Source organism: Methanoregula sp., assembly GCF_049510175.1.
GTDB lineage: Archaea > Halobacteriota > Methanomicrobia > Methanomicrobiales > Methanospirillaceae > Methanoregula.
The window spans coordinates 337573-392360 of sequence record NZ_JBEKZF010000002.1 but is presented as its reverse complement, the minus strand read 5'-3'; the positions used below and the strand labels follow the sequence as shown (position 1 = coordinate 392360).

The following is a 54788-nucleotide window of genomic DNA, read 5'->3' as shown; positions in this document are numbered from 1 at the left end:
ACAAATCCCAGCGCGTGCAGATCCTTCTCCAGCTTGGATACCGGTGTCCTCCGATGGCTGGTAACGAGTCGTTCAACCAGACGTTTCATCCGTAACTGCCAGCCTTTATTTACCATGTCTGTGCTCCTTCATGCGATTATGCTCTTGTGAGGAGGGGTTATGGATACTTGATGGTGATTAACGTATGGAAGGGGGCAGGGGATCGGCTCGTTAGTCATACTACATTTCATCAGGCTGCGATACCCTACGCAAAAAACAGCTGGACGGTAAACCCTCCCGAAGAGATGAGACACGAGGAGTTCCTCAGAACTCCGAAGCGGCCGGGCAACTCCGGAGGGGTGGGCAGAATCGCTCTTTTTTCACGGGTGTAACCAAGGACCGGTGCCCCTTCCTGACGCGGGGAGAGTCATCGGGAAGATAAAAAGATCAGGTTTTTCACGGGAAAGTCCCGCTCCTCACTTTTTCTTGTATTCCTTGCCAGCCGAGAACGCCTTCGCAGCCTGCTTCCCGACATGCCAGTATGTGGCCTCTGCGTACACGATCGGGTCGCTCTTCGCCATATCCGGCTTCCCGTCAAAGACACACGTCTTGTCGGCATGGATCTCCACGACCTCCCCGATATACAGCAGATGGCTCCCGCAGTCCACGGACTTGAACAGTTTACACTCGATGTTTACCGGGCACTCCACTACAAGGGGGGCGGTCTTCAGCTTGCCGTAGAAGGACGTGAATACCTTTGACTTGTCCTCATGAGCACCGGAGACGAGCCCGCAGTGATCAGTCTCGACAACGTACTTCGCGGAGGGGATGTTCAAGCTGAAGGTCATGTTCTCTTCGATCCCCTTCACGGTGTACCGCGCCTTGTTGAGCGCAACACAGACCATCGGCGGCGCCATGCAGGCGACCGTGGCCCATGCAGCGGTCATGTAGTTCGGTTTCCCCTTCACGTTTGCGCCCACGAGCACGGTGGGCATGACACTCATGTACGGCATCGGGCCGAGCGTGATCTTTTCCATAGTGTTTTTCTCCGGGATGATGTTTGCGAGGGTGGTGTTTAAGGATATCTGCGAGGGCACGGGGATGTGGCTTTCCATGAATCTCTCTCATCCGGACGGCAACACCGGGGATAACAGCCGGAACATGATCGTGCGTTACCATATATTCCTGCATCACCGGCACAAAAACTGCAGGGGCCGCATTATTTTTTTCGTACCAGGATCATGAGCGCCAGGGATAAAAGGGTAAGAACCCACGGGAATCCTGATCGAGAGGTTATCCCGGTTACCGGGGCAGATGCATTTCCGGACAACGGGGATACGGTATCCGCCCCGGGAGGTGTGGTGACGGGGGTCGCATTGTTGTATGCTGTCCCGGTTGAGACATTCCCGGAACCTTCCGGCGTTGATGCCCCGACCGGCAGGGTAAACTGCGACCGGGAAAAACCATACACGTTTGAAAGGTCGACTGCCACAATCAGGGAACCGTTCCCGCTCACGGCAACCGAACGGGATTTGATCGGGCTTTGTGTTGTATAGGCCCCAAGTAACGTGCCCTGCCGGTCGAATACGTTGATCTGGTTGTCGATGCTTCCTGTTGCAATGGTGGAACCGTTGTCCGATACACCCACACTCGTTATCCAGGCTCCGGCTTTCCCGGTAAAGAGAAGGTTCCCATCCCGGTCAAGGACAAGGACCGTGGTATCGTCGCGCCCTGCAACAATCGTCAATCCGTCCGTGGAGTACGCAAGGGAGATGATATTTCCCCCGGGAAATGACCGATCCCAGAGAAGGGTGCCGCTGCCATGATACATCCGGATGTGGTTGCCGTTGGGGATCACGATGCCGGTGCCGTCACCGGATATCTCAACGATACCGGGACTGATGGTGTCGTCATACCAGTTCGGGACGTAACTTTCGTTGAAGCTTCGTAATGCCTTTGCCGTGGTAACGATGATCTGGTCTTTTGCCGGGGAGATTTTTATGTCATGCACCGTTTCGGTCACGTTCCTCCCGAGGCCGGAACCTGAATTGTACCATGACTGTATGGTATTTCCTCCGCCGGCAACGATCAACGTGGCATCGGGCGTCATGGAGATTGCGGTTACGGTGCCTCCCGGGGACTGGTCCCACAGCTTGGTCCCGTCCCGTGAGAAGAGCCGGACGGTCTGGCCCTGGGTCGTGAGAATATAGCTGCCGTCCCCGCTCAGCTCAAGCAAGGTCCCCGACCATCCCGACCAGAGTTTCTTTCCCTCCGGGGTGAGGACGATCAGCTGGTCGCCTCCGGCGACAATGGTCGATCCGTCGTGCGATATGGCAACCGTGGATAATTCCACTCCCGGGGATGCCGGGACGATCCAGAGGGGATTGACCGCCTGCCCTGCCGGTATCATGAGGCAGAAGAAGACGAGGATTCCCAGGAGCCGGGCAGGTGGGCAGGTATGCATTCCAATCAATGAAACCAACGGTCAGGATCGGTAAAGAACCATCGCATAGTACGCCAGACCTATCTCAACCTGCCACTATCAGCCCGGCAACGGTACCGCGGCAGATTCCAGTTCGTTCGTGAGTGATTCCTGGTGCGACAACTCCCAATCCTTCAGGACATCGAGCAGCCACCATGACTGGAGAATCTCCTCGTAGGTTTTGGTCTCCATGAAGTCGATGACCTTGTCAAGGGTCTCGATGGCCGAGGCATTGCATCTTCTCGTCAGATCCCGTACCGTGTTCTCGTACGCCGACACATCGTAGTCAGGGAAAAACTTTTTGAGGATCTTGATCTCAAAATGGGCGTGATCGAGCCGTTTCCCGAGTCCGTCCCAGTCGAATATCAGGTTATGGAAGCTCTGGGAAACAACCACCTCCAGAAGGTTGAGCCGGGCATCGAGGTATTCGTAGTCCGGGGACGCGATGTTTCCCTGCAGTCTTCCGGCTTCCATGAGCTGCTTTTCAATCGAAGTTCCGACGTACGGGAACATTTTGGTAAACCGGATGCCGGTACGGCTGTTCCGTCCGAGAAATTCAAGCATCCGGGTGTTCTCCCTTACCGTCATGAACGTGCTGTAGGGATCGAAGAGCATGAACCCATACTCATAATCCATGCCAATCTCATCCAGCGTGCGGATCGCACGGTAGATATCATCTACATGGTACTTCTTATTCGCCGTTGTGAGGCCCTCCTCGCTCCCAGATTCTATCCCAAGGTAAACCGTCTGGAGACCCACGTCCCGGAGGGACCTGAGAAGTCCGGCATTCACATCATCAATCCGACACGAGATACGCCAGAGGATATCCCGGGAAAATGTTCTCGTCCCCAGTTCCCGGGCAAAATCGTCAATCCATGTCTTCTGCTGATTTGTTTGTGTGCCGAGATCGTCATCCTTGAAATTGAAGATACGGACGCCGCGGGAGTACAGCTGCGCCATCTCCTCAACAACGTTCCGGGGAGACCGGGTCCGTCGTTTCGGGCCCGGTGCATCGTGATAAAACGAGTGGATACTGCAGAAACTACAGTTGTAAAAACACCCCCGGCTTGCGAGGATAGAGCAAACACTGATACCATGGATGGATTTAAACGATCCCGATCTGACCGGAAACGGCAACAGATCGAGATCTGCAATGAGCGGCCGCGGCTGCGAAAGCCGGACAGCGCCTTCTTCCCGGTACGCCAGCCCCGGAATCAGGTGCCATCGATCGGGACGATCCACATTCCGGTACAGTTCCCAAAGTGTCTCTTCTCCTTCGTGGCGCACGACCGTATCCAGTTCCGGAATCCGTTCCAGGATCGCGGCATATTCGATGGTCGGAAAATGACCTCCCACCGTAAAATGCGCGGTTACGCCGTTCTGCCTGAGGTAGGTCATCAGACCGGCAAAACTGAAGAACATCCTCTGGAAGATCAGGGAAAACCCGACAATTTTTGGTTGTTCCTTAAGGATCTCCTCCAGGATTTTTTCTTTTCCGGTCCGCTGGCAGGGCAGGATGCGCACGGGAATCCCTTTCGATAAAAGAAAAGCGGCGATTGACCGGATCCCCAGGTTTTCTTCATCTTCATACCCGACGAGGATGATTTCAGCGCCCATTGTTACCTGAAAGGGTATTTGTCATTTCACACGCACGAAAATAGGAACGCTCCCTTCCTTTCGCGTGACAGAAGCGTGGTTACCTTCTTGCAATCATCGTCTTTACATTCGCGAGCATCTTCCTCTCAGTGGCGAGGTCATTCAGCTCGCCTTGCCTGAGAGCTACCTGCCTGTCTATGGCAGAGATCTTGAGATCGATCTGCTGCGCGGCGATAACCCTGAGGTCATCCTCCTTGAGTATACTACGGAAATCCGGAGCGGGATCGGTGAACCATCCGGGATTATAATGTAGTGACATCTGTTCCACCTCTGAGAACTGTCCGGCATTGCCGAACAAATCTGTACTTTTACATTTAAATATATAATATTTTCTACGTTATAAGTAATATTATTGAATATAAACCAAAAGATGTACGGGAAAAGACCTCTCCCACGGGATGATTGCACCGGGATATAGTGAGTGCCTTAAAAATGCCCGGAAAAAAGTCTACGACGCGGAGCTCTTGTTTCCGCGTTCGTTCCGGATCTGCTGCCGGTCGGTGTGGATATCCGCATTATTCTGCCTGACTTCCTGCCAGGAAGCGTTGTTCGTCTGCCGGAGCTGGATGTCGGTCGCCCTGGTCTCGCGGATGGTTGCCCGGTCCTGCTGCGATGCGTTCCGCTCGTCTTTTATCTCCTGATGGGTGAGGGTGATCTCCTCGCGGTTATCCTTTATGTCGCCCCTGCTCGCGTTGATCTCTGCACGGTAGGCGCTCGCGTTGCCGGGGTCCTGGTGCATATCCACGCGGTCTGTATGGATGTCCTGGCGTAGTCCGTTGTCTGCGGTCCGGTTCGCGAGATCGAGTGCCTGATCGGTCCTGACCTGCTGCCGGTTGCCGAGGATGTTCCCGAAGATGTTGAAGTTATCCCACCAGTTCTGGTGTATGTCCTGCCGGTTGTCCTGGATGCCTTCGGTCAGATTCGTGTTCGCCGCCCGGTCTGCATGGATGTCCTGCCGGAGCCCGAAGATTCCGGCGAGCGACCCGAGCGGATCGAAGCCCGTGGTGGTCGCGGGGGCGATGGTGTTTGTCGGCGTTACTGTTGCCTGTGCATCGTCAGCCGCAGCGATTGCGGGTATGGCAACCGCCAGCATGACTACGAGGCATAGGGAAATCAGGAAATTTTTCATTCTCATTCTTGTTTCAGTCCTGCACTTCATCTGTTTGTCCGGGACCCGTTTTATGGTTCCCATCGTGCAAACCAGCATTGGAAGGGGATGCTCATATATTGCCAGAATGGCTGGGTTCCCCCGTTTAGCCGGGTGCGGAGATGCGTTGAACCGGAAGGTTAGCTGTGAGGGAAGGGATCGGGGGTGGCATCGCACCTGACATCAACGGTCTGAACCTCATTTTAAAATTTCAAGCTGACCCTACCTGAAATTTTTTCTTCAGATCCTGCTTGAAAACTTTTCATCGCGATCACCATCGCGATTGAAGTGTTGATCCGGATCAACCGGACCTTTTTTTAAATAATACACGGTTGACGGTGAAATCTGTAAAAAATTATTTCTGTTTCAGAACAAGAAATGCTGCACCCATGATCGCAATAATGCCTTCTTCGATTCCGGTTGGAGATTTTTGAGTGGGTGTGTCTATAGGTAGTGGAGTGAATGTCTTTTTTGTTGTAGGTTTTGTTGGGGTGGACACTGTTGTAACCGGCGTTGCAGACATGTCAACATGTGCAGTTGAGACGACCGTATTATTAGAATCTACTTCCTGAATCTTCAAAAAATTCTGGCTTGGTGAGGGATTCATGGGAATATTTCCCGTTAATGTCACCTTTAACTGCACTTTCTCTGTCGATGGATAGGAAAAATACCATCCAGGAAATATCAATGACCCGCCATTTTTTTGTGTGAGGTTGGTTTCCACACCATTGAGAACCAAAACCGGTACCCAATGTGCGTCAACAAGATTTGTACTCATGTGCAATTCGCTGGCTGAAGGAAATGTCTCTGTGCCTTCTGATGAAAAGACAATTACTGAATTGACAGTCATTGGTGTCCCGGCAGCCTGATATCCCAGTGGATTAATGTTCATTGATGAGACGGTAAATGCAGCAACGTGGGGCGTTATACATGCAAAAAGCAAAAAAGTTGCAAGTAAAAATCTGAGTCTGTGAAATTGTTTCATGTTTAATTCTGATTTATTCATTTACTATTAACATATCGAAAGGGTTTGGAGTGGTGAATTGACATGAGAAGATGAGCGTATATCAAAACGGTCGTGCCGTCAAAGGGGGATTGACAACGGCCCTGCGCCAGCCGGGAACAAAATTTCCATAAGCATATACCCACCGAACACATGGACCTGGATGGTTTTCATAGAGAGGCAAGTTCCTGCCTCACCCGCTTAAAGAAATCATCCTCGAGCTTATCATCCAGCCCGTATTTCCGGTACACCCAGTCGGCATAGTGATAGTTCATGCGGTCAATCAGCACATAGTCAATCTTTCCTTTCAGGAGTTCTGCAAGCCCTTCTGCTCCCGGGAGCACCGGGGCGATCATGGCATACGTCCTGATACCGGCTTTGTGCAGTTCATCGAGGGCCTTTATCCTGTCGTTTATCGGGGGTGCCTGGGGTTCGAATAATTTCCTGATATTGTCGTCCGCCGTAGTTATTGAAAAACCGACCTCAAAATCCCAGGCATCTTTCATAATGTCGATGTCACGCAGCACTAAGGGAGAACGTGTCTGAATGATAACGGGCCAGTTATTCTGAACCAGGATTTCCAGGCATTGCCGGGTCAGTTTGTATTTTGCCTCAAGTGGCTGGTATGGGTCGCACACGCCGCTCACCCAGACTCTTCCCCGCTTCTTCTTCTTTATTTCCCCCCGGAGTAAATCTGCGGCGTTGACTTTGACATCGACGAATTCGCCCCAGGGTTCCTTATGCCCGGTTACCCTTTTCATAAAGCGTGCATAGCAGTACGAGCACCCGTGCTGGCAACCGGTGTAGGGATTGATAACGTAGGGATAGACCTTCGATTTGGATAGAATGCTTTTTGCCTGGATTTCCTTTACCAGCAGCGTCATTTCACGTCCTTTTTTCCCTCAGATAATCGTATGCCAGCGAAAAGGCCGACCACAGGTTTTTTATAAGCCGCTATCCCTCCCAAAACTTTTAAATCTCTTTTGCGGCCCAGATTGCTCGTATTTTCCCAATCGTCTTTTGTAAAGAAAAAGATGATCCTGTCCTGCCGGTTATCAGCAAGCATATCCTTATTTTCTTTCGCCAGCCAGTATTCCAAAACCGGGGTGTGTACCCATGGGAAAACTGGACAACAAAGTTGCTATTGTCACCGGTGCGAGCTCCGGGATGGGGAAGGAGATCGCCCGGCTCTTCGCAGAGGAAGGCGCGTCCGTTGTCGCGATTGCACGGCGGAAAGAGAAGCTCCCGGGGCGTGATCGATGAGATCATCGCGAAGGGAGGCACGGCCATCGCCGTCTCCGGCGACGTCTCCAGGGAGGAGGACATCCGGAACGCGGTAAAGGCAGCCGTGGAGAAGTACGGCAGGTTCGACATCGTTGTCAATAATGTAGGCCTGATGGACAAGATGGCCCCGGTCGGCGGCCTGGATGATGAGACCTGGAACCAGATCATCGACATCAACCTGACCGGTCCGATGCGCCTCTTCCGGGCCGCGATCCCCATATTTCTCAAACAGGGCAAGGGAGTCTTCGTCACGACCGCCTCGATCGGCGGCCTGTTCGGGTGCCGCGCCGGGACCACGTATACGGCCTCGAAGCACGGTGTGATCGGCCTGGCGAAGAACGTCGACATGTACGCGAAGAAGGGCATCCGGTCCAACATCATCGCCCCGGGCGGTGTAATGACCGATATCACCAAGGGGATCCAGATGCACCCGGAAGGCGCTGTCCTCTGCGGGGCGGGCCTGGTCACCAACCCGCGGATGGGGGAACCATCGGAGATCGCCCGGGTTGCCCTCTTCCTGGCCTCGGACGATTCCAGCTTCGTGAACGCGGCGACCATTGTTGCCGACTCCGGCTGGAGTGCGTACTGAGACGCACCCGGCAAACAACAAAAAAAGGGGTTGGGGTTCCCGGTACCGGTCCCCCCGGTATCCGAAACTCCCCGATTAATCTTTTTTTAATACCCCAGTGCTTCCTTAACGAGAATCAGGGTTACCCGCCCCTCACTCTTCTCATGGGCAAGGATGACGCATTTCCCGATCACGCTGGAGGTCCCGTATGCCTTCGTTGCCCGAGCATTTTCCAGCTGGTATGCATAATTGTGGATCCGGTCCAGTGCATCATGAAGGGTGGGGACGATCTTGTTTGTGCCCACCACGAGGATGAGGTGCCCTGCGGCAAACGGCCATGCACCCACGCGGCTCCCGCCTGCATCGCAGCCAACGATCTCCCCGGTACCGGCGACGGCATTTGCGCCGGAGATGAAGTAATCGGCGGCAACGGATTTCCTCCGGAGTTCTGCCCGTTTTCCGGCATCGTTCTCCGCGGTTATTTTCTTATGGACAGGATTCCATCCCGACTGACCGGTTGCAATAAACTCCTCGTACCCTATCTCGATGAGCGTGGTCGAGGAGCCGTTCATCACCTCAGCACCGGGCGGGATGATCTTTTTTATGACGGACAAGGCTTCTGCGCCATTCTCAGCAACGATGACCTTGATACCCCGTTTCTCAATTTCCTGTATGGTTCTTTCCACAACTTCCGGAGCCGGGAGGATATTCCATTTTTTGGGATCCACTCCCGCTTCAGCGATGAGATTTACTGCACTGTATTGCGTGGTTTTTGCCATAAATATCCGGATGCAGTTTTTACATCCTTTTCATAAAAAATGTCGCTTTGTCAGAGAATTTGAACCTAAGGAATGTCGCTCAAATGTAAGAGAAGGGAGATCAAGCCGGCAGCATTACCCGGCATATCGGGTAATACTGCCAGGGGATCCGCGACGCTGAAATATACCTTCCTCGCGCTGGACGCACTCGCCATGATTGAACGTATGAACGCAGATTCGTCGCGCCGGAGGGATACCGTCAGGTCCCTGCGGTGCCGCGACTGATGCAGGGTGTTAATGCTCGATCAACACGACGCACCACCCGGCTCGATGCTGATATCCGTGTTGAGGCGCGTATACTTCTTTGGATTTTCGAGAAACTGCTTTTTGCAGTAATTGGTGCAGAAATAATACTCCTTGCCCTTGTACGTTGTCCTGAATTGTGCCGTATCCTCATCGACGATTGCAAAACAGACCGGATCCGTCGCCATGCTAAACACACCCATCCCTGATAAACGATACTTCCTGTGTCCTCGTTAAAAAAGGTTTTTGTAACCGGGATATGCCCTCCGGAGAGCCATATCTTCGTTCGGTTCCATCGCCACGTCCAGATACCCGAGGGTGGGTGAGATCGGCTGCCCTAGCTGTCCCATATTGTCTCATGTCCGGGAACAAATTCTCCGACGTAAAATATCTGGAAAAAGTGGGTTTTGTCTCATAACAGTCACGCTTTTTCACGAAACTACCATAGGTTTCTGGAGAAATGGGGGAAACAAAGCACGGATAGGGGCCGGATGAAACCGTCGTTGCACCCTAGACCGGCGACCATCTGGCACCGTGCGGACGGCGGGTCGTCCAGATCAGGAGCAGCGTCCCCGCTGCCCCGATGACGGCGGCAACGATGAACCCGGCGCTGTACCCGATGAATGCCCAGATGAACCCGATCATTACGCTGGAGACGAGATCGCCGACCCCGTTCGTGGTCGCGAGCGCCCCGAAGCCGAGCGCACGGGATTCCTCTTCCACCATCTCGCCGGCAAGGGCGCCCTCGAGCGTGTCCTCGGCCGCGATGAAGAGGCCGCACATCGCAAAGAGGCACCCGTACGCGACCACGTTCGCCGGAGCGATGACGAAGCCGATGAAGGTCGCGACCGCGATCGCGTACCCGAGGACCAGCATCGGCCTCCGCCCGATACGGTCGCCGAGCGAACCGAAGGGGTACGAGCTCGCGGCATAGACGATGTTGCGGATGAGGTACAGGCCAGCGCCCGCCGCGGTCGCTGTCGTGAACCCGAGCGAAGGGGTGAGGCTGACGATCGCAAAGGCAATGAGCAGCGTGTGGGAGAAGTCAGCGATCCCGAAGACCAGCACTGCGGTGAGGAACGATTTGAACCGCGATGGGAGTCCACGCAGGGATGCGATGAGGGGCCGGGGCTGCGGGTGCGGTGTCGGGTCCCGCTCGCGCAGGAAGAGCCAGATGGCAATGAGCGCAAGGAACCCGGGGATGACAGCGAGCCAGAGGAGTTCCCGGATGCCCATCGATGCGACGAGCACGAGTGCCAGGGCAGGCCCGGCGATCGCCCCGAGCGTGTCCCCTGCCCGGTGGAAACCGAAGGCCTTGCCGAGATCCTTCTTCTCCACCGACTTCGAGAGGATCGCATCCCGAGAGGGGCTGCGGATCCCCTTGCCGATCCACCCGACGAGCCGTCCCGCCAGCACCACATACCACGAGCTCGCGACGGCAATGATGGCGGGGAAGACGGCAGTCGCGACCGAGCCTCCGAAAGCAAACTCCCGGCGCCGGCCCAGCTTGTCGGCAAAATAGCCCGAGAAGAGCTTGACGAAACTGGAGGCGCCGTCGCTCAGGCCCTCGATGATGCCGAGGGCATAGACCGGCGCACCGAGCAGGATCAGGAACGAGGGGAGGAGAACGGTCACCGACTCGTACCCGAGATCACCAAAGAAACTCGCGATCCCGGCGCCGATAACGGTCCGGTTCAGCCATGCCGGCCACTGCATACCGGTACATTTTCCGGGCAGATGATAAAGGCTGGGGAAAATTATTGTCCGGCTGACCTCCTCCTCAATACCAGATAAACCATGACTACAACAATCGAAACCCCGAAAATGTATTCGTCATACAGGAACTGATTGTGATGCACGACAATCAGGGCAATATTGATCAGACTGATAACAGCTATTCCGGACCAGAAACCAATGCCCAGGGTAATCCAGTCCCAGCCTTTGTTTATGTTCATAATCAATATACGCAAAATTTTTTATTTAGGCATTTCTGACAGGGCCATAGCAGACCTTGCCTGAAATTTTTCTTCAGACCCTGCTTGAAAACTTTTCACCGCGATCACAATCACGATTGAATTGTTGATCCGGATCAACCGGACCTTGCCTGAAAATGCCTGAAACTGCAATGCAGTTTTAGTAGCCGCTTGGGAGCGGCTTTTTCAAGCAGATTTTACTCGAAAATTTTTGAGCGGACCTTGCTTGAAAAATTTCAACCACCCCCTCAGCCCCTGCTTGAAATCCGCGAGCTGATCAAACGGAGCTTGTTTAAAAATTTTTTAGCAGACTTTGATTGTGAAAAGTTAACTGGTTGTGCCTTTTCAAGCTGGTGCGATGCCTTACGCGCAAAACGCCTCACCGGGACTCGAAGAACGCTGATGCGTTCGATCGAAGAACTCCGTTCTTCGAAGACTTTCAGTCTTCTCATGTCTCGAGTCTGATGACTTTCGACATTCCTCTCTCTCATGTCTGATGACATGCGAGATTCTCCTGTCTCGTTTCTGAGAGACTTGACATTTTACGCTACACACTTACCTTGATCCGGGGCCTTGCCCAGCCGGGATCGGATGAGGCGTCGCGGCGACTCCAAGTCGAAGCCTGATGGCTTCTCCAATCGACCCTCGCTGATGCGACGGTCGATTCTGCGAAGCAGGGAAGGGGATGAATTCCTGCAACATTTTCTTCCCGATGATCGCATTTAGATCGACTCCGAAGGGGATAAAACAGACAAAAAACCGTATCCCCCCGCCTGAATACTCTCCGGTTTAACGGATGGTGATACCTGTGATGCCGGAGATGATGGTTTATTTTTTATTCGCAATCCGTAATGCCTCCAAGGACTCCGCGAGCCGGGTATTGAGAACCTGCATCCTCGCATTTGCATCAGACAGCTCACGGTTCTGTTCAGTGATCTGATCATAATAACAACGCATCTGTTCCACGATCGAACCGATAACAAATGCCACGATGAGCAGCATGAGGCCCCTCATAAGAGCATCCGGAGAAAGGGTACCGGTGAGAATATAAGTGACCATGACGTGCAGGCTGCCGTAGAACAGTGCGACCCAGACCGCTTTTTTCCCGTACCAGATGCCGGCAATCACAATGATCAGGTAATAAAATTGCGTGTAGACGATGGTAATGCCAAAGTGGTAATGAATGACGTATTCGAGATCCAGACCGGCAAGGATCAGGAGTATGAACACGACCGGGTGTGGCTTGTCAAACGATTGCCACCATGACCCTCCTGTCTCGTATCTCTCCATGGTCAGACCTCGTTTTTCCCTGTCCATGTGAATAATTATGGGATATATGTTTAATAGTGTCGCATTGAATGATCGCCCCGGCGGGACTCGAAGAACGCTGATGCGTTCAGACGAAGAACTCTGTTCTTCGAAGACTTTCAGTCTTCTCATGTTTCGAGTCTGATGACTTTCGACATTCTCCTCTCTCATGTCTGATGACATTCGAGATTCTCCTGTCTCGTCTCTGAAGAGACGCGACATTTTGCGCTACGTACTTACCGGGATCCAGGACCTTGCCCGGCCGCTCCGGTGAGATGGCAAAGTGACTTCCTCCGAAGAAAGACAAGGTAAAAACCGTATACCTCTTACCGGATACCCCCCGGCACCGGTTCAGGAACACCGATGAACAGATCTCCGTATTTTCAGGAAAAATCTAGTCTTTTTTCAGCCCTGTGGGAACTCCCCTTATTTTTCGGCCGAATTGACCCTCCGGGTTGCGTCAGGTTCCGGGACAGGCTGCAGATCGTCCCATTTTTGCGCTTTTTCAAAGCCCTCCAAAGTGCACGGTTTTTTCCCGGTTAAAACAGGTATTTTAAAGAAACAGCGATTTTGATGAGGAATTTTACCGGGCGTTGGCACCGTTTCCACTGCCGAAAATTTCCGGGATTCCGGCCGTACAATTCTCCGTCGGAGAATGATCATGGGAGACTTACCGTCTCTGCCCCCCAGCCCCTTTATAAAGGGGGGATACTCCCAGGGCAGGGAAGTATTTTTACCGGGCATGCGGGTTCGTGTACCCGTCCGGCTCCCACCATCCGATCTCGCCGACCGCGAGCTCGTGGACGAGAAGCCTCCGCCAGGCCCGCTCGTGCTGGGTGCGGAGCCAGATCTCGCGGGGCATCCATTTCGGGAACGGGAGTGCCCGGACCCCGCGGAGATCGTCCGGCAGGAGATCCTCGTACATCGTGTCCGGGTTGATCGTATACCGGGTCTGCCGGACCTTCACGACCCGGACGGACTCGGACTTGAAGATGAAGAGGTCGTACGCGAGCTTGGGGTTCGTGTTCTCCTGCCACCAGTATCCCATCCGCTCCGCGAATTTTTTTGCTTCCGCGATCGCTGCGTCCGGTTTTTTCCCGCGGGTCATTCTTTTTTATATTTGTGGAAGGATGGATGAAGGGTTTGTGGTTGGATGGGGGGTTGAGTTAGTGGGATTTAATTTTTCCGGAGAATTTTCCGGCAGGGTCTGAAAAATATTTTCCGGGCATTACCGGAATTTTTTATAAATTTTTTTAGAATTAGAAAATTTTTTTAAAGAAACTCAAAGTAAAAGCCTATAAACTTTGTATTTTTTTTTACTTACGTCAGAAAGAGCGCATCTGACAAATTTATTTAATAACACGTTGTTGACTGTAAAATTTTTACCTGCTCGTTCTTTCCGAAAAATTTGGTTGCACTCCAAATTTTGACATATCATTTCTGTCGTTAATACTTATTTGGAATGATGCGGTCAGGGAAAATTACGATGCATAAAATTTTGGAGAGATACCAAACTTTTGGAAATATTTATTGGCTGTTACTGCGATGGTGTTGTGTTGTGGAGTTGAGATAGTCCGTGGCTCATATTCATCTCGAAGACGGATCATTTTCCCTGTTCTGGGTTTTAACATGGTGGATCATCGCTCTTTGTATCGTGGGGGTCGCATTGTTTCTCCTCCGATCAAAAAACAAACCTGAAAAGATCACGATTGCTGCGTTCGTGACGGCAGCTGCATTTGCTATCTTCCAGATACAGATCCCAATCGCAGGGGGCGTCCATCTGAACCTCACCCCTCTTATCGGTATCCTTACCGGGCCTGTCATGGGAACACTCGTCATCTTCATTGTAAATATCTTTTCTGCCGCAATCGGCCACGGAGGTTGGGGACTCATTGGAGCGAACGTAATTGTAAACTTTACCGAAGTCCTTGTTGCGTGGCTCACATTCCGTGCCATGAAAAGGATAACGACGGATCTCTTCTCTCAGGCGGGGGTTGCGACATTTGCCGGTCTGTTTGCAGGAAATCTCGTGATGATCGCAGTCATCCTTGTCTCGGGGATACAAGGTGTCCACCAAACCCCAGCCCAGATCCTCGCCGGGCTTTCCCTCCTCGCTGCGGTAAATATGGGCGTTGCAGCAATCGAAGCAATCCTCACCGGTTTCATGGTTGCATATATCGGAAAAGTTAAGCCTGATATCCTCGAAGGTGACCGTAAATGAGTGCGTTCGGAGAGAATAAAGGCCGCATCATCTTCGGGGCGATCCTCATTATCGTAATCATCGCATCGCTTGCCGCTTACCAGTTAACCGGTCATATGAGCATTGAGGATCGTTATAACACAGCGGTCGGCCTGCCTACCTCACAGGAAGAAGAGGGCGGGACCTTTCATGGCTTTTCTATGGAAGGAAATCCCGAGCTGTACCTGATTGTTCTTGGAGTTTTTTGTGCCGGATGTTATATCGCGTACAAGCATTTCAGAATCTGAAAAATTTCCAGAAATGTTTGAGGATTAGTGGTATCGAATAGTGGCTTTTATAGGTCTTTTTCTTCGATGAGTGAGTTTTCTAGTTTTCGATGAACCCATGTGTGATTTTTCCACCCGGTTTTCTCCCGACGCAACCATATTAGGTTGTTAGTGCCGTTCTTGTGGTGTCGGAGGGATATACACCTATGAAAAAGACAAAGTGAACATTTACTTTCTTTAAAAAAATTTTCGAGACCTGACGCGGAAAACACCGGAGGGTTTTGCGCTACGCATTTACCGCGATCCGGGACCTTGCCCGGCCGTGAACCGATGGGGCGTCGCGGGGACTCTTTGAGAAACCATGAGGGGATTACTACGGGAATGCGGGTGTGAAGTTGAGCAATTCTTGATTCAACACCTCGTTTAGTTTGATTTTTATTCGAATCTGACCATCATCCTACTATGGACCCGGCCAAGATCCAAGAACTCGAAGATCGATTGGGGTATTCATTCAAGAATCGAAACGAATCATACCGAGCTCTTACGCATTCGACATTTTCAAAAGAGGAAAAAGAGAGAAAGATCGGGGCAAGAGATTGCCCATATCAGTCAACATATGCAACTTTGGGGGATGCAATTTTAAAGGCAGGGTTGGTTTCGATCCTTATTGAAAAAGGAGTGAAAACCAAAGGGAATGTCACTATTTCAAAAGCAGACTTGGAGAATAATTTACGGCTTGCAAAAGTTGGGAAACGACTCCACCTTCTTGAAGATAATTATATTCTGCATAGAGTCGGGAAAGAGGAAAAATTGAAGGAAGAATCTGTGGCACTGTGTTCAGACACTGTTGAAGCGCTTATCGGTGCAATTTTTATTTATAGTAACAGTTCGATGTCCGTTATAAAAGATTGCATATCAAAGATATTTGCAACCAAATTAGAAGAAATGGAAAGGAAATATCTAAACGAGGGACACATGGGCGATCTTCCCGGCCGCCCATGACTTCAGATCATTTTGATCTGTTGTGAAATCCTTTCTTTCTCTTTGGTTCGCCTTTTACCGCGCTTGAGAGAATTGGTTTTTCATCCGGGTTTGCCTTCACCGCAATCTTATCATACTGGAGAGGGCAGGCACCAACCCGGGATAATTCCCTCTGAACCATGAGACACTGCGCAAACGAACCACCAACGGAATGGATGTATTGATCGCAGTGATTTCCTTCACAGAACTCCTCAAGCATAAACTCACATGAGACGAGTGAATGCTTAAACTGATGCTAATATAAAAATGGCGCCTCATGCCGGCTTCACCCTGCGAAAAAAATTACAAAAAAGATATTCCGACCGACTTCAGAAGTCAGTCATAACCCTGAACCGGTCAATCTCTTCCCGGTTCAGCTGATCTAAGAACTCGTCTGCTGCATGCCCGATGTCCTCCGGGGCGGTGATTGCACGGTAGAGTTCCACGATGTCCGGCTTGACCTTCAGGCTCGCGATCAGCTTGACCGGGTTCAACGATTATCCGGATTTACGATCAGTAAACTCAGTATGTTCTCCTGTCTTGTGTCCAGGAGCAAACAGATTTTTGTGCGGCGCTTTGTGCTCGTGATGATCTGCCAGCCGTATCGCCTCTCCATAGGCCTTTTGTTTATCCTTGAACCCGGTGAAAAGAATGCGGATATTCTCGATATCGTCTTTGAGATACACTGCATCGGGATATTCGATGAGTACAATCTGTCCTTCAGGACCGAAGTGTTTCTCTTCGATCATCCCTATCATATACCGCTCGCGCTGTTCTTGTGTCGGAGCGGTATACTTATCATCAAACCGGAAAACTCCCATGTCGATCTTCCTGCGTTGATTGAATGTTGTAATTCACACGATGATACAATGGCGGGTAAGATGCAGACGCCCGGTCATGTTCACTCGTCCTCGTTCCGTTCGCCTGTGCTCACTGCACTCCGGCTCGCTTCACATCACCCTTTGTTCTTTAAAAGAGGGGTAAAGATTGCCGGAAGGACACCTTCAGACATAAAGGGGGTTATGGTTGTTTTTTGGAATTCATTTTTCTTGTTATATAACCGGCGACACGGTTCCGGACACGCTTGCTTTCGATAACCGCGGACTTACCAAGCTGCTGCTTGTTCTCATCGAAGTTCTTCGTGAAGTAATCCCTCTGTTTGGCCAGAAGTGCACTACCGAGATTTTTAATATATGACGGTTTGATTCCCATAGATAATTCCTCCGGATTCTATTCTCTCAATGTGATGAGAAGAGATAATGATATTGTTTGCAGCGACGGCCGGATCCTGGCATCGCGTGTGGATGTCTTCGAAGGCAACCCGTTAACTCCTTCGGGAAATCAGTGAACCGGTTAAATAATTACGAAAAAAATTAGAAAAAGGAACGGATTTTTAGTATTTACATACCTGGAGCGCCGCCATGGCCACCCTGCTGCGTGATCATCATGTCATCCACACGGATGAGCATGACAGCGGTCTCCGATGCGCTCATGATGGTCTGGCGCTTGGACCTGAGAGGTTCGATGATACCTTCTGCAAGCATATCAACGACTTTGCCTTCGTACACGTTCAGGCCGGCATTCTTTTTGCCCTGTGAGTGGACATTCTTGAGCTCGACCAGCTTGTCGATTGAGTCGAAACCGGAGTTCTCCGCAAGTGCCCGTGGAATGGACTCATATGCTGCGGCATACGCCTCGATGGCGAGCTGCACGCGGCCGCCAACGGTCTGGGCGTACTCGCGGATCTTCATGAGGAGCTCAGTCTCGACAGCACCTCCGCCGACTACGTAGGTGCCGTCTTCCATGGCATCCATGACCACGCGGGTCCCGTCAACAACGGCACGTTCGAGTTCATCGAGCAGGTAATCGCTGGTCCCCCGGAGCAGGATCGTGATGGCCTTAGGGTTTTTGCACCCGGAGATTCGTGTTACCTTGCCATCCTTATCTTCTTCCACCAGATCGGCAATACCGAGATCTTTTGCAGCCAGGGACTCCGGCTTGTTGACAACAGTTGCATGAAGTGCCCGGGCTGCATATTTCAAATCCTTCTCGGGGATGTCCTCGATGGCGAGAATGCCGGCTTTTGCAAGATAGAACTGGGCGATGTCTGAAATCCCCTTCTGGCAGAGGAGGACATTAGCACCACTGTTAATGATCGCATCCGCGAGTTTCTTTAATACCTCGCGTTCCTGCTCGCTGAATGCGTTGACCTGATCCGTGCTCGTGATCTTGATCTTTGCCTTCACCTGGGTCTTGGTGACCTCAAGCGGCTGCGCAACCATGGCCACTTTTGCATGGGAGATCTTTTTCGGCATTCCGTCGCTCGCCCGGACCTTGTCGATGACAACACCGCGGATCAGTTCGACGTCGTCCATGGACGGTCCCTTCTGCTTCTTGATCATCACATCTTCTTCGTCAACGAGAGTTTTGCCGTCCACCGTCTCGGCCACGGTCATGACCGCGTCGACGATAATGCTGTCAAGCTTGCCCTTCACCTGCTCGATGGACTTGCCGGTGATGGCGGTGTTGGCGATCTTGAGGAGGATCTTCCGGTCTGATGGGTCGACCTTGAGCGAGAGACTGTTGACGATCTCCAGCGCTTTCTCCATGCCCATGCGGTAACCCTCCGCGATGACGGTCGGGTGGATGCCCTGTTCGAGCATCGATTCGGCCTGTTCCATGAGGGCACCGACAAGGATGACTGCGGTGGTTGTACCGTCGCCGACTTCATCGTCCTGCGTGCGTGCGACCTCGATCACCATCTTTGCCCCGGGGTGCTTCACTGCGATCTCCCCGAGGATGGTTGCGCCATCGTTGGTAATGACGATATCACCGGTAGACCCAACGAGCATTTTGTCCATGCCCCGGGGGCCAAGCGTCGACCTGACGGCACCGGCAATCGCCTTTGCGGCCATAATATTCGAGCGCTGGACTTCCTTCCCGCGAGTCCGTGTTGTTCCCTGCCTGAGAATGATAATTGGCTGTCCGCCAAGTTGTTGTGACATGTAAAACCTCACTTGTTGTATTTTCGTTTCTGATATTCCGGCATAGCCGTTGATACTCCCGTTATGCTACCCCGGGTATTGTGCACTCGTGACCGGGGGTTCATCGGAGCCTGCGTTCGAAACTCTGTTTCTGAATTCGCATGAAATTTTCATTTTGTGGGCATTCGTGCGGATTCACACCATCCTCCGGAATCCACTTCGCTTGTCTCGGGTTGAATTGAGCCGGGCGTGACAATTCTTTAACTTTCAGTGCATGGAGTCCTGATACCATCTTGGTTTTGATGTGTTCACAATCTATACAAAAATGGTATATGCTCATCTACGTTCTCCTGTTTCGTGGCATTCATCAGACTTGACGTGGTTTCTTGTCCGGGTGATGTTATATGCCTTAGTACGATGCCATACTCCAACAGAGATGCGTGGGGAGGTACGGTCACCGCACGACCCCGTTCAACGTATGGTTCCCGGCATTACACTGTATTTTTAATTCTGAAAGACAGCGGTATTGATTTTTCATACGGGACACGGTGATGTAACGGAGGGGAGATGCACCGCGCTTTACTATTACACCACGGACAACAGGAGGTGAAGAGACGCAAAAATACACACCATACAGGGTGTAATATTTTAAAAAAAAGTTACTGTTCAGCTGCAACTAGCAGGGATGCAGTCTCATGAGAATAGTTCACCGCAGGCAGTGTCGGGTTGTGGATGTGGGAAATGATCTCATTCCCGAGAGTCAAGAGAGCCTCACTATGGGCATTTTTATCTTTATGAATATGAAGAGGAGAGATTTCAAGGGAATTGTACCGCTCCGTGAGGATTTCATCATTGGTGATGCTTTCGAAATACTTTTTGATTTGGAACATTAACATGTGGAGATGCAGTAACTCTTCCTTTTGCACACTATCACCTCCACTAATGAGATCCTAAATGTTTGATGGATATCCTGGGAACCGGGCACAGGTTACCGAACTGGTTGATGTTGTACGACGCGAGAATGGCTTCATCGTTCAGGCCCTTTTGCCCGATACCGATCCTGCTTAACTTGTCACGGATTATTCGTATCTTTTTTTCAGTACTTAACATGATGACGATGCTTCATTAGCGGGTGATACGATAAAGGGTTCTGAACTTGTTGGGGGATGGAAATGGGTGTTAATCAGCAGGGGGCAAATCATAATATTGTGACGAAAAATCAAAAACATGAAGGGAATTATTTGATGATTATGAGTGCAGAATAGAAAAAATTTACCAGTTTTTAACCACTTTTATTTCTGACTCATCGGAAAGATAGGCAAAAAATCCATCTACAGCGTCATCTAAAGCTTCTTCTTTGGTTTTTTGCGGATGCATGCTCCGGTAATAGCCTGAACAACCTTTGCCTTTAATCGTCAGATTTGCAATACCGATATAAGAATCCCCGCTTGCATTCAGGATTTGGATTACCTTGATTTTTAAGGGACTGTATTTTAGATCTTCTATGTCAATTTCATAAATCCCGACAATTTCGCGGATTTCGCTGATTCCTGTATGTTTACGTTGTAAATCGGTTTCTGTCATTTCAATCACCTTGTGGTATCTCATTATTTTCAAAGTATCGATGTTTGGGTTCGTTTTTATGCACTATTTATAAAAATACCGGGAAAATTCCTTTCCGTCACCAATCGGGTTTTGCCCGCGTTTCCTGTTCGAAAAGACGCGATTACGATTTCCCGGTCTTCGTCATCTTCTTGGATGGCCTGATAGTCGAAGGCGGGTTCGTATGGGCCGGCAACTCATCGCCATGGGGATGGGAATGGGCATCATGCCGGGGAGGTAGCACCGGTTGTGCCTGCGGGTGGTGGGTTGGATGGGGATACGGATAGCTCATGGGGTGATGATCTTTCTCCTCATCGTTGCGTTCCTTGTCCTGACCGCTTTGTGACCCGAGATGCGACTGCGGGTCACGGGGGTGTGGTTTTGGTTCGTGTCGTGGTGACATAGTGGATACTCCCGCTGCCTGTTGATAAAGTAATGCGTGAAAATAAAAATATGAATTCCCCGACCGGGATTTTGTTTTAATAAATTAGGTAAAAAAATACATTATTCTGACTTCTCAGAAATCCGTCATGACCCTGAACTGGTCGATCTCTTCCCGGTTCAGCTGGTCGAGGAACTCGTCCGCCGCATGCCCGATATCCTTCGAGGCGGTGATTGCACGGCCGACCACGAGGATGTCGGCGCCGGCCTTGAGGGCGTCCTTCACAACGTTAACACGAATACCGCCGGCCGTTGCCACGAGCAGCTTGCCACCGGCCGCCTTCTTGATCGCCGGTATGTCGCCCCACGCATGGGCGCTCTCCTCGACATCGATCGCACGGTGGAGTTCCACGATGTCGGGCTTGACCTTCAGGCCCGCGATCAACTTGACCGGGTTCTGCACGTTGAGCATGTCGATAATCGAGTAGATGCCGACCTTGCGGGCCTCGGAGACTGCCTTCTCGATGGTCGAGGTCGGGGCAAGGCCGGAGACGACGACCGCATCGGCGGTTGCATCCGCGGCCATGCGGGCCTCGAGGTTGCCGGTGTCGAGGATCTTCATGTCCGCGATGATGAACGCATTCGCACGGAGCTTCCGGATCTCGCCGATGACCGAGAGGCCGAACTTCTTGATCAGCGGGGTCCCCGCCTCGATGATCACGTGGTCGTTCTCGGGCACGCCCTTTAAGACCTGGGCGACCTTGCCCATGTCCACGAGGTCCATCGCGACCTGGAGGTACGGCGGGTCCCAGAGGCGCTGCACCTTGAATCCCATGATGCCGTGGGCTGCACGGTCTTTCTCGAATACGAGGGTCTTGGTGTCCGGGAACTTGTCGAGCGCACGGTGGAGGGCAAGCTTAGTCGCGCCGTAGTTGAACCGGTAGATCCGGTTGTAGTCCGCTGCTTCAGGGTGGACGAACGCGGACACCATGATGACCGTGTCCTCGATATCGATCCCCGAGAACACGTTCTCTTCAACGCAATCGGCGACTGCCTTGGCAACGGCGGCCTGTACCGGCCCGAACATCTCGTTGACGTGCGCCATGTCCCTTAAGGTGACTTTCGGGATCACAATGGTCACGGGCTTGGCCAGCAGGTTGGGGCGGACGACCGCAAGAAGTGGCGTATGCCCCACTGAAAGTTGCGATACCGCGTTTGCAAACGCTGAACCGATAGGCCCTTCCTTATCTCCCATTAAGAGGTCGATATGCGCCAGTTCCGCGCCATCGCCAATAAGTGCTTCTCCGACTAAATACATGGAACTCTCCGTATTGTTCAATTATGTGCCTGCAATATATGATAAAGTTACGAGCCGGGCCGCCCGGCCCACCGGCCCGCGGAACAGATACAAGCTCTTAATACCCGGCATCACCAGCACATACATACTCAGGGAGATTCTACCATGGAGAAAAATCCCTATGATCTGTTCCAGAGGGAATGCCCGGAACTTGCCGAACGCTTCAATAACCTCGTCGAAGTGCAGCGATCCTTAAACGGCCTCGACCAGAAGACCAAGCAGCTGATCAACATCGCCATCCAGACCGCCATAAGGAACCCCGAAGGGGTACGCTTCCACACGATCATGGCGCACCGGGCCGGTGCAACAAAAGAGGAGATTGTAGGCGCAGTCGTGATGAACCTGCACATCACCGGGCTCGTCACGGTGCTCGAATCCCTGCCCGCAGCCCTTGCCGGCATCGAAGAGGCAAAAAAAGCCAAAAATCATAAGAGAAAATAACCGCGGGATCAGGGCAGGCCTTTCCCGTCCCGCTCTACGAATACTTCTTTTGCCGCAGCCATACCATTGAGCGCCGCAGGGAGGCAATCGTCGCATCAGCGAGGATTGACTGGAGAAGAATTTATCAATATTCTTTGACTGATGAGTGGTTGATCAGACCCACGAATCCGAGAAGTTATCAAACTTCGAAGGCGTCCCGCCGGGGGCGGCGGAGTTCATCGTAAATACGTGAGAAGGTACGAACATCGTTTCATCCCGAATCTGCGACACTACAGGCAATCTGGTGCCCAGCCTGTTATTTAAAAAAGGGAGAGACAAACGGTCATGCGGTCTCGATCTTGTCGGCTTCCTGGAGCCCGAGCACCTTGATCGACTCGTCCCGCATCTTGTACTTCTGGATCTTCCCGGAGATGTTGATCGGGAAGTCGCTGACGAACATGACGTAGCGCGGGATCTTGTAGTGAGCGATCCTGTCCTTGCAGAAGTCCTTGACCTCCTGCTCGGTCATGGTCTGGCCGGGTTTCATCTTCACCCATGCGCAGAGTTCCTCGCCGTACTTCACATCCGGCACGCCGACCACGTAGACATCGGCGATCTTCTCGTGGTGGTGGAGGTACTCCTCGATCTCGCGCGGGTAAATGTTCTCCCCGCCCCGGATCACCATGTCCTTGAGGCGCCCGACGATCTTGAAGTAGCCCTCCTCGTCCATTGTGGCGAGGTCGCCGGTGTGGTTCCAGTGGTCCTTGTCGAGCGTGGCATGGGTCGCCGACGGGTTGTTGTAATAGCACTTCATGACGCAATAGCCGCGTGCGCAGATCTCGCCGATCTCGCCGATGGGGACAATCTTGCCGGTTTTGGAGTCCACGATCTTGAGTTCGGTGTGGGGGAAGGCGCGGCCGATGGTCGTGACCCGGCGCTCGACCGGATCTTTCGTCGTGGTCATCGTGACCCCGGGGCTCGTCTCGGTCTGGCCGTACACGATCACGATCTCGCTCATGTGCATCTGGGTGTTGACCTGCTTCATCACCTCGATGGGGCAGGGGGAACCCGCCATGATGCCGGTCCGCAGGGTCTTCAGGTTGTATTTCGAAAAGTTCGGGTGGGTGAGCTCGGCAATGAACATCGTAGGGACGCCGTTGAGGGCCGTGCAGCGTTCCTTCTCGACGGTTTTTAAGACTTCCTCGGCATCGAATACCGGGGAGGGCAGCACCATCGTCGCCCCGTGGGTGACGGAGGCGAGGTTCGAGAGGACCATGCCGAAGCAGTGGTAGAACGGCACCGGGATGCAGAGCCGGTCCTTTTCTGTAAAGCCCATGCCAGCGCCGATGATGAAGCCGTTGTTGAGGACGGAATGGTGGGTCAGGACAACCCCCTTGGGGAATCCGGTGGTGCCACTCGTGTACTGGATGTTGATCGGGTCGTCGAACGAGAGCGTATCACCCCGGTCGATGAGTTCGTCCATCGCGATCTCGTCCGCCTTTCCACGGAATTCATTCCAGGTGAACATGCCGTTGTAGGGGATATCGCCCATGAAGACCGCGTTTTTCAGGAACGGGAATTTCTCGCTTGAGATCCTGCCGGGCTTTGACTCGTACGCTTCGGGACAGGCCTCGTAGAACATCCCCACGTAATCCGAGGTCTTGAACCGTCCCTGGATGAGGATGGTCGAGACCTCTGACTGCTTGAGGACATACTCGAGCTCGTAGGTGCGGTACGCAGGGTTGATGTTCACCATGATCGCGCCGATCTTCGCGGTCGCGAACTGGACCACGATCCATTCGGCATGATTCATGGCCCAGATTCCGACACGGTCGCCTTTCTCCACGCCAAGGCCCATCAGGCCGCGGGCGACCTCGTTGACGTGTTCGAGAAATTCCCGGTACGTCCACCGGATATTCTGGTGCATGGATACGATTGCGTCAGTATCCGGGTATTTTGCCGCGATGCTGTCAACCATCTCGCCAACCGTCATTCCCAGCAGGGGCACTGCTGATATTCCGCACGTGTAGCTGCCCTCAATCATTGCACCAGTAGTGGGATACGGAATATTATATGCATGATGATTTGAAACCGAACCGGTGCAACCTCACCCGGGTTTGATCTGCGTGTCTTTTGCCCGGAGGAGCAGTGTGCTCGTGGCCGTAGAAAAACTCTGTATCTTCCGCTGAGATGCAGGAACGAGGCGGCACGGACCGGCCCGGATGCAACAAAACTCTTAAGTTTATGCACTGTGATTTTATTGAGTCGGAACGGGATGTATGTCCCGCTGCTGGCAGCACGGGGTTGTGGCCTAGCCCGGTATGGCGACGGGCTCCAGCGGTCTTTGCGTTCTTTCGTGCTCGCAGATGATGAACAATGGGTCTACTGACATAAACATGGATGATGACCCGTTGGAGCACTGATGCATGTCGGAGAGACCCGTCGATCGTGAGTTCAAATCTCACCAACCCCACGTTTTCTCATAAATCCTCCTGAATGCTTTGCACCTGTTTTCTCTCCTGCCTCAAGGGCCCGGGTTTTTATTCTCCCACGCCCGACTGGAACCTGATGAACATGACGAGCGAACGCTATAAACGCGGATGGGAGAAGCTGAAAGAGGTCGATGGCGAGGCCGGCGAGAAGGTGATTGCCAGCCTCCGGGACATTGCACCAGATCTCGGCCGGTACACGATCGAGTTCCCGTTCGGGGATATTTACACCCGGCCGGACCTGGATCTCCGGTCGCGGGAGATTGCGGTTGTCGCCGCCCTCACGGCGCTCGGCAATGCAGCACCGCAACTGAAGGTGCATATCAACGGTGCGCTCAATGTCGGCGTCACACGGAAAGAAGTGGTAGGGATCATCACGATGATGGCGGTCTACGCGGGATGTAGTCGAAGAATACTGATAAATTCTTCTCCAATCAGTCATCGCTGTTGCAATGGCTGATTCCCCGCGGCGGATCATTGACAATTCGAATATCTGAAAAAAGTCACTGCACCGCCGTGGCTCGAAGTTCTTACGAACTTCTCGATTTCGTGGTTCCGATGAACCACTCAATCCCCGGAGAGGCACTGAAGCGGGGGGAACCCTCCCAAAATTACATTTTTTAGCGATTTTCATTCCCATTCATGTCAGTTTCAAGAGAACCTGTCTGCCGGCTCACGCTCAGGATACCCGGTAATGCCGGTAGTCCATCTGGACCTGGATCTTCTCCTTCCGTGCGCAGACATCGTATGAGAGGTCTTCAACAAAACCCATCGTCCTGAGCCGGGTGATGGGATCGTATGCACCGGCAAAGTCCAGCAGGGTGAGATTGTCGTAGATCACAAAGGCGATCTTCATGACATATCCTTCCATCAACGAAGATTGGGGGGGTGATAGGGGCCCCGTCGGGGAACCTGTTCAGTACGGGTATTACCCTGCATCATTCGTTGAATTTTTTATACAGCCGGTTTGCGACAAACTGGAAGATCAGGATGAAGATTAAGAGCGCCAGAATATCCAGCAGCGGCGAAAAGAGCGACGTGCCGGTATACGCGTACCCGATCATGTCGTTCCCGTACGTAAGTGGGGAAAAAAATGCGATTGCCTGGCCGATCTGCGGCATGGCCGATATCGGGATAAAAACACCGGAGATGAAGATCAGCGGGAGCCGGACCGTGTTGAGCATCGACATCACTTCCCCGACGTTCTCGGTGGGATACGCAGCGAACAGGGTCCCGAGGGTTGCAAAGCAGAACGCGGTCAGTGCCATGGCAATCACGAGGACCAGTGCATGGACAATCGGCGTGCTGAACACGATAACACCGACCACGAGCGGAAGACACGCGATGCCGAGACTGTAGAGGAACCCGCTCAGGCTCTCGCCGAAGACCAGCGAATGGAGCGAGATCGGTGCCGAGAGCAGCCGGTCGAACGTCTTTACCCGCCGCTCGATGGGGATCGATACCGGCTCGATCGACGAGGCGGAGAAGAGGAGGGTGATCGCGATCAGCCCTGGGATCAGGGTGCCGGGCGGGGCGTTCTTCCCGATGGCAAAGGCAAGGAACATGAAGAGCGGGAAGAGGATGCCCATCACGATGATGTTGGGCTTGAGATAATAGATCCGCATGTCTTTCCTGGCGATCGCCCATGCGGCAGACATCTCCCGGGAAAGACGCTCCGTCCACCCCTCGTAATCAATCGATGGCATGGACTGCACCCCCTGTCCGCTGCAGGCCGGTCAACCGGATGAACACGTCCTCGAGGCTCGGGCCAAGGGTCGTGATGCTGATCACCCTGAGATTGTGGGAGCGGGCATATGCCATCATGGCATCGATAACTGCAGACGGGTCTTCCGTATAGATCTTGAACTTGTCACCGGCCTTGCGCGCATCGTTTGCCATCGGGAGCCGGCGGAGCTCGTCCAGCTGGTCCGGGGCATTGTGGTCGAACGAGAACTCGATCGACTGTACGCTCTGGATCGTCTTTTTCAGCCGTTCCGGTGCATCGATGGCAGCAATGGTGCCTTTATTGATGATCGCCACCCGGTCGCACATGACATTGGCCTCCTCGATATTATGGGTTGTCAGAAAAACCGTAACGCCTTCGCGGACGAGATCCGTCACCACATCCCGGATGATGAGGTTGCTCTGGACATCGAGCCCTGAAGTGGGTTCATCGAGGAAGAGCAGGCGCGGGCTGTTGACGAGCCCCATAGCGAGCGTCAGCCTTCGCTTCATCCCCTTGGAAAACCCGTGCACGAGGTCATTGCGCCGCTCGTTTAACCCGAAAAGCGTTAAGAGCTCTTCGGATTTCTTCTCCCTTTCCTTTCTTCCCACATGATAGAGTTCTGCCGAGAACATCATGTTCTGCCACCCGGTCAGGTCATCGTACACGTTCGAGGTCTCGGATACAATGCCCATGGACTGCCGTGCAGCAACGGTGTCGTTTTCGATATCATGGCCGAAGATGGTTGCCGTCCCCGAGCTCGGCCGGGAGATTCCCGTGAGGATCCGGATGGTGGTGGTCTTGCCGGCGCCATTGGGGCCTAAAAAACCAAAGGTCTCTCCTTCCCCCACAGAGAAACTGATATCGTTGAGCGCGGTGAGCGTGCCGAACTGCTTGACGAGATGAGAAACTTCAATTGCGTTCATGGCGATCGTTCTGCCTGTCCTTTTTTTATGTATCACACGGGACCATTTATTTCTATGTCCCTTTGAAGGGGAACGGACGGGGGTAAAACAGGGGGTGAAAAATTACAGTATGCCAAACCACGCGATATAGGATACCGCTACCATCACGATCACCAGCAAAATCAGAATTTTGTACCCGCACTTCTCGCAGATGCCGAAACGGGATGAGCTGTCTTCATGCGAGTACGGGGACGAGCAGACCCTGCAGGTTTTGGATGACTCGTGCTGTTCGTGCTGTTCAAAGGCTTCGTGAGGGGTCATACTATTCCTTTGTCAACTCCCGCGAGGAAAAACATGTCGGGATATGCATCCGGCAGAAAAAGAGGGTCGAACCCGGGATTCGATCCGGAAGGCCTGTCGTAAGCCTGCCCTTGGGGATGCGTGAATCCCATTACCGAATCCCTGGACGGATCGTTACGGACGGGTCCTCCACCCGGATGCAGCCGCCGTACAGCCCGATCAGGCTCCGGCACTATTTTTCCGGATAATCTTCGGGATGCGAAGCCGTGCCGGAGACAATTCACGTTCACCATCGCTGTGCAGTTCCCGGGTTTATTTCCGTTTCAGCCGGTCAATCAGTGAGGCCGTCCGTTCTTTTCCCTCCCGTGTTGCTTCCCCATCGCGTTCAATCAGGATCGTGACGATATCGCCTTCGCGGCAGTCCGGGGGCAGTACGGCTACCGGGAGATGGAACCGCAGGGTTTCATCCTCACGCGGGATCAGGACTGCGATCCCATCTTCGATCCGGTCAATGGCGGCCTTCATGCAGTTCCATCCTCCGTTTTCTGGTCTATGATCGTGCCCGCACTGTCACGGAGAATGGCGACGTCCCCGTTGTTGCCAAAGAGCGGTGTGGTCTGTCCCATGTAGAGCGCCGTATCGTTCATGGTGCCGCTGCCGGTGAATACCGTGACCGAAGTCGAGGGAAGGAGGAGGACAGCAGGGAAGACATAGAGATGTGCACCAGTCCGGTCGGAGAGTGTCCAGCCGGCGATAAGCACCGCACTGTCTCCCCGGTTCGCGATCCTGACCCATTCGCCGTTCAGGTTCGCGCGGTCATCACCAGGTGCATCGAACTGCGTTGCGCTGATGTATACCGATGAGGCATTGCCAATCTGGACCGGGGGCAGGGTGACAGGCACGGATATGTTTGAGGGAATGGTTGGGAGAGGCGGAACGGTCGGGGGGGTGGGGACCGTAGGAATCGGGGAGGGTGTTGGGAGAACGGGGGCCGGGGAAAGCGTTTCCATGGTCGCAGTCACCGTACCGGATGTCTGCTGTGCCGACGTCGTCGTTGTCCAGACGCTTCCGCTGCCGTTCCCGGTGGTGACGGAGTATGAGACCCCGTCGCTGCGGACAAGGATCGTCCCGTCACGGTCTGTGCGGTATACCGTCACGCCGGCATCAGCGAGGTTCTGGAGTGTGGCCTGGTGGGGGTGGCCATAGGGGTTGTCCTTCCCGACCTCGATGACGGCAACTTCGGGATGGACGCGGGCGAGGAACGCTTTCGACGTGGAGTACTCGCTCCCGTGGTGGCCGACTTTCAGAATTTGGGCATCAAGGGGATACCCGGTCTTTACGAGCGCATCCTCCGCCTCACCACCCATATCTCCGGTGAACAGGAAATTAATCGTGCCATAGGAGATGCGGAGCACAACGGAGTTTGCGTTCGGGTCGTCACCGAAGTGCTGCTTCGGGGGCGAGAGTACGAGGATCTGAAGCGCCGGGTCGAGGTCGATGCTCTGTCCCTGTTCGGCGACCATGTACGGGATCTGCTTGTTATCAATCTCATTCAGGAAATGCTCGTAGATCGATGAGGAGGCGGGAACACCGGCATCCAGCACCTGACCGACCGGGAAGGCTGCAAGCACTTTCTCCATCCCGCCGATATGGTCCGAGTGGGAATGCGTGGCAACGAGGAGATCAATCCGGGTCACACCGAGTTTCTGCAGGTCCGCCACCACGCGGTCGCTCATGTCCGTCTCACCGGCATCGATCAGGATCGTCCTGTTACCGAAGATCAGGAGCTCGGAGTCCCCCTGCCCGACATCAAGAAAATACGCCGAGAGTTTTCCGTTGTTGTCAGCCTGGCGGGAAGACCCGGAACTGGTGCTTAAGGGGGAGGTACATCCCACGATGACGGCGCATGACAGGAGCAGGAGAAGTACCAGGATGACCGCGATCGCACGGGTGCATGCCGGTGAATTCTTGAGATGCTTCATGGGTTAAGCCGATTGTGACCGTTTCACGAGTGCGCGGGCTGCTGCTGCCGCTCCATTCAGTACGTCCTGCTCTCCCGGGATCTCGCAGTTGAGCATGAGAACCCTGCCGTTGCAGATCGTCGTCTCAACCGATCCCCCGCTGCAGGCATAGACGAGGTTCGACGTCGCGTTGTGGAGCGGCGTATTGCAGGCAGTCCGCGTACTGACGAGGACAAGATCTGCCGGAGCGCCGGCTGCCAGTCTCCCGGTCGGGAACCCGAGCGCCTTAGCCCCGTTTGCCGTTGCCATGGCGAGCGCTTCCGGTGCCGGCAGGATCGTGGGATTGTTCCAGAAAAATTTCTGGAGGAGGGCCGCGGTCTTTGCCTCCTCAAACATGTCGAGGTTGTTGTTCGAGGCGCACCCGTCGGTCCCGAGACAGACATTTGTCCCTGCTGCCGAGAGCCAGGGGTACGGCATCGCCCGGTTGGTGGCGAGCTTCATGTTGCTCACCGGGTTGTGCGATGCGGATACGCCCCGCTTCCCGAGGAGTTTGCATTCCGTTTCGTCGAGCCAGCAGCAGTGGGCGGCAACCGTCCGGGGTGTGAGAATACCGCAGGTATCAAGATGAGCGGCCGGGCGCTTGCCGTACTGCGCAATGCAGTCGGTCACTTCCTTCTCGGTCTCCGAGAGGTGGATGTGGATCCCGCACTTCTGTTCCCGTGCAAATTCCGCACACCACTTCAGCCCTTCCGGTGAGACCGTGTAAATCGCGTGGGGCCCGGCCGCGGCCTTGATCCGGGGATTGCTGAGGGAGCGGACATGGAGCGCCAGTTTCTCGGTTGCCCGGCACTCGTTCTCGCGCTTCTCCGCATTGTTGAGGTCGATGAACCCGTACGAGAGGACAGCCCGGATACCGGACTCGTCCACCGCCCGCGCCGCCTCGTCCATGAAGAAGTACATATCATTGAACGCGGTCGTGCCGGTCCGGATCATCTCGAGGCACGCAAGCCGCGTCCCCCAGTAGATGTCGTTCCCTGTCAGATGGGCTTCGAGCGGCCAGATCTTCTGCGCAAGCCAGTCCTGGAGGATCATGTCGTCGGCATAGCCCCGCATCAGGGTCATCGCCGCGTGGGTGTGGGTGTTGACCAACCCGGGCAGGGCAAGGGCACCGTCTCCGTCGATGATAAAATCCGCCTCACCGGGGTGGTTCTTCCGCTCGTTTTTCCCGATGCCCGCGATCGTGCCCTGCTCATCCACGAAAATATCGACCGCATGACCTTCCGTCACTACGTTGGTGATCAGCAGGGAGCGGTTCTTCTCGAAAATTTCATGCATCTCGTGTTCACCCATAATATCTCTGTCCAGGTTCAGCTCATATGTCCGATAATCGTCTTCACGATCTCTTCCGTGCGGTACCGGTGCTCGCGGGAGACGTTCACGATATGCTCGTACGTCAGCACCTCGTCCCCGAGCCCGTTCGCGTAGTTCTCGATGGTGCAGAGTGCGGCAAAGTCCATGCCGAGCTCGCAGGCAAGGGTTGCTTCGGATGCCACAGTCATACCCACCACGTCGGCGATCCACGCGAGCGCCTTCACCTCCGCGATCGTCTCGATCCGCGGCCCCCGCGTCTGGACATACACGCCACCGAACCGTGCCGAGGGTACCAGCGTTGCCAGCGTTTTTGCCATTTTTTCCGAGAGCTCGGGACGGACATGCTCGATCGCGTGGTCATGGATGGACGGAATGTCCGTGACGCTGATAAAATCCGTGGGAATGAGGAGCGATCCGGGCGCGATCTTCGGCTTGAGCGACCCCGACGACCCGAACGCCACGATATTCGTGACACCGGCGATTGCCATTGCCGCCAAGTTCGCCCGGAAATTGATCCGGTGCGGGGGGAGGTTATTCTGGTGGCGCATCAGCATGACGAGGTTGTCACCGCAGAGCAGCTCCGCGCTGCCAAACGGTGTGACGACCTGCCGTTTCTCCAGTTTCGGGAGCGTTGAGAACAGGAGGCTCGTGCCGCCAATAATCCCCAGCATCAGTGCCACCTGCGGCGGGTCCCGGTTCCTGGTGTGTGTGTGCCCTGCATACTATCCCTTCGCTATAAAAAGTGTTGACGGGGATACACTAATAGCTAGCGCATTTTTCCCGAAGAATCGTTCTGGAGGGAGAGTTATCTGTCAGAACCCGGGGCGGGACAAACAATTCTTTTAACCTTTGGCAACCTAGTAGATAGGAGCGGGCCGGTAGATCAGTGGTAGATCGCTTCCTTGGCATGGAAGAGGCCGCGGGTTCAATTCCCGCCCGGTCCATGTTTTTGTTTTTTTATCCCGCTCTGTACACACTTTTTTATACTTGCGGATTAAGGGTAAGTCTGAAGAATATGCGCATCCGTGACCTGATTCTGCCGCAAGACAAGGTATTTTTCACGCTGTTCCGGGAGATGGCGGAAAAGATAACAGAGGCCTCAGCAACCCTCAACGAGATCACCCACGAACTTCCCGGGGGGACCGAGAAGGCCCATAAGGTGCGGCAGATCGAACATCTCGGGGACGAGATCACCCGGAAGATCTTCGAGCAGCTGGACGAATCGCTCATCACCCCTCTCGAACCGGAAGAGATCGCACGGCTCGCACCGGCGTTCGACGATGTACTCGACAAGATTGACTGGGTCACCCACCAGTTATGCAATTACGGGATCCCGGCAACGAACGATGTTCTCAAGGAATATTCCTACCTTATTCACCTATCGAGCACGGAGATCAGCCATGCGGTCAGCAGCCTGTCCACGCTGAAAAACCCGGAAGAGGTGAAGACCCATTCCCGCGAGATCAGCCGGCTGTACAACCTCTCGACGGAACTCCTCTCGCGTGCGGTCCTGGAACTGTTCAAGACACAGGACCTTCTCATGATCATCAAGCTCAAGGATATTTACGAAGGCATGGCGAAGGTGATGGAGAAGTGCAATGATGTCGGACACACCTTAAACGACATTGCGATGGCCCATGCATGATTGGTATGGACCCTCTCGTTCTCTTCGGCATCATCCTTGCCCTTGCTCTGAACTTTGTCAACGGGCTGAATGATGCCTCGCATTCCATAGCCACGGTTGTCGCAACAAAAGCCCTGTCACCGGGCAAGGCCGTTCTGTACACCGCGATCGGTAACATGATCGGCCCGTTCCTGTTCACGACCGCCGTTGCAGCCACCATCGGCACGGCGATCGTGAGCCCGAGCGGCCTCACCCCGTTCTCCATTGTCGTTGCGATGGGCGCCGCAATCATTCTCGTGTTTGTCGCGACCCGGGCCGGCATTCCCATTTCGAGCAGCCACGCGATGGTGGGCGGGCTGATCGGTGCCGGGATTGCAGTCGCAGGACCCGGGGCGGTCATCCTTCCATCGGTAAGTACGCTGACCCAAGTGCTCATCTACGGCCTGATCGGTGGCGTCACCGGGGCACTCGTCCTGGGACTGTTCACCGCCTCGTTCAAAGAGGACATCCGCCTCGGCGCCATGCTCGGTGCAGTCTGCGGTGCCGCCATCATCATCCCGGTGCTGATGCTTGCCGGGGTCATCAGGATTGCCGGGCTCCTCGCGATCGTGCTCTTCATCTTCATCTCCCCTATTATCGGTATCATCGGCGCCTTCCTCTTTGATATCCTCATTTCCCATCTCTTCCGGCACTCCCGCCGGAACCGCATGGAGCGGATCTTCCAGCCCCTCCACGTGCTCGCCAGCCTGGTCCAGGCCACTGCCCACGGTGCCAATGACGGCCAGCATGCGGTCGGTGTGATCACGGCCCTGCTGGTCTCCTCCGGTATCCTCCTGACCTTTGATGTGCCATCATGGGTCATCCTCACGTCGGCAATTGCGATCGGCCTTGGCACCTGCTTCGGTGGCTGGCAGGTGGTTGACAAGATGGCCAAGAAGATCACCAGGATCCGCCCGTACCAGGGGTTCTGTGCAGCAACTGCCAGCAGCGCTATTCTCGTTGCCGTTACGGAGGTGGGCATTCCGGTCTCGTCGACCCATGCGATCAACGGGGCGATCATCGGCGTCGGGGCTACACGGGGCAAGAATGCGGTGCAGTGGCGGGTCGTCCGCGAGATGATGACCGCATGGGTCATCACCATTCCCCTTGCCCTCGCAGTTGCCTGGGCCGGATATTTCGTGGTCTCGTTTGCCCTGAGGGTAGTATAGAGTTAATCATATTTCGCTATATTTTTAACATCCACTGTCGATTACCACTGGGTTTGTTATGGGTCTGCGGGAATTGCTGATACCTCAGGACAAGGTCTTTTTTGACCTGTTTGAACAACAGGCGGGAATCGTGAAGGAAGCGGCGTGGCAGCTCGTCGCCCTCACTGAGGACTTCACGAATGTCAAGGAAAAACGTCATGCGATCGAATTGCTGGAGCATCAGGGAGACCAGCTCACCCATGAAATATACGACCAGCTGAACCGCACGTTCATCACGCCGCTGGACCCGGAAGAGATCTCCCGGCTCGCTTCAACCATGGACGACGTGCTGGACTATATCGACGGGGCGACCGAGAAGATGTATTATTATAACATCGAAGCCTCCGATTCGCACATGATCGAGCTGGCAAAACTCATCCATATGTCCACGGTCGAGATTGTCGGGGCTGTCAAGGGTATCCGGTCAATCAAGGACCCGCGCTATATCGAGGAACGCTGCATCGAGGTGAACCGTCTCGAGAACCTTGCAGACGACGTCCTCGCCCACGCGGTCACCGACCTCTTCAGGACAAACGACGCGATCGCGATCATCAAGTTCAAGGATATCTACGAGCACCTCGAGACCGCCACTGATTATTGCGAGGATGTGGCAAACGTCCTCTCCGATATCGCGATACGGCACTCGTAAGGGAACAACAGGGATCGTTGAGGGAGAATGATCGAAGCCACGTGGGGACTGATTGTTGCCATCATCGGGGTCGCACTGGTCTTTGATTTCACCAACGGGTTCCATGACTCGGCCAACTCGATCTCGACGGTCGTCTCCACCAAGGTCCTTTCACCCCGTAATGCCGTTGCCTTTGCTGCATTTTTCAATTTTGTCGCCGCGTTCGGGTTCGGTGTCGCAGTAGCAAGTACCATCAGCAAGATCATCCAGCTGAATTACGTACTGACTGAAGTGATCCCCTATATTGTACTGTCTGCCCTCATCGGTGCTATCAGCTGGAATATCATCACATGGTTATCCGGCCTTCCCACCTCATCCTCCCACGCTCTCATCGGGGGGATGACGGGGGCCGGTATTGCGGCAGCCGGGTTTGCCGCAATCAAATGGTCAACGGTCGGACAGGTCGCACTCTTCATGATCCTCTCACCATTGATTGGCTTGGTATGCGGGTTCCTGTTCATGGCTGCGATCCTCAACCTCACTCAAAAAGCAAACAAACCCACGGCAGAAAGCCATTTCAAGCGGCTCCAGCTCTGTTCTGCAGCAGCGTACAGCTTCAGTCACGGTACCAATGATGCACAGAAAACGATGGGTATCATTGTGCCACTCCTCTTTTCCATAGGATATTTTGGTGCAGCGGCAGATCCCAACAACCTGCCGGTTCCCATCTGGGTCATCCTGCTCGCCCACACCGCTATCGCTCTCGGGACGCTTTCAGGGGGATGGCGCATTGTCAAGACTATGGGCTACAAGATCACCAAGCTCCGCCCGGTACATGGTTTTGCTGCAGAAACGGCGGGAGCGGCAACGATCCTCGGGGCTTCGGTAATGGGAATACCTGTCAGTACAACCCATGTCATCTGTTCGTCCATCATGGGGGTGGGGACGACCATGGGCGCGAGCACGGTGAAATGGGGGGTGGCGAGGAGGATCATGTGGGCATGGATCCTGACCATCCCGATCAGCGCCCTCATCGGGTTTACTGCGTTTACGGTGATCCGGGTGGTCATCGGGTATTAATCAGGACGGCGACCCCGCTATTATCCCAGGTCCATCAAACAGTTCCTGAAATGGTGCTTTTCATCCCACCCTTTTTTCTTCTCATGCGTACAGAGGACAACTATACAGCCGCCACTGCTCCGGCCATCACATGCGGGCCCGGTAAAATACCCACGAATTCTTGACCATCATGGAACCGTTCATCCTCTTCGGGATCATTCTTGCGCTCGGCCTTGCATTCGTCAATGGGCTCAACGATGCCTCACACTCCATTGCAACCGTTGTCGCCACCCGGGCTCTCTCTCCTGCAAAAGCGGTCTTCCTTACGGCAATCTGTAACATGCTGGGACCGTTCATCTTCACCACAGCGGTCGCAGCTACGATCGGGACGGCGATTGTCACACAGAGTGCCCTCACCCCCGCATCGATCATCGTCGCCATGGGGTCGGCAATCATCCTTATCGTTGTTGCTACCCAGGCCGGAATTCCGCTCTCGAGCAGTAACGCAATGATCGGAGGCCTGATGGGGGCCGGTGTCGCAGTCGGAGGGATCGGAGCGGTCATCCTCCCTGGCGGGGAAACCATCGTTCACGTCATACTCTTTGGACTGGCCGGTGCCATTGCAGGTGCTCTCGTCCTCGCTGCACTGACTGCATCATTAGGTGCGGACGTGCGTCTCGGTGTAGTCATAGGTGCGATCTGCGGGGGGGCATTGATCATTCCGGTCCTGATGGTAGCGGGCATACTGAAACTGTCGGGTCTGCTGGTTGTCGTACTCTTTATTTTTATTTCACCCATCCTCGGGATGGTATCGGCATTTCTGTTAGATATTATCATTACCCACATCTTCCGCCACTCCCGCCAGCACCGGATGAAACGGATCTTCCAGCCGCTCCATGTCCTCTCCTGCCTTCTCCAGGCAGCCACCCATGGGGGAAACGACGGCCAGAATGCCGTGGGCCTAATCACGGCCCTGCTGGTGGCGTCAGGTATCCTCGCAAGCTTTACGGTGCCGCTCTGGGTCATCCTCGCTGCCGCCATTGCCATTGGCCTTGGCACCTGTTTCGGCGGGTGGCAGGTCGTCGAAAAGATGGCCCGCGAGATCACGAAGATCCGACCGTATCAGGGGTTCTGTGCAGCCACAGCCAGCAGCGGGACGCTCGTCATGGAGACGCTGTACGGCATTCCCGTCTCCTCGACGCATGCGATCAATGGTGCGATCGTCGGGGTAGGAGCGACACGGGGAAAGGATGCGGTCCAGTGGAGGGTTGTCCGGGAGATGATGATCGCATGGGTCATCACCATTCCGCTGGCATTTGTATGCGCCTTTGCCGGTTTCCAGCTCTTCTCGCTGATCCTCCCGCTCATTGGCATGGCCTGATGGCAGGAAATGATCAAACATTACAACAGATTGAGAATATGATGAATCCGGGACTCACAGGTTTTGGGTATATTATTTCTTCAGATCCCGGAAATACCGGCAATATTCCGTGATCACGCATTCACTGCACAGCGGTTTCTTCGCATCGCAGGTAGTCCGGCCGTGGGCGATGAAGACATCGGTGACATCCCCCCACAGGTCCCGCGGAAATAAGGCCATGAGATCGTGCTCGATCACACTGACATTATCAGTATCCGAGAAGCCAATCCGCTGTGCCAGCCGGCGGACATGGGTATCGACCGCAATACCCTCGTTCCTGCCCAACGCATGGTATAGTACAATATTCGCAGTTTTGCGCCCCACGCCCGGTATCGTGAGAAGTTGCTCCATCGACTCCGGGACAGTACCACCGAATGTCGAGATGAGAGCCTGCGATGCGGCGATGATGTTCTTCGCCTTCGCGTGATAGTAGCCGAGGCTGTGGATGATCGGCTCCACGTCCTCAACCTTCGCCTTCGCGAGTTTTGCAGGGGCAGGGTATTTTGAGAAGAGCGGTTTTTTCACTTTGAGGACGGCCCTGTCAGTCGTCTGGGCGGAGAGGATGGTGAGAATGAGCACTTCGAACGGTGATCCCCGGGCAACGGTCTCGGGCGACTCCCGTGCATCAGGATAGCGTTTAATGAGGAGAGAATAGATCCGTGTAGCGTCCTGTTTTTTCATGACTCAATGGGGTAGGGCGGATTCGAACCGCCGTCAAAGCGTCCCAAACGCTCTAGGATGGACCAGGCTACCCTACTACCCCGCGCCATCATACCTGTGCCGGGAAAATAAAAATAGGTAGTGGTAGTGGAAGGATAGAAGAGAGAAACCGCTCATGACATTCTGAGTGAACACCACTATTTTTTCCGGATGGTGTAGCGTTAAACCTTTGGGCGAGGGCTCCCCGCCTCAGGGCCCTTCCGGGGCACGGCGGGGCAGGGAGGTTTTTTAGGATTAGTATTTGAGCCGCCGCGGGGAGACAATCGTCGCATCAGCGAGGATTGGCTGGAGAAGAATCCGTGAGGATTCTTCGACTGTGCCCTGTCGGGGGCGGCGGCATATATCGCATATGGGGGTATGGAGGCATTAGCCCCCATGAAAATACAAGTTCATATTTCGCAAAGGGACAAAACCAAAATGATATTTAAAAATTTCACCAATCACAACGGCAGTGGCTTCTTCTTCCCGTCAGAGACCACCGTGCCGGTAAATTTTCCTTTGAGGATCGCGTTTGTTAGGTTCTTTGGTTCGCGCCCGTCAAGGACAACAAGCGGAATGTGGCTCCGCTCCACGACACGGGCGGCAACCACATCGAGCACGTTATTGGAACCGGCACCAAGAGCCAATGCGCCCACGATCTCCAGCAGTTTTTTGGGTGTCATCTCGTCAAACCGGGTCGCCCCGGGGTCCTTCCCCGGGTCGGCAGTATAGATCCCGTCAACCGAGGTCGCGTTGATGAAGACCGAAGCCCCGACCCGCTCGGAGAGGACCGCTGCGACCGCATCGGTTGTCTGGCCCGGGGTGATACCACCCATCACGACGATCTTGCCGGACTCTCCGAACTTCTTTGCCTCTGCATGGCTCTCCGCGACTTTCGGGTAGGCGTCCTCGCCAAGTGCCGCGATCAGCATCGTTGCATTCAACCGGGTGATCAGAATACCGACTTCGTCTGAGGTGCCCTCGTCGATCCCCAGTTCACGCGTGATGCTGATGTAGCGCCGGGCCTCACCGCCGCCCCCGACCACCACGTAGAGTCGGTGCTTTTTTGCGATCTTTTTCAGTACAGGGACGTATTCCCTGATGGTATGGTTTTCAAGGGACGGGATCAGGATGGAACCGCCCAGCGAGATGACGACCTTCTTCATTGCACTAGTTTTTGTACCGGATGCTCATATAGAGTTGTTGACCATGTTCTACTGCCCGGTCTGCAAGAGCCAGGAGATCTACCCGGTCGCCGGGGGATATCTCGGCCAGGTCTATGCCTGCAAGAAGTGTAAATACCGAGGGTCGTTTGTCCTTGAGATCGACGAGGACAGTGCAGTTCCGGAAGAGGCAGACAAGGAGTAACAAAAACCCGGAATATCCCTGATAAGGAGGCCTGTTGATGCACGAGGCACGCCAGTATAAAAAGACGGAGAACAATACGGCGACATGTTCCCTCTGCAACCACAGGTGCGTGATCAAGGAGGGAAAGCATGGGATCTGCGGGGTCCGGATCAATGAGAAGGGGACCCTGTATGCCGGGACGTACGGGAAGATCAGCGCAGAGGCTGTCGATCCGATCGAGAAGAAACCGCTCTTTCACTACCTCCCCGGGACCATGTCCTACTCACTGGGCAGCGTCGGGTGCAACTTTCACTGCCAGCACTGCCAGAACTGGCACATCTCCCGGGCAGAGCTCGACTCTGAACATCTCCGCTCACTTTCGCCGGAAGAGGGGGTGAGCCGGGCGATCGGCAGCGGCTGCCGGAGCATCTCGTGGACCTACAACGAGCCGACCATCTGGCACGAATATACCCTCGACATGGGCACGCTCGCCCGTGCACGGGGGCTTGGCACCTGTTACGTGACCAACGGGTATATCACCGAGGAGGCCCTGCGGGAACTCTCGCCCATGCTCGGTGCGTTCCGGGTGGACCTGAAAGCCTTCACGGACGATTTTTACAAAAAGATCTGCGGGGCGCGTCTCCAGCCGGTGCTCGACTCCTCGGTCCTTGCCCGGGAACTCAGGCTTCATGTCGAGACCGTGACACTCGTCATCCCCGGCCTGAACGACAGCATGGAGGAACAGGAGCAGCTGATCCGCTGGGTGATCGAGCACCTCGGGCCCGATACCCCGATGCACTTCTCGGCGTTCCACCCGGATTACAAGATGACCGACCTGGGGGGAACGCCGGTTGCAATGCTCGAAAAGATCTACACCCGGGCCAGGGAACTCGGGCTCCGGTTCCCGTACCTCGGCAATGTGTACCACCACCGGTACGAGAACACGTACTGCCCTGCCTGCGGCGCAACCCTGATCGAGCGCCAGGGCTTTTCGAGCCGGTTCCGGGACCTTGACGGGACGCAGTGCGGGAAATGCGGTGAAAAGATCGGGATCGTGACCCATGTCGGATGATACCCGTGCAGAGAGCCGGTTCATTGCAGACCGCATGCTTGGCACCCTGACCCGTTACCTCCGGTTCATGGGATACGACACGCCGAGTGCAAACGGCCTTGCGGAAGGGAACACAAAAGAGGACACGCTCCTCCTCGACATTGCCGTGCAGGAACATCGTATCCTCCTGACCCGGGATGCTGAACTCGCCCGTCGCGGGAAAGATCACGCGGTCTTCGTCCGATCCGGAGACGTGATGGAGCAGGTGCAGCAGCTGATCGATAACGGGCTCATCGAGCGGCGGCTCACCATGAGCCGGTGCTCGCTCTGCAACACGTTGCTGCGGGATGCCCGTGCTGGTGAGATCGATGCCGCGGAGTATGCGCCACGGGACAGGGACGGGCTGGTATTCTTCTGGTGCAATCACTGCCGGAAACTGTACTGGAACGGGTCGCACGGGAAACATCTGGAGGAGCGGATCGGCAGAGAATTAAAGAACAGATGACGCAGGTTCCGGATACATGCCCTCCCGCAATCTCCATTATCTTCCGCCACCATATCGTCAATCGGGATCAGGTGATGAGCGGATGAACAGGAAAATCCTCAAATGGTCGTTGGACCTTGCCATGGGCATCACATTCGTGATCTGTTTTGTAACCGGTCTTCTGAAATTCACGCTGTTGCTACGGCTGACCGGGCTGAACGGACTCGTCCTGCCGTCTGCTTTTATTTCAGATCTGCATGACTGGTCCGGCATTCTTCTCGGGTTGCTGGTCTTCGTCCACCTCTCCCTGAACCGGAACTGGATCATTTCCATGGCCAGGCAGGTAATAAAAGGTGCACCAACAGATAACTGATCCTTTTTGCAGGCATATCGCTTTGGGGAAAAAATCAATTCCCGGAGAAACTGCTGTTGAGGTCCCCGGAATCTGAATACCCACGCTGCTCCCAGTAGCCCCGGTACGAGGGGTCATCTGAGAGTTCAATTTTTTCGATCCACTTGATCCACTTGTACCCCCACTTGTCCTCGGCAACAAGCTGGAAGGGGTACCCCCGTTCCACCGGCATGGTAACATTGTTCATCCGGTATGCCATGATGATGTCCCGCTGCGTGAAGTAGGTGAGTGGGAACGAGGTGGTATAGCCGTCACGGGCGGTGAAGATCACGGTGTTTGCCCGTGGATCTGCCCCCGCGTCAGCGATGAGGTCCCGGACGAGCACCCCCTCCCAGAGGATCGTGGCATCCCAGCCCTCGACACAATGGAGGGTGACCACCTTCGAATAATGGGGATACTTCGCAAGCACCTCATCGTAGGTGTATACCACCGTCCGGTTGGTCAGGCCCGTCACGGTCAACCGGTAATCCGAGATGTTGATGTGCTGGGGTCCCGCAATAGAATTTTCCCGGAAATCGTTGACAGAGGAGAGGTCCTTTCCCTGGTATGACCGTATCTCGACCGGGGCGAGCGGGTACGGGCTGCCCGGGGCCGGTGCAGCGGATGGCCCCCGCACGACGACAAGAGCCACTGCAATGACGGCAATAAGAACAATGACAACTGCCGCAAGCCTGCCTGTATTCATACAGGGGAAATGGGTGCTCCGGTTCAAAAAGGATTGGATAGGGGCAGAGGGGGAGGCAGGCTGCTTTCAGATCGCCCCGACGACAGCCTTGTAAAATTCCTCTGATGCAGTGCGTTCGATCCAGGGGCGGTGGCCGCATTTTTCCAGGAGCACGAAACGGAAATCCGGAAGTACCTTTGAGAGGGGGTCGTTCACGCCTTCGGCCGGGTGTGGGTCCCAGTCGCCATGGATTGCAACCACCGGGCACCTGATGGCCTGTGCCATCTGGAGGAGGATCTGTTTCTGCCGCAGTTCGCACGCCTCGTCCCAGACCCCCCTGAAGACATCGTACTGGCAGTGGAATCCTTCGTCCGGTACATTCACCGGGTCATAGGCATCTGCGCGGGCAAGCAGGAGACCGAGCCGGGCAAGGAGGTCATTCTTATTGGCAGTACCCGGATCAGCGATCTGTGCAAGCAGCTCCTGTGCTTCAGCCTGGCCTTTTTTATGGAGACGTTTCATCCGGGTCTGGGTGATCGCGGCGGCGTACTGTTCCTCAAAGGGCGGGCTGCTGACAAGGATCAGTTTTTTGACCAGTGCCGGGTAACGGGCGGCAAGCAGGAAGGAAAGGAATGCACCCCACGAGAATCCCACGAGCGTCACGGGTACTGTGCCGTGCTCCAGGAGCACCGAGCGGAGCTCCTGGACCTGCCCGTCCAGTGTGGTCTCGGTCTGGAATGGTTCAAGCACGCCCTTTACTGCTGAAAGCTCGCGGGCCAGCGGTGCCACCTCGCCGGGAGCCCCCGGGCCCCCGTGGATCACTGCCACGGAATATGGCCCGTGTCCCCATTTCCGTACCGGTGTCATACAGATAACCGGTTACCCTGCCGGAGTATAAATTGTCCCCGGTCCGGGAATGGATACACGAGAAAGAGGGCCGGTCCCCGGGCCTTACCGGCTTTTTTCATCAGCACAAGCAGCCCGTCAAGGATGAACCGGCATACCGGTCAGAGTTCCTTCTCAATCTCGTTTTTGATCCGGTCGAGCGTGATCCGGCCGATCTTCGTCACCCTGCCATTGACAAGGACCATGGGGATCGGGGGATATTCGCGCTCGATGATGGTCTTGATCCGTTCGGGTACACCGTTGTCAACCAGGGTCAGTGTGAGGTCTACCCGGTTGCCGTAAGTCTCCAGAAGCACTTTTTTGAGTTCATTGAATGCATCGATCAGTTTTCCCGAGAGATAGCAGCCTGAAAGCCCGCAGGTGCGGTCCTCATCGCAGGGAAAGGGAGAACAGTCTGAGGTATTCAGGCCTACGATCTCGACATGAACGATTCCTGCCATACCCTCAATTTTGGTCAGGAGAGTATTTGAAGAATGCCTGCCGTTCCATCAGGAAGGGCAGGCAGGAGAAGAATTGCACAGCAATTCTTGGACTTGTTGAGGGTCGAAGACCCGAGACAGGAGAATCGGGGAGGTTCATTAGAACCTCCACGATGAGAAGTGAGGCTGAAAGCCGAACTTCGAAGAGCCGTCAGGCTCTTCGACCAATTCGAAACTTGAGAGCCACCCAAAGAAAAAATAAGATTAGATGAACCGTTCAAACCGGTCTTTTTTCGCCTTGCAGATCGGACAGATGCCCGGAGGTTGTTCTCTCGCGCAGAGATACCCGCAGACTTTGCACCGCCAGACCGGGAGCGGGAGGGCGAGGGCAGGTAATGGACCGGACGGGAAGGTCGGGACTGTCATCTCCTTCTTCTTTCCGCGTTCCGCGCGGGGTGGCCGGCGCTCGGGAACCGGCGCTGCCGGTTTTGTCCCGTTCGCTATTGCCTCGTTGACGTAAAGGGCACAGTAGCAGGCCCCGTACTCCTCAATATCCGCGTCGCGGTAATCACAGGGGCAGATGATATCCAGGTCTTCCTCTTTTTTTCCGGACGCCAGGCGGCAGGGACAGGCCCGGTACCCGTACCGCTGTTCGTTCCGGAGCAGTCCCCGGACCAGGTTTTTCGAAAATTCCGCATCCGTATTGAGAAGGTAGCCACCAGCGGTCGCCTCCTTTTTCAGGAGCTCGTGCACCCGCTCAACATCCAGCTCGTTGATTCCCGTGAAGTTCATGCACCAAGGGCCTCCCGTATCTCCTGCTCGCGGAACCCGATGATCACCTTGTTATTGTCGATGACGAGCGTGGGAAAAGAGCCGTTCGGATTGAACTTTTCTACCACGTTCATGACGTCATCCTGCTCCTTTCCCTCCAGGAGGTCGACATAGGCATAATCGAATTCAACGCCCATCTGGCGCAGGAGTTCTTTGGTCTTTGCGCACCACCCGCAGGTGGAGAGTGCATACAGCATGATTTTTCCCTGGTTCTTCCCGTTCACGTGTTCAACTGCCATGAAAAATCCACTTCTCAGGTATTTGAAAGGAGATTGCGGTAAATACTATTTATAACCGGGGATCGTGTGCTAAGAAAGCCTGAAGGAAAAAAGGTGATGGGAAAGACCATCACTTGTTCTTCATGATGATCCCGACATCCTCGAGAAGGGCCTGGAGATCTTCCTCGTGCTCGACTTCCGGGGAAAGGATGGTAAGGAACATATTATACGAAACCGGGTCCTCGTCCCGGGTCTTTTTCATGAGGGCGTTGCAGGTCTTGATCGCACACTGTTCGCCCTTGATGTTCTGTTCCGGCACCTTGACGATGAAGGGGTCGTCCGGCGCGTCATACCCGCAGTTGGTGAGCTTGTACCAGTCCTGCGGCCGGAAAACCACCAGCGCCGGCAATGCGGATCTCCCGCTGCCCGTGCAGACAGGACAGCAGATGGTACCTGCATTATCGTTAATAACTATTCAGGCACATTAGATATGGAAATCATGAAGGCTGTGCTGGGTCTCGAGGACGGACAATACGTCGTGGGAGAGGGTTTTGGGGTCGAGGGGGAGACCGCCGGTGAACTGGTGTTCAATACCCAGATGACCGGTTACATGGAGTCCCTCACCGACCCGAGTTATTTCGGCCAGATCCTGATGTTCACGTTTCCGCAGATTGGCAACTATGGTGTCGACCGGCAGAATTTCCAGAACGAAAAGGTCTGCGCACTCGGATGCATCACCAAAGAGATCTGCGAAAAACCCGCTGCACAGCCTTCTATCAGATCCTTTTTTGAGGAGAACAACCTTCTTGGCATGGCCGGTGCCGATACCCGTGCCCTGACCATCAAGACCCGGGTCCACGGCACGATGCGGGCAGCCTTGGTCACCGGCAGCGATGACGGAGACCATGCCGTGACACTCGCACGCAGGACGCCGACGATCTGCGATATTGTGCCCATCCCGGAAGTCTCCTGTAAACAGCCGTACCGCGTGCAGGGAAGCGGAAAACGGATCGCTGTCATCGATCTCGGGATAAAGAAGAACATGCTCATCAGCCTCTCAAAACGCGGGGCAGATCTCCATGTCTTCCCGTATAATGTCACGGCGGACAAGGTACTGGCCTGCAAACCCGATGCGCTGTTTGTCAGCAACGGCCCGGGAGACCCCAAGCAGGCGACCGATGCAATACGATGCATCAGGGAACTGCTCGGACACCTGCCGATCTTCGGGATCTGCATGGGCAACCAGGTAGCAGCGCTTGCACTGGGGGGCGATACCTACAAGCTCAAGTTCGGGCACCGGGGTGCAAACCAGCCGGTGCGCTTCAGGGACGGCAGGATCTTCATCACGACCCAGAACCACGGGTTTGCAGTCGATGCGGATTCGCTCCCGAAAGGCTCGAAGGTGACCTATACGAATGTCAACGACGGCACGGTGGAGGGGTTCGAGAACGAGGACCTGTGCCTCACGACCGTCCAGTTCCATCCCGAAGCACATGGGGGGCCGAGGGATACGGAAGCGCATTTCTTTGACTCGCTGTTCCGGAGGATTGCCTGAATGCCGCGGAGGACTGACATCAAAAAAGTCCTGTTGATCGGATCAGGGCCCATCCAGATCGGGCAGGCAGCGGAGTTTGACTTCTCAGGGTCGCAGGCCTGCAGGGCACTCCGTGAAGAGGGGATAAAAGTTGTCCTGGTCAACTCCAACCCGGCAACCATCATGACGGACCCGGAGATGGCGGACGAGATCTATATCGAACCCCTCCGGGCGAACATCATTGCCAAGATCATCGAGAAGGAAAAGCCGGACGGGATCCTCTCCGGCATGGGCGGCCAGACCGCCCTGAACCTTACTGCCGAACTTGCCGAGATGGGAGCACTTAAAGGAGTGGAGATCCTGGGCACACCGCTTGAGGCAATTTACAAGGGAGAGGACCGGCAGAAATTCCGCGACCTCATGAGAGAGATCGGGGAGCCCGTGCCAAAGAGCGTAATCCTCAATTCCCTGACCCAGGTCGACGAGGCGATCAAGGAGATCGGTCTCCCTGCGATCGTCCGTCCTGCCTATACCCTTGGCGGTGCGGGTGGTGGCATTGGCAAGACGCGGGAAGAGCTGATCAGGATTATCGAACTCGGACTCTCCCGCTCCCGCATCCACCAGGTACTGATCGAAGAGAGCGTCATGGGCTGGAAGGAGATCGAGTTTGAGGTCATGCGGGATGCAGCGGATACCTGCATCATCGTCTGCGGCATGGAGAACGTCGACCCGATGGGCATCCATACCGGGGAGAGCGTTGTCGTTGCCCCGATCCTCACCCTCCGTGACGACGAGTACCAGATGATGCGCAGTGCGGCGATCCGCATTATCCGGGCGCTCGACGTCCAGGGGGGCTGCAATGTCCAGTTCGCGTTCTGGGACGGGGACTACCGCGTCATCGAAGTGAACCCCCGCGTTTCCCGCTCCTCTGCCCTCGCCTCCAAGGCAACCGGGTATCCCATCGCCCGGGTGGCGGCCAAGATTGCCATCGGCCTGCGCCTCGATGAGATCACCAACACGGTAACCGGCTGTACTCCCGCATCGTTCGAACCAACGATTGATTACATCGTGGTCAAGGTCCCCCGCTGGCCATTTGACAAGTTCAAGGGAGCCGACCGGACCCTCACGACCTCCATGAAGAGCACCGGGGAAGTTATGGCGATCGGCAGAACCCTTGAAGAAGCCTTTATGAAGGCAAAACGGTCGCTTGACACCGATGTCCGGACCCACACGAGCCCGAGCGAGGTCCGCATGATCCTCTCCCGTCCCACCGACGAGCGGTTCCACTGCCTGTTCGATGCCTTCCGGCTGGATTTCACCCTCGACGAGATTACCCAGCTCACTTCAATCACCCCGTTCTTCCTGGAAAAGATCAAAAATATCGTCGAACTTGAAAAACACCTCGCACAGCAGTGCGATGCTGCCGATATCCTTGCCGCCAAAAAATACGGGTTCTCCACTGCTGAGATCGCGAAGATTACGGGTAAACCCTTCGAAGAGATCGAGACCATTGCCGGCCTGCCATCCTACAAAATGGTGGACACCTGCGCCGCAGAGTTCCCGGCAAGCACCCCATACTTCTACTCGACACGGGAGGCGGTCTGCGAGATCATCCCGAGCACCACCCAGAAAGTCCTCATTCTCGGGTCAGGCCCAATACGCATCGGGCAGGGAATCGAGTTCGATTACTGCACGGTCCACGCGGTCCAGGCCCTGCGCGACGAAGGTGTGGAAGTACACATCGTCAACAACAACCCGGAAACCGTGTCGACAGACTTCGATACATCGGACCGGCTGTTTTTTGAGCCCATGCAGCTCGAGGACGTGACAAACATCCTCAGGAAAGACCATTATTTTGGCGTGATGGTCCAGTTCGGTGGGCAGAATGCCGTGAACCTGGCAGTTCCGATTGAGACTGAGATAAAACGGCTCGGCCTGAAGACCCGGATCCTTGGGACAAGCCCTGATGCGATGGATATCGCGGAGGATCGCGACCGGTTCAGCATCCTCCTCACGAAACTCAATATTCCCTGCCCGCCAAACAGCTCGGCCTATTCGGAGGCGGAGGCAAAGGCAAAGGCGGCACACATCGGCTACCCGGTTCTTGTCCGGCCGTCCTATGTCCTGGGAGGACGGGCGATGGAGATCGTCCACGATGAAAACGAACTCGAGACCTACATGAAAGAAGCAGTCCGGGTCAGTCGGAACCACCCGGTGCTGATCGACTCCTACCTCCAGAACGCCGTCGAGCTTGACGTGGACGCAGTCTGCGATGGCGAGGAGGTGCTTATTGGCGGCATCATGGAGCACATCGAGCAGGCCGGCATCCACTCGGGCGATTCCGCCTGCGTTATCCCGACCCAGTCGCTGTCACCTGCGGTCGTAGATACGGTCCGGGAATATACAAGGAAGCTCGCCCTCGGGCTCGGGGTTGTCGGCCTCGTCAACCTCCAGATGGCCGTCAAGGACAACGTGGTCTATATCCTTGAGGCTAACCCCCGTGCAAGCCGCACAGTGCCGTTCGTGTCAAAGGCAACCGGGATTCCCATTGCCAAGATCGCTGCGAAAGTCATGGTCGGAAAGAAACTGCGCGATCTCGGGTTCAAGGAGCGCGAGATCAAACATGTTGCGGTAAAAGAGGTGCTGCTTCCCTTCAACAAGCTCGCTGGCGTGGATACGGTCCTTGGCCCAGAGATGAAGAGCACCGGCGAAGTCATGGGTATCGATTACGATTTCGGGCTCGCGTTCTACAAGGCCTGCATCTCGGCTGACAACGAGCTGCCGCTCAAGGGGAATATCTTCATTTCCGTGAACATGGAGCAGAAAGACGAGGCCATACCGATTGCACGCAAGTTGCGCGATCTCGGCCTCACTCTCTACGGAACGGAGGGGACCGTGGACTACCTGCATGATGCGGGTGTGGAGGCAAACCTCGTGCGGAAGGTCCAGGAAGGGTCCCCCAATGTGCTTGATATGATGCGGCACGGGGAGATCCGGCTTATTATCAACACTCCCCAGGACAAGCAGTCCCGCCAGGACCACTACCAGATCATGCGTGCGGCAGTGGACTTCCAGATCCCCTATATTACGACCCTTCAGGCAGCGCGGGCTGCTGCACTTGCCATTGATGCCATCAAGCGCGAGAAAGTGACCCTTGAGCCAATCAGCCATTATCTGAAGTAATTGCGGAGTTATTGACAATATCTCTCATTTTTTGGGTTTTCTCCGGTTTTATTTTTGATTCCGCAGTTTATTGACCAGTAATGGATCTTTAGTAAATACACAAAAGAATTGAATATGCTTATATACCGAAATAACAAAAAAAGATGCATGAAGAAATTACTTGTTGTTCTTGCGATCCTGTTTATCGGGATTCTGCTTGCGGGATGCTCATCCCAACAGGCAGCACCTGTGGCCACACCAACGCCAACCGCAGCTCCAGCTATAAATGCAACAGAGGTCCCAACCACGGTCCCGACCACCGCAGTTGTCGTTGTGGTCAACAAGACCGCCAACGCAACACCGACCGCAACGCCGACACCGGTACCTACCTACACGATCACATTCACTCAGGACCTGACCATTGTCCCGGATGCAACAGCATACGTAAAGGCCGGAACGAAGGTTATCTGGGCGAACACCGATCCGTACAAGCCCCACAGCATCCAGGCAAACAATGTCCAGACCAGTGCATACTTTGGCGGTATGAACCCCGTCGTGGTACCGTATGGAAAGACCTATGAAGCAACCTTTGACAAAGTCGGGGTGTACGATTACACAACAGGACCCTACCAGCCACAGACAGAAGGAAAGATCGTAGTCCAGTAAAAACACGATACCGGGTTCAGGAACCAACACCTGAACAACTTTTTTAGTTCTTTACCTTCTTCTTCATAATCCTTGTCAGGAGTCGGGTTATCCATGAGTCTGCCCCCTGAACATATATGCAGTTAATGCCAATAATTACAGCATTATTACCAGAATGGAGTGAATCATGGGAAAAGGCACCATTGTTCTTGCATATTCCGGCGGGCTTGACACCTCGATCTGCATCCCGCTCCTAAAGGAACGTTACGATTATGACCGAGTCGTCACGGTGGCGGTGAATGTCGGCCAGCGCGATGAGGAGATAGAGGTCGCAACAAAAAAAGGCAAAAAATTTGCAGACCGCCATTATACCATCGACGCCCGTGAAAAATTTGTTGCTGAACACCTGTTCCCCGCGATCCGGGCAAATGGTTCCTACGAAGGATATCCCATGGGTACCTCTCTTGCCCGTCCCCTTATTGCTGAAGAAGTCGTAAAAATTGCACATAAGGAAGGGGCGACTGCGATAGGACACGGGTGTACCGGTAAAGGAAACGACCAGCTCCGGTTTGATGTTATCATCCGTAGTGCCGGCCTTGATGTCGTCGCTCCGATTCGCGAACTTAACCTCACCCGTGACTGGGAGATCGATTATGCAAAACAGCATAATATCCCGGTGCCGGTCAGGAAGGAGAAGCCCTGGAGCATGGACGAGAACTGCTGGAGCAGGAGCATCGAAGGCGGGAGGCTCGAGGACCCCGCATACCACCCGCCGGAAGAGATCTACCTCTGGACCATCTCACCGGAGAAAGCGCCGGCGAAACCGGAGCAGATCACCCTGACATTCAGGGAGGGTATTCCCGTTGCGCTGAATAAAAAGAAGTACGCAGGGTACGACCTGATCCAGAAACTGAATGTGCTCGCCGGAAAGCACGGGATCGGGCGCAATGACATGATCGAGGACCGTATCCTCGGGCTCAAGGCCCGCGAGAATTACGAACACCCCGCCGCGACTGTCATCCTTGCCGCCCACCGTGACCTTGAAAGCATCACCCTCACCCGGCAGGAACTTGTGTTCAAGCGGATGGTGGACGACAAATGGTCCGAGCTCGCCTACAAGGGCCTGATCTACGAACCGCTCTATGCAGCCCTGAATGCATTCATCGACACCACCCAGAAACGGGTGAACGGTACCGTGGACCTCGAACTGTACAAAGGTAGTGTACGGGTGCTGGGCAGGACGTCTCCTGATGCAATCTATTCCGATGACCTTGTCTCTTTCGACAGTGCATCCATCGACCAGTGCCATGCGATCGGTGTCTCACAGTACTTCGGGATACAGGCCCGCATGGTAAAGCAGATGCAGAAAAAGAAGATGCAGAAAAAGAAAAAATAATCCCTCCTTTTCTGCCCTATCTCCACGTGGGGGTTTATGCCGGCAATCGTGATGGAGGCCGGCCATCCTTTTTGATTATGTCACCCGTGATGATCGTTTCTTCTCTTGAGAGCCGCCTGTACAAAATAGAAAATTATATTGAGTGACAGACAAGATTCGGAGTATATGTGCGCCAGTTTTTTTTCCCGCTTTACAAAACCCAGACCGCATATTGTGGAGAGCCCGCCACCCCCCTCCATCACCCATGGCGCAGGCATGAATATCCCTGAATATAAAAACAAACCCTATTTTATCGTTGGATCCGTGGAGATGGGCAATACAACGACAAAGTGCATCCTTACCGGTGTGAACCTCGAGACCGGGATGTCCTATGTCATCAATAAAACCGTCAGCATGAGCCGGGACATACGCCCCCCGAAACCGGGTGAGACAATTTTTGGCGCAACGCTTGACGGGACCGAGCTGACCCGTGAGGCAGTAACGGAGCTTGTGCGGGATACCCTGATCAAATGCCATAAGGACGCCCACCTGAGTATTAAAGACGAACTGGATTTTGTTGTCCGCAGTACCGGCGTCGTTGCCGAGATGGAGTCCCCGGACCAGGTGGGAGACTTTGTGATTGCCCTCGCAAACGGGTGCCTCATTGCCGGGGTGCCGCCCCGTAAAATGACGCCCCCGATGTCAAAGGAGAACCAGTCCCAGAAACTCCAGCCGTTCAGCTTTGCAGACAAGGTGGTATTTGTCGGCGCTGTTGCGGGCGTGATCCCCCCGCTCGGCTCGACCGGCGTCGAGATGGTGGCAAACGAGATGGAGGGTGAGCTTGCGATGGCGGGGATCAAGGAAGGGGCGAAATGGACCCCGGTCGATTTCCGCAATCCCTGTGTCACGATCGATTTTGGCACAACGCTTGACGGGCGGATAACAAGCGATGTACCTCGGGATGCAATTAATCCCTTCGCAAAAACTGTTGGAAACTTCTGCGGTCTTGCCGGTGCTATTCCGGATGCCATTGTGCGGGGGACCGGCCTTGTCCATGAGCGGACGGGCACTGCGCTCGATATCTTTGGTGAACAGAGTATCTCTGGCGGACTGTTCAGTAAGGGTAACCGGAAGGTTGTGGACGAGTACCTAAGACGCTGCAATGAGTATATCGACATCCGCATCGTTCCACCCGAACGGAACCGGTTCGGGCGTGTACCCGTCAATGCCCGGATCGCAAAGGAATCGGGTGTCGCGATGATCGGTTGCGACTGCGGGGAGAACAGCAGCGAGCTTCCCAAACTTGTTGAGATCGGTGCTGAGATTCACAAAAACTATTCGATGTCGACCCTGAACGAAGTGGTCGACCGGGTCTGCACCCGCATGGCGCTGCGCCTGATCGATGTTGCCGTCGAAGAGGGGCTTGTCCTGAAAAATTCATCGATCGGTTTTACCGGCAGGGCGGCCATCTCCGGGCGAAAACCGGAATTAATCCTCGAGGGAATTACCGAGCGGAACCTCTTCGACGACCCCGTCGACCACGTTGTCTTTGTCGATGACGGGCTCGCACGTGGCGCGGCACTCATGGGACGCTGCATGAACTCGCTGGGAAAGCCCAAAAACCCGATCGGCGGCGTCCGCGGGGGCCCATGTATTATGAGCCGGCGGATCAAGATAGGTAAATGAAACTGGTGAAAGAACATGGCAGAAAACGAACAGCTGTACGATATACTCATCCCTCCCGGCGTACCCCAGAAACTTATTGTTGATATATCGAAAAAATTTGACGTTAAAGTTGTCGAGCGCATGGAAAAACTCAAGTTCGCCAATATGGAGGGCGACGAGCGGGAACTGCTTGCGTTCCGGGGAAAACTGGACGTAGTCCGGAACGTTGAGAAATACATGCTCGAACAGCTGAAAGTATTCATTGACAAATAATAAGATTTTGTATTTTTTTATTGCATTTTTAATGTTGTAGAAACTTTATAACGTGGTTATATTTTCAGCAATAACGAGTGTGACCCCCACTCTCCCCCAGAGGGGGGAGGCATCCCGAGGGGAGCGCTCCTTGACCCCCTTTTCCGCAGGAAGTCTTTTCACCCCTCTGAAGGACCACGTAATATTGGGGATTTCCGGCAACGGATCGGTAACTGAAAGTTGGAAACCTCCCTGCCCCGCCGTGCCTCGAAGTTCTCACGAACTTCTCGATTTCGTGGTTCCGATGAACCACTCAATCCCCGGAGAGGCCCTGAGGCGGGGAGCCCTCGCATCATTCACAGCACGTTTTATTTTTTCAGCAACCTGACGAGGAGCGCCTTCTGGGCGTGGAGACGGTTCTCTGCCTCGTCCCATACGAGGCTCTGGCCACCCTCCATCACTTCATTCGAGATCTCTTCACCGCGGTGAGCCGGCAGGCAGTGCAGGACGCGGGCATCCGGAGACGCATGCTTCATGAGCGGCGCATCGACCGTATAGTTCCTGAAGATCTTCATGCGCTCTTCTTTTTCACCTTCATCACCCATCGAGATCCACGTATCCGTAACAATGACCTGCGCATCCTTCACTGCTTTTTCCGGCTCCCGTACAAGGGTCACGTTCCCACCGAGGGAGTGCGCCTTCGCAACGATATCCTCTGCCGGCTCGTAGCCCTTGGGTGTCGAGACCGTGACATCCAGGCCGGTGAGGACGGTTGAGAGGATCAGGGAATTGCATACATTGTTCCCGTCGCCGACCCAGGCGACCTTGAGGCTTTCGGTTGACCCGAAATTCTCCTGAATGGTCATAATATCAGCAAGGAGCTGGCAGGGATGTTCGAGATCGGAAAGCCCGTTGATCACGGGGATTGTCGCATACTTTGCATACTCCTCGATCGTGCTGTGCTTGTAGGCCCGGATCATCATCCCCGACACATACCGGGATGCTGCCCGTGCGGTGTCGCGGATCTCCTCGCCCCTCCGGATCTGCATGTCGCGGGCGTTCAGGAAGAGGGCATGTCCCCCCAGCTCGTTCATCCCGACCTCGAACGAGATGTGCGTCCGGGTAGATGATTTCTCGAAGATCATGGCAAGGGTCTTGCCGGCAAGCAGCGGGTGAGTGGTCCCCTCCTTCTTCTGTCGCTTGAGCTGGTGCGCTTCTGAGAGCAGCTGTTTGAGCTCGAGCTCGTTGATATCAAGAATGGAAATAAAATCCTTTTTCATCGCAGCTCCTTCATATGGGCAATACGCCGTTCCAGTAACTCCTTTGTCCCGATATCCCTGCGGTGGCGCACCCGCCCTTTGACCCCGGATGCTGCCAGTTCGGCGGCCCGTTCCGCGTGCTCCAGTGTCTCACCGACGCCGACAAAGGCAAGAGTCCGCGAAGTCTGGGTGACGAGCCCACCGTCGTTCTTCTCGACATTCGCATAGTAGAGGAGTGCATCGCTGTGGGGACCGACCGTTATTACATCACCTGCATGGGGTGACGCGGGATACCCTTCCGGGACCAGGTACTTGCAGACCGTGGCCTGCGTATCAAAGGACACGTGAGATGGCAGGAGTGTGCCTTCGGTAATATGGTGCACGATCTCTGTCAGGTCCGAGGTCAGCAGGGTGAGGACGTTCATTGCCTCAGGGTCCCCGAACCGG

At 54.6% G+C, this 54788-nt stretch carries 65 protein-coding genes and 3 tRNA genes (2 of these 68 only partly in view); 25 read left to right on the top strand and 43 right to left on the bottom strand.

Features of this window, described 5'->3' with window-relative positions; genetic code table 11:
- From ABSG49_RS05095 to ABSG49_RS05055, 9 genes are all read right to left on the bottom strand, one after another.
- A protein-coding gene (locus tag ABSG49_RS05095) for a hypothetical protein (protein WP_424025023.1) crosses the window boundary here: on the bottom strand, positions 1–116 show its beginning. It extends 154 nt beyond the left edge of the window; the window shows 116 of its 270 coding nt (coding positions 1–116); the start codon lies at positions 114–116; the stop codon falls past the left edge of the window.
- A 339-nt stretch (positions 117–455) separates the two neighbouring features.
- Positions 456–1094, bottom strand: a complete 639-nt coding sequence (locus ABSG49_RS05090; RefSeq protein WP_424025022.1) for a flavin reductase family protein — start codon at positions 1092–1094, stop codon at positions 456–458.
- A 104-nt stretch (positions 1095–1198) separates the two neighbouring features.
- A complete protein-coding gene (locus ABSG49_RS05085; RefSeq protein WP_424025021.1) occupies positions 1199–2443 on the bottom strand; it encodes a WD40 repeat domain-containing protein in 1245 nt (414 codons plus the stop codon).
- Between the two features lie 78 nt (positions 2444–2521).
- Positions 2522–4078, bottom strand: coding sequence for a B12-binding domain-containing radical SAM protein (locus tag ABSG49_RS05080; RefSeq protein WP_424025020.1), 1557 nt, complete (start codon positions 4076–4078; stop codon positions 2522–2524).
- 79 nt (positions 4079–4157) lie between these two features.
- Positions 4158–4376, bottom strand: coding sequence for a hypothetical protein (locus ABSG49_RS05075; protein WP_424025019.1), 219 nt, complete (start codon positions 4374–4376; stop codon positions 4158–4160).
- 189 nt (positions 4377–4565) lie between these two features.
- The gene (locus tag ABSG49_RS05070; protein ID WP_424025018.1) at positions 4566–5246 is read right to left on the bottom strand and encodes a hypothetical protein; all 681 of its coding nucleotides are present in this window, start codon (positions 5244–5246) and stop codon (positions 4566–4568) included.
- A gap of 373 nt (positions 5247–5619) precedes the next feature.
- Positions 5620–6249: a hypothetical protein gene (locus tag ABSG49_RS05065; RefSeq protein WP_424025017.1), complete on the bottom strand. Its 630-nt coding sequence runs from the start codon at positions 6247–6249 to the stop codon at positions 5620–5622.
- Positions 6250–6437: 188 nt separating this feature from the next.
- The gene (locus ABSG49_RS05060) at positions 6438–7151 is read right to left on the bottom strand and encodes an SPL family radical SAM protein (protein ID WP_424025016.1); all 714 of its coding nucleotides are present in this window, start codon (positions 7149–7151) and stop codon (positions 6438–6440) included.
- A complete protein-coding gene (locus ABSG49_RS05055) occupies positions 7148–7366 on the bottom strand; it encodes a hypothetical protein (protein ID WP_424025015.1) in 219 nt (72 codons plus the stop codon). The genes ABSG49_RS05060 and ABSG49_RS05055 overlap by 4 nt, the downstream gene beginning before the upstream one ends.
- A gap of 17 nt (positions 7367–7383) precedes the next feature.
- Between ABSG49_RS05055 and ABSG49_RS05050 the strand changes: the two genes are divergently transcribed.
- Positions 7384–7530: an SDR family NAD(P)-dependent oxidoreductase gene (locus ABSG49_RS05050; protein WP_424025014.1), complete on the top strand. Its 147-nt coding sequence runs from the start codon at positions 7384–7386 to the stop codon at positions 7528–7530.
- Positions 7520–8140: an SDR family oxidoreductase gene (locus tag ABSG49_RS05045; RefSeq protein WP_424025013.1), complete on the top strand. Its 621-nt coding sequence runs from the start codon at positions 7520–7522 to the stop codon at positions 8138–8140. The genes ABSG49_RS05050 and ABSG49_RS05045 overlap by 11 nt, the downstream gene beginning before the upstream one ends.
- 86 nt (positions 8141–8226) lie before the next feature.
- On the opposite strand, the gene ABSG49_RS05040 is transcribed toward ABSG49_RS05045, so the two are convergent.
- Positions 8227–8898: a lactate utilization protein gene (locus ABSG49_RS05040; RefSeq protein ID WP_424025012.1), complete on the bottom strand. Its 672-nt coding sequence runs from the start codon at positions 8896–8898 to the stop codon at positions 8227–8229.
- Between the two features lie 72 nt (positions 8899–8970).
- Between ABSG49_RS05040 and ABSG49_RS05035 the strand changes: the two genes are divergently transcribed.
- A complete protein-coding gene (locus ABSG49_RS05035; RefSeq protein WP_424025011.1) occupies positions 8971–9162 on the top strand; it encodes a hypothetical protein in 192 nt (63 codons plus the stop codon).
- 20 nt (positions 9163–9182) lie between these two features.
- On the opposite strand, the gene ABSG49_RS05030 is transcribed toward ABSG49_RS05035, so the two are convergent.
- The 4 genes from ABSG49_RS05030 to ABSG49_RS05015 form a co-directional block, all read right to left on the bottom strand.
- Complete coding sequence (locus ABSG49_RS05030) at positions 9183–9368, bottom strand: YHS domain-containing protein (RefSeq protein WP_424025010.1); 186 nt, start codon at positions 9366–9368, stop codon at positions 9183–9185.
- A gap of 322 nt (positions 9369–9690) precedes the next feature.
- Entirely contained in the window at positions 9691–10896 is a 1206-nt protein-coding gene (locus tag ABSG49_RS05025; protein ID WP_424025009.1) for an MFS transporter, read from the bottom strand.
- A gap of 1085 nt (positions 10897–11981) precedes the next feature.
- On the bottom strand, positions 11982–12470 hold the full coding sequence (locus tag ABSG49_RS05020; RefSeq protein ID WP_424025008.1) for a hypothetical protein: 489 nt from the start codon (positions 12468–12470) through the stop codon (positions 11982–11984).
- A 724-nt stretch (positions 12471–13194) separates the two neighbouring features.
- Complete coding sequence (locus tag ABSG49_RS05015) at positions 13195–13569, bottom strand: hypothetical protein (RefSeq protein WP_424025007.1); 375 nt, start codon at positions 13567–13569, stop codon at positions 13195–13197.
- Positions 13570–14037: 468 nt separating this feature from the next.
- Between ABSG49_RS05015 and ABSG49_RS05010 the strand changes: the two genes are divergently transcribed.
- The 3 genes from ABSG49_RS05010 (at position 14038) to ABSG49_RS05000 (ending at position 15929) form a co-directional block, all read left to right on the top strand.
- Positions 14038–14682, top strand: a complete 645-nt coding sequence (locus ABSG49_RS05010) for an energy-coupling factor ABC transporter permease (protein ID WP_424025006.1) — start codon at positions 14038–14040, stop codon at positions 14680–14682.
- Positions 14679–14948, top strand: a complete 270-nt coding sequence (locus tag ABSG49_RS05005; RefSeq protein WP_424025005.1) for a hypothetical protein — start codon at positions 14679–14681, stop codon at positions 14946–14948. Before ABSG49_RS05010 ends, ABSG49_RS05005 begins: the two co-directional genes overlap by 4 nt.
- A 441-nt stretch (positions 14949–15389) precedes the next feature.
- Entirely contained in the window at positions 15390–15929 is a 540-nt protein-coding gene (locus ABSG49_RS05000; RefSeq protein WP_424025004.1) for a ribonuclease III domain-containing protein, read from the top strand.
- A 7-nt stretch (positions 15930–15936) separates the two neighbouring features.
- Here ABSG49_RS05000 and ABSG49_RS04995 read toward each other — a convergent pair whose 3' ends face one another.
- The 9 genes from ABSG49_RS04995 to ABSG49_RS04955 form a co-directional block, all read right to left on the bottom strand.
- Entirely contained in the window at positions 15937–16167 is a 231-nt protein-coding gene (locus tag ABSG49_RS04995) for a hypothetical protein (protein ID WP_424025003.1), read from the bottom strand.
- Between the two features lie 109 nt (positions 16168–16276).
- Positions 16277–16441: a hypothetical protein gene (locus ABSG49_RS04990; protein ID WP_424025002.1), complete on the bottom strand. Its 165-nt coding sequence runs from the start codon at positions 16439–16441 to the stop codon at positions 16277–16279.
- 3 nt (positions 16442–16444) lie between these two features.
- Entirely contained in the window at positions 16445–16768 is a 324-nt protein-coding gene (locus tag ABSG49_RS04985) for a hypothetical protein (RefSeq protein ID WP_424025001.1), read from the bottom strand.
- 199 nt (positions 16769–16967) lie between these two features.
- Entirely contained in the window at positions 16968–17159 is a 192-nt protein-coding gene (locus ABSG49_RS04980) for a 30S ribosomal protein S17e (protein ID WP_424025000.1), read from the bottom strand.
- Between the two features lie 188 nt (positions 17160–17347).
- Positions 17348–18952: a thermosome subunit alpha gene (gene thsA / locus ABSG49_RS04975; RefSeq protein WP_424024999.1), complete on the bottom strand. Its 1605-nt coding sequence runs from the start codon at positions 18950–18952 to the stop codon at positions 17348–17350.
- A 638-nt stretch (positions 18953–19590) separates the two neighbouring features.
- Complete coding sequence (locus tag ABSG49_RS04970; protein ID WP_424024998.1) at positions 19591–19857, bottom strand: UPF0058 family protein; 267 nt, start codon at positions 19855–19857, stop codon at positions 19591–19593.
- Between the two features lie 346 nt (positions 19858–20203).
- Positions 20204–20515: a hypothetical protein gene (locus tag ABSG49_RS04965; RefSeq protein WP_424024997.1), complete on the bottom strand. Its 312-nt coding sequence runs from the start codon at positions 20513–20515 to the stop codon at positions 20204–20206.
- Positions 20516–20657: 142 nt separating this feature from the next.
- The gene (locus ABSG49_RS04960) at positions 20658–20936 is read right to left on the bottom strand and encodes a hypothetical protein (protein WP_424024996.1); all 279 of its coding nucleotides are present in this window, start codon (positions 20934–20936) and stop codon (positions 20658–20660) included.
- Positions 20937–21050: 114 nt separating this feature from the next.
- Positions 21051–22232: a bifunctional 5,6,7,8-tetrahydromethanopterin hydro-lyase/3-hexulose-6-phosphate synthase gene (locus tag ABSG49_RS04955; protein WP_424024995.1), complete on the bottom strand. Its 1182-nt coding sequence runs from the start codon at positions 22230–22232 to the stop codon at positions 21051–21053.
- Between the two features lie 144 nt (positions 22233–22376).
- Between ABSG49_RS04955 and ABSG49_RS04950 the strand changes: the two genes are divergently transcribed.
- Positions 22377–22712 carry a carboxymuconolactone decarboxylase family protein gene (locus ABSG49_RS04950; protein WP_424024994.1) on the top strand — a complete coding sequence of 112 codons (336 nt, stop codon included), beginning with the start codon at positions 22377–22379 and terminating at the stop codon, positions 22710–22712.
- 322 nt (positions 22713–23034) lie between these two features.
- On the opposite strand, the gene ABSG49_RS04945 is transcribed toward ABSG49_RS04950, so the two are convergent.
- Positions 23035–24735, bottom strand: a complete 1701-nt coding sequence (locus ABSG49_RS04945; RefSeq protein WP_424024993.1) for an AMP-binding protein — start codon at positions 24733–24735, stop codon at positions 23035–23037.
- A gap of 256 nt (positions 24736–24991) precedes the next feature.
- Between ABSG49_RS04945 and ABSG49_RS04940 the strand changes: the two genes are divergently transcribed.
- Both ABSG49_RS04940 and ABSG49_RS04935 read left to right on the top strand, forming a co-directional pair.
- Positions 24992–25164: transfer RNA gene (locus ABSG49_RS04940), tRNA-Trp, on the top strand.
- Positions 25165–25265: 101 nt separating this feature from the next.
- Positions 25266–25640 carry a carboxymuconolactone decarboxylase family protein gene (locus ABSG49_RS04935; RefSeq protein ID WP_424024992.1) on the top strand — a complete coding sequence of 125 codons (375 nt, stop codon included), beginning with the start codon at positions 25266–25268 and terminating at the stop codon, positions 25638–25640.
- A gap of 219 nt (positions 25641–25859) precedes the next feature.
- Here ABSG49_RS04935 and ABSG49_RS04930 read toward each other — a convergent pair whose 3' ends face one another.
- From ABSG49_RS04930 to ABSG49_RS04895, 8 genes are all read right to left on the bottom strand, one after another.
- On the bottom strand, positions 25860–26036 hold the full coding sequence (locus ABSG49_RS04930) for a hypothetical protein (RefSeq protein ID WP_424024991.1): 177 nt from the start codon (positions 26034–26036) through the stop codon (positions 25860–25862).
- Between the two features lie 82 nt (positions 26037–26118).
- On the bottom strand, positions 26119–26886 hold the full coding sequence (locus ABSG49_RS04925) for an ABC transporter permease (protein WP_424024990.1): 768 nt from the start codon (positions 26884–26886) through the stop codon (positions 26119–26121).
- Positions 26873–27829: an ATP-binding cassette domain-containing protein gene (locus ABSG49_RS04920; RefSeq protein ID WP_424024989.1), complete on the bottom strand. Its 957-nt coding sequence runs from the start codon at positions 27827–27829 to the stop codon at positions 26873–26875. Before ABSG49_RS04920 ends, ABSG49_RS04925 begins: the two co-directional genes overlap by 14 nt.
- A gap of 102 nt (positions 27830–27931) precedes the next feature.
- Entirely contained in the window at positions 27932–28129 is a 198-nt protein-coding gene (locus ABSG49_RS04915; protein ID WP_424024988.1) for a hypothetical protein, read from the bottom strand.
- A gap of 291 nt (positions 28130–28420) precedes the next feature.
- On the bottom strand, positions 28421–28633 hold the full coding sequence (locus ABSG49_RS04910; RefSeq protein WP_424024987.1) for a DUF3006 domain-containing protein: 213 nt from the start codon (positions 28631–28633) through the stop codon (positions 28421–28423).
- Positions 28630–30090 carry an MBL fold metallo-hydrolase gene (locus ABSG49_RS04905; protein WP_424024986.1) on the bottom strand — a complete coding sequence of 487 codons (1461 nt, stop codon included), beginning with the start codon at positions 30088–30090 and terminating at the stop codon, positions 28630–28632. The genes ABSG49_RS04910 and ABSG49_RS04905 overlap by 4 nt, the downstream gene beginning before the upstream one ends.
- 3 nt (positions 30091–30093) lie before the next feature.
- On the bottom strand, positions 30094–31419 hold the full coding sequence (locus ABSG49_RS04900; RefSeq protein WP_424024985.1) for an amidohydrolase family protein: 1326 nt from the start codon (positions 31417–31419) through the stop codon (positions 30094–30096).
- 17 nt (positions 31420–31436) lie between these two features.
- Positions 31437–32111 carry an MTAP family purine nucleoside phosphorylase gene (locus ABSG49_RS04895; protein WP_424024984.1) on the bottom strand — a complete coding sequence of 225 codons (675 nt, stop codon included), beginning with the start codon at positions 32109–32111 and terminating at the stop codon, positions 31437–31439.
- Positions 32112–32312: 201 nt separating this feature from the next.
- Here ABSG49_RS04895 and ABSG49_RS04890 point away from each other — a divergent pair.
- The 6 genes from ABSG49_RS04890 to ABSG49_RS04865 all read left to right on the top strand — a co-directional run bounded on the left by ABSG49_RS04890 (position 32313) and on the right by ABSG49_RS04865 (position 37379).
- Positions 32313–32384 (top strand) — tRNA-Ala (locus tag ABSG49_RS04890).
- A gap of 71 nt (positions 32385–32455) precedes the next feature.
- A complete protein-coding gene (locus ABSG49_RS04885; RefSeq protein WP_424024983.1) occupies positions 32456–33085 on the top strand; it encodes a DUF47 domain-containing protein in 630 nt (209 codons plus the stop codon).
- A gap of 5 nt (positions 33086–33090) precedes the next feature.
- Complete coding sequence (locus tag ABSG49_RS04880; RefSeq protein ID WP_424024982.1) at positions 33091–34272, top strand: inorganic phosphate transporter; 1182 nt, start codon at positions 33091–33093, stop codon at positions 34270–34272.
- A gap of 58 nt (positions 34273–34330) precedes the next feature.
- Positions 34331–34960: a DUF47 domain-containing protein gene (locus ABSG49_RS04875; RefSeq protein ID WP_424024981.1), complete on the top strand. Its 630-nt coding sequence runs from the start codon at positions 34331–34333 to the stop codon at positions 34958–34960.
- A gap of 27 nt (positions 34961–34987) precedes the next feature.
- Positions 34988–36019: an inorganic phosphate transporter gene (locus ABSG49_RS04870; RefSeq protein WP_424024980.1), complete on the top strand. Its 1032-nt coding sequence runs from the start codon at positions 34988–34990 to the stop codon at positions 36017–36019.
- A 169-nt stretch (positions 36020–36188) separates the two neighbouring features.
- The gene (locus tag ABSG49_RS04865) at positions 36189–37379 is read left to right on the top strand and encodes an inorganic phosphate transporter (RefSeq protein ID WP_424024979.1); all 1191 of its coding nucleotides are present in this window, start codon (positions 36189–36191) and stop codon (positions 37377–37379) included.
- A gap of 72 nt (positions 37380–37451) precedes the next feature.
- Here the strand turns inward: ABSG49_RS04865 and ABSG49_RS04860 are convergent, their stop codons facing one another.
- The 3 genes from ABSG49_RS04860 to pyrH form a co-directional block, all read right to left on the bottom strand.
- On the bottom strand, positions 37452–38099 hold the full coding sequence (locus tag ABSG49_RS04860) for an endonuclease III domain-containing protein (RefSeq protein WP_424024978.1): 648 nt from the start codon (positions 38097–38099) through the stop codon (positions 37452–37454).
- Positions 38100–38106: 7 nt separating this feature from the next.
- Positions 38107–38181: transfer RNA gene (locus ABSG49_RS04855), tRNA-Pro, on the bottom strand.
- A 397-nt stretch (positions 38182–38578) separates the two neighbouring features.
- Positions 38579–39283 carry a UMP kinase gene (gene pyrH / locus ABSG49_RS04850; RefSeq protein ID WP_424024977.1) on the bottom strand — a complete coding sequence of 235 codons (705 nt, stop codon included), beginning with the start codon at positions 39281–39283 and terminating at the stop codon, positions 38579–38581.
- On the opposite strand from pyrH, the gene ABSG49_RS04845 reads away from it, so the two are divergent.
- From ABSG49_RS04845 to ABSG49_RS04830, 4 genes are all read left to right on the top strand, one after another.
- Entirely contained in the window at positions 39249–39485 is a 237-nt protein-coding gene (locus ABSG49_RS04845) for a hypothetical protein (RefSeq protein WP_424024976.1), read from the top strand. The genes pyrH and ABSG49_RS04845 overlap by 35 nt on opposite strands.
- Before the next feature lie 37 nt (positions 39486–39522).
- On the top strand, positions 39523–40536 hold the full coding sequence (gene amrS, locus ABSG49_RS04840) for an AmmeMemoRadiSam system radical SAM enzyme (RefSeq protein WP_424024975.1): 1014 nt from the start codon (positions 39523–39525) through the stop codon (positions 40534–40536).
- Positions 40526–41020, top strand: a complete 495-nt coding sequence (locus ABSG49_RS04835) for a Mut7-C RNAse domain-containing protein (RefSeq protein WP_424024974.1) — start codon at positions 40526–40528, stop codon at positions 41018–41020. Before amrS ends, ABSG49_RS04835 begins: the two co-directional genes overlap by 11 nt.
- 82 nt (positions 41021–41102) lie before the next feature.
- Entirely contained in the window at positions 41103–41372 is a 270-nt protein-coding gene (locus ABSG49_RS04830; RefSeq protein WP_424024973.1) for a DUF4405 domain-containing protein, read from the top strand.
- 34 nt (positions 41373–41406) lie between these two features.
- On the opposite strand, the gene ABSG49_RS04825 is transcribed toward ABSG49_RS04830, so the two are convergent.
- The 6 genes from ABSG49_RS04825 to ABSG49_RS04800 all read right to left on the bottom strand — a co-directional run bounded on the left by ABSG49_RS04825 (position 41407) and on the right by ABSG49_RS04800 (position 44858).
- Positions 41407–42096: a molybdopterin-dependent oxidoreductase gene (locus ABSG49_RS04825; RefSeq protein WP_424024972.1), complete on the bottom strand. Its 690-nt coding sequence runs from the start codon at positions 42094–42096 to the stop codon at positions 41407–41409.
- A 66-nt stretch (positions 42097–42162) separates the two neighbouring features.
- Positions 42163–42942, bottom strand: coding sequence for an alpha/beta fold hydrolase (locus ABSG49_RS04820; protein WP_424024971.1), 780 nt, complete (start codon positions 42940–42942; stop codon positions 42163–42165).
- A 140-nt stretch (positions 42943–43082) separates the two neighbouring features.
- The gene (locus ABSG49_RS04815) at positions 43083–43421 is read right to left on the bottom strand and encodes a hypothetical protein (RefSeq protein WP_424024970.1); all 339 of its coding nucleotides are present in this window, start codon (positions 43419–43421) and stop codon (positions 43083–43085) included.
- A gap of 243 nt (positions 43422–43664) precedes the next feature.
- Positions 43665–44192, bottom strand: a complete 528-nt coding sequence (locus ABSG49_RS04810) for a ferredoxin-thioredoxin reductase catalytic domain-containing protein (protein ID WP_424024969.1) — start codon at positions 44190–44192, stop codon at positions 43665–43667.
- Positions 44189–44470, bottom strand: coding sequence for a glutaredoxin family protein (locus ABSG49_RS04805; RefSeq protein ID WP_424024968.1), 282 nt, complete (start codon positions 44468–44470; stop codon positions 44189–44191). The genes ABSG49_RS04810 and ABSG49_RS04805 overlap by 4 nt, the downstream gene beginning before the upstream one ends.
- Positions 44471–44579: 109 nt before the next feature.
- Positions 44580–44858, bottom strand: a complete 279-nt coding sequence (locus tag ABSG49_RS04800) for a ferritin-like domain-containing protein (protein WP_424024967.1) — start codon at positions 44856–44858, stop codon at positions 44580–44582.
- Between the two features lie 90 nt (positions 44859–44948).
- On the opposite strand from ABSG49_RS04800, the gene carA reads away from it, so the two are divergent.
- The 6 genes from carA (at position 44949) to ABSG49_RS04770 (ending at position 53103) form a co-directional block, all read left to right on the top strand.
- Entirely contained in the window at positions 44949–46004 is a 1056-nt protein-coding gene (gene carA, locus ABSG49_RS04795; RefSeq protein WP_424024966.1) for a glutamine-hydrolyzing carbamoyl-phosphate synthase small subunit, read from the top strand.
- Entirely contained in the window at positions 46005–49166 is a 3162-nt protein-coding gene (gene carB / locus ABSG49_RS04790; RefSeq protein WP_424024965.1) for a carbamoyl-phosphate synthase large subunit, read from the top strand. It begins immediately after the preceding gene.
- 147 nt (positions 49167–49313) lie between these two features.
- Entirely contained in the window at positions 49314–49811 is a 498-nt protein-coding gene (locus ABSG49_RS04785) for a cupredoxin domain-containing protein (protein WP_424024964.1), read from the top strand.
- A 166-nt stretch (positions 49812–49977) separates the two neighbouring features.
- Positions 49978–51186: an argininosuccinate synthase gene (locus ABSG49_RS04780; protein ID WP_424024963.1), complete on the top strand. Its 1209-nt coding sequence runs from the start codon at positions 49978–49980 to the stop codon at positions 51184–51186.
- Between the two features lie 165 nt (positions 51187–51351).
- Complete coding sequence (locus ABSG49_RS04775) at positions 51352–52851, top strand: methanogenesis marker 14 protein (RefSeq protein ID WP_424024962.1); 1500 nt, start codon at positions 51352–51354, stop codon at positions 52849–52851.
- Between the two features lie 15 nt (positions 52852–52866).
- Positions 52867–53103, top strand: a complete 237-nt coding sequence (locus ABSG49_RS04770) for a hypothetical protein (RefSeq protein ID WP_424024961.1) — start codon at positions 52867–52869, stop codon at positions 53101–53103.
- A gap of 347 nt (positions 53104–53450) precedes the next feature.
- Here ABSG49_RS04770 and argF read toward each other — a convergent pair whose 3' ends face one another.
- The gene (argF, locus tag ABSG49_RS04765) at positions 53451–54362 is read right to left on the bottom strand and encodes an ornithine carbamoyltransferase (protein ID WP_424024960.1); all 912 of its coding nucleotides are present in this window, start codon (positions 54360–54362) and stop codon (positions 53451–53453) included.
- On the bottom strand, positions 54359–54788 hold the 3' portion of the coding sequence (purD, locus tag ABSG49_RS04760) for a phosphoribosylamine--glycine ligase (protein WP_424024959.1). The gene runs 857 nt beyond the window's last position; the window shows 430 of its 1287 coding nt (coding positions 858–1287); its start codon lies beyond the right edge, outside the window; it ends in the stop codon at positions 54359–54361. Before purD ends, argF begins: the two co-directional genes overlap by 4 nt.

Bases quoted from the DNA above. Each gene is read 5' to 3' on its own strand.
- ABSG49_RS04900 (WP_424024985.1), bottom strand. From the start codon at position 31,419: ATGGGTGAACACGAGATGCATGAAATTTTCGAGAAGAACCGCTCCCTG.
- ABSG49_RS04925 (WP_424024990.1), bottom strand. From the start codon at position 26,886: ATGCCATCGATTGATTACGAGGGGTGGACGGAGCGTCTTTCCCGGGAG.
- ABSG49_RS05050 (WP_424025014.1), top strand. From the start codon at position 7,384: ATGGGAAAACTGGACAACAAAGTTGCTATTGTCACCGGTGCGAGCTCC.
- ABSG49_RS04915 (WP_424024988.1), bottom strand. From the start codon at position 28,129: ATGACCCCTCACGAAGCCTTTGAACAGCACGAACAGCACGAGTCATCC.
- ABSG49_RS04950 (WP_424024994.1), top strand. From the start codon at position 22,377: ATGGAGAAAAATCCCTATGATCTGTTCCAGAGGGAATGCCCGGAACTT.
- ABSG49_RS05000 (WP_424025004.1), top strand. From the start codon at position 15,390: ATGGACCCGGCCAAGATCCAAGAACTCGAAGATCGATTGGGGTATTCA.
- ABSG49_RS04815 (WP_424024970.1), bottom strand. From the start codon at position 43,421: ATGGCAGGAATCGTTCATGTCGAGATCGTAGGCCTGAATACCTCAGAC.
- ABSG49_RS04905 (WP_424024986.1), bottom strand. From the start codon at position 30,090: ATGAAGCATCTCAAGAATTCACCGGCATGCACCCGTGCGATCGCGGTC.
- ABSG49_RS05085 (WP_424025021.1), bottom strand. From the start codon at position 2,443: ATGCATACCTGCCCACCTGCCCGGCTCCTGGGAATCCTCGTCTTCTTC.
- ABSG49_RS04825 (WP_424024972.1), bottom strand. From the start codon at position 42,096: ATGAATACAGGCAGGCTTGCGGCAGTTGTCATTGTTCTTATTGCCGTC.
- ABSG49_RS05030 (WP_424025010.1), bottom strand. From the start codon at position 9,368: ATGGCGACGGATCCGGTCTGTTTTGCAATCGTCGATGAGGATACGGCA.
- ABSG49_RS05005 (WP_424025005.1), top strand. From the start codon at position 14,679: ATGAGTGCGTTCGGAGAGAATAAAGGCCGCATCATCTTCGGGGCGATC.
- ABSG49_RS04945 (WP_424024993.1), bottom strand. From the start codon at position 24,735: ATGATTGAGGGCAGCTACACGTGCGGAATATCAGCAGTGCCCCTGCTG.
- carA (WP_424024966.1), top strand. From the start codon at position 44,949: ATGAAGGCTGTGCTGGGTCTCGAGGACGGACAATACGTCGTGGGAGAG.
- ABSG49_RS05080 (WP_424025020.1), bottom strand. From the start codon at position 4,078: ATGGGCGCTGAAATCATCCTCGTCGGGTATGAAGATGAAGAAAACCTG.
- ABSG49_RS05015 (WP_424025007.1), bottom strand. From the start codon at position 13,569: ATGACCCGCGGGAAAAAACCGGACGCAGCGATCGCGGAAGCAAAAAAA.
- carB (WP_424024965.1), top strand. From the start codon at position 46,005: ATGCCGCGGAGGACTGACATCAAAAAAGTCCTGTTGATCGGATCAGGG.
- ABSG49_RS04985 (WP_424025001.1), bottom strand. From the start codon at position 16,768: ATGGGAGTTTTCCGGTTTGATGATAAGTATACCGCTCCGACACAAGAA.
- ABSG49_RS04870 (WP_424024980.1), top strand. From the start codon at position 34,988: ATGATCGAAGCCACGTGGGGACTGATTGTTGCCATCATCGGGGTCGCA.
- ABSG49_RS04885 (WP_424024983.1), top strand. From the start codon at position 32,456: ATGCGCATCCGTGACCTGATTCTGCCGCAAGACAAGGTATTTTTCACG.
- thsA (WP_424024999.1), bottom strand. From the start codon at position 18,952: ATGTCACAACAACTTGGCGGACAGCCAATTATCATTCTCAGGCAGGGA.
- ABSG49_RS04835 (WP_424024974.1), top strand. From the start codon at position 40,526: ATGTCGGATGATACCCGTGCAGAGAGCCGGTTCATTGCAGACCGCATG.
- argF (WP_424024960.1), bottom strand. From the start codon at position 54,362: ATGAAAAAGGATTTTATTTCCATTCTTGATATCAACGAGCTCGAGCTC.
- ABSG49_RS05070 (WP_424025018.1), bottom strand. From the start codon at position 5,246: ATGAAAAATTTCCTGATTTCCCTATGCCTCGTAGTCATGCTGGCGGTT.
- ABSG49_RS04805 (WP_424024968.1), bottom strand. From the start codon at position 44,470: ATGGCAGTTGAACACGTGAACGGGAAGAACCAGGGAAAAATCATGCTG.
- ABSG49_RS05040 (WP_424025012.1), bottom strand. From the start codon at position 8,898: ATGGCAAAAACCACGCAATACAGTGCAGTAAATCTCATCGCTGAAGCG.
- ABSG49_RS04775 (WP_424024962.1), top strand. From the start codon at position 51,352: ATGTGCGCCAGTTTTTTTTCCCGCTTTACAAAACCCAGACCGCATATT.
- ABSG49_RS04845 (WP_424024976.1), top strand. From the start codon at position 39,249: ATGGAACCGCCCAGCGAGATGACGACCTTCTTCATTGCACTAGTTTTT.
- ABSG49_RS04875 (WP_424024981.1), top strand. From the start codon at position 34,331: ATGGGTCTGCGGGAATTGCTGATACCTCAGGACAAGGTCTTTTTTGAC.
- ABSG49_RS05075 (WP_424025019.1), bottom strand. From the start codon at position 4,376: ATGTCACTACATTATAATCCCGGATGGTTCACCGATCCCGCTCCGGAT.
- ABSG49_RS05035 (WP_424025011.1), top strand. From the start codon at position 8,971: ATGTCGCTCAAATGTAAGAGAAGGGAGATCAAGCCGGCAGCATTACCC.
- ABSG49_RS04780 (WP_424024963.1), top strand. From the start codon at position 49,978: ATGGGAAAAGGCACCATTGTTCTTGCATATTCCGGCGGGCTTGACACC.
- ABSG49_RS05090 (WP_424025022.1), bottom strand. From the start codon at position 1,094: ATGGAAAGCCACATCCCCGTGCCCTCGCAGATATCCTTAAACACCACC.
- pyrH (WP_424024977.1), bottom strand. From the start codon at position 39,283: ATGAAGAAGGTCGTCATCTCGCTGGGCGGTTCCATCCTGATCCCGTCC.
- ABSG49_RS05060 (WP_424025016.1), bottom strand. From the start codon at position 7,151: ATGACGCTGCTGGTAAAGGAAATCCAGGCAAAAAGCATTCTATCCAAA.
- ABSG49_RS05025 (WP_424025009.1), bottom strand. From the start codon at position 10,896: ATGCAGTGGCCGGCATGGCTGAACCGGACCGTTATCGGCGCCGGGATC.
- ABSG49_RS04810 (WP_424024969.1), bottom strand. From the start codon at position 44,192: ATGAACTTCACGGGAATCAACGAGCTGGATGTTGAGCGGGTGCACGAG.
- ABSG49_RS04980 (WP_424025000.1), bottom strand. From the start codon at position 17,159: ATGGGAATCAAACCGTCATATATTAAAAATCTCGGTAGTGCACTTCTG.
- ABSG49_RS04895 (WP_424024984.1), bottom strand. From the start codon at position 32,111: ATGCTGGGGATTATTGGCGGCACGAGCCTCCTGTTCTCAACGCTCCCG.
- ABSG49_RS04830 (WP_424024973.1), top strand. From the start codon at position 41,103: ATGAACAGGAAAATCCTCAAATGGTCGTTGGACCTTGCCATGGGCATC.
- ABSG49_RS04935 (WP_424024992.1), top strand. From the start codon at position 25,266: ATGACGAGCGAACGCTATAAACGCGGATGGGAGAAGCTGAAAGAGGTC.
- ABSG49_RS04865 (WP_424024979.1), top strand. From the start codon at position 36,189: ATGGAACCGTTCATCCTCTTCGGGATCATTCTTGCGCTCGGCCTTGCA.
- ABSG49_RS04920 (WP_424024989.1), bottom strand. From the start codon at position 27,829: ATGAACGCAATTGAAGTTTCTCATCTCGTCAAGCAGTTCGGCACGCTC.
- ABSG49_RS04960 (WP_424024996.1), bottom strand. From the start codon at position 20,936: ATGTCACCACGACACGAACCAAAACCACACCCCCGTGACCCGCAGTCG.
- ABSG49_RS05065 (WP_424025017.1), bottom strand. From the start codon at position 6,249: ATGAAACAATTTCACAGACTCAGATTTTTACTTGCAACTTTTTTGCTT.
- ABSG49_RS04930 (WP_424024991.1), bottom strand. From the start codon at position 26,036: ATGAAGATCGCCTTTGTGATCTACGACAATCTCACCCTGCTGGACTTT.
- ABSG49_RS04860 (WP_424024978.1), bottom strand. From the start codon at position 38,099: ATGAAAAAACAGGACGCTACACGGATCTATTCTCTCCTCATTAAACGC.
- ABSG49_RS05020 (WP_424025008.1), bottom strand. From the start codon at position 12,470: ATGGACAGGGAAAAACGAGGTCTGACCATGGAGAGATACGAGACAGGA.
- ABSG49_RS04965 (WP_424024997.1), bottom strand. From the start codon at position 20,515: ATGACAGAAACCGATTTACAACGTAAACATACAGGAATCAGCGAAATC.
- ABSG49_RS04785 (WP_424024964.1), top strand. From the start codon at position 49,314: ATGAAGAAATTACTTGTTGTTCTTGCGATCCTGTTTATCGGGATTCTG.
- ABSG49_RS04880 (WP_424024982.1), top strand. From the start codon at position 33,091: ATGGACCCTCTCGTTCTCTTCGGCATCATCCTTGCCCTTGCTCTGAAC.
- ABSG49_RS04820 (WP_424024971.1), bottom strand. From the start codon at position 42,942: ATGACACCGGTACGGAAATGGGGACACGGGCCATATTCCGTGGCAGTG.
- ABSG49_RS04770 (WP_424024961.1), top strand. From the start codon at position 52,867: ATGGCAGAAAACGAACAGCTGTACGATATACTCATCCCTCCCGGCGTA.
- ABSG49_RS04910 (WP_424024987.1), bottom strand. From the start codon at position 28,633: ATGAAGGCCGCCATTGACCGGATCGAAGATGGGATCGCAGTCCTGATC.
- amrS (WP_424024975.1), top strand. From the start codon at position 39,523: ATGCACGAGGCACGCCAGTATAAAAAGACGGAGAACAATACGGCGACA.
- ABSG49_RS04995 (WP_424025003.1), bottom strand. From the start codon at position 16,167: ATGCTTGAGGAGTTCTGTGAAGGAAATCACTGCGATCAATACATCCAT.
- ABSG49_RS04955 (WP_424024995.1), bottom strand. From the start codon at position 22,232: ATGTATTTAGTCGGAGAAGCACTTATTGGCGATGGCGCGGAACTGGCG.